Annotated in this window: 51 protein-coding genes and 2 pseudogenes (1 of these 53 only partly in view); 29 read left to right on the forward strand and 24 right to left on the reverse strand. The window is 69.2% G+C overall.

Features of this window, described 5'->3' with window-relative positions; all coding sequences use genetic code 11:
- The 16 genes and pseudogenes from ACRWK7_RS00835 to ACRWK7_RS00910 form a co-directional block, all read right to left on the reverse strand.
- Nucleotides 1-96, reverse strand: a pseudogene (locus ACRWK7_RS00835) (electron transfer flavoprotein subunit beta/FixA family protein); the annotation flags it as partial.
- Nucleotides 97-126: 30 nt separating this feature from the next.
- Nucleotides 127-834 carry an ABC transporter ATP-binding protein gene (locus ACRWK7_RS00840; RefSeq protein ID WP_431854266.1) on the reverse strand — a complete coding sequence of 236 codons (708 nt, stop codon included), beginning with the start codon at nt 832-834 and terminating at the stop codon, nt 127-129.
- Entirely contained in the window at nt 818-1,564 is a 747-nt protein-coding gene (locus tag ACRWK7_RS00845) for an ABC transporter ATP-binding protein (RefSeq protein WP_431854267.1), read from the reverse strand. Before ACRWK7_RS00845 ends, ACRWK7_RS00840 begins: the two co-directional genes overlap by 17 nt.
- Complete coding sequence (locus ACRWK7_RS00850; protein ID WP_431854268.1) at nt 1,554-2,621, reverse strand: branched-chain amino acid ABC transporter permease; 1,068 nt, start codon at nt 2,619-2,621, stop codon at nt 1,554-1,556. Before ACRWK7_RS00850 ends, ACRWK7_RS00845 begins: the two co-directional genes overlap by 11 nt.
- Nucleotides 2,622-2,632: 11 nt before the next feature.
- Nucleotides 2,633-3,499: a branched-chain amino acid ABC transporter permease gene (locus ACRWK7_RS00855; protein WP_431854269.1), complete on the reverse strand. Its 867-nt coding sequence runs from the start codon at nt 3,497-3,499 to the stop codon at nt 2,633-2,635.
- Nucleotides 3,500-3,577: 78 nt separating this feature from the next.
- Entirely contained in the window at nt 3,578-4,858 is a 1,281-nt protein-coding gene (locus ACRWK7_RS00860) for an amino acid ABC transporter substrate-binding protein (protein ID WP_431854270.1), read from the reverse strand.
- Between the two features lie 155 nt (nt 4,859-5,013).
- The gene (locus ACRWK7_RS00865; protein ID WP_431854271.1) at nt 5,014-5,250 is read right to left on the reverse strand and encodes a biotin/lipoyl-containing protein; all 237 of its coding nucleotides are present in this window, start codon (nt 5,248-5,250) and stop codon (nt 5,014-5,016) included.
- A 19-nt stretch (nt 5,251-5,269) separates the two neighbouring features.
- Nucleotides 5,270-6,055 (reverse strand): enoyl-CoA hydratase/isomerase family protein, encoded by a 786-nt coding sequence (locus tag ACRWK7_RS00870; protein ID WP_431854272.1) that lies wholly within the window; start codon nt 6,053-6,055, stop codon nt 5,270-5,272.
- 17 nt (nt 6,056-6,072) lie between these two features.
- Nucleotides 6,073-7,056, reverse strand: a complete 984-nt coding sequence (locus tag ACRWK7_RS00875; protein ID WP_431854273.1) for an alpha-ketoacid dehydrogenase subunit beta — start codon at nt 7,054-7,056, stop codon at nt 6,073-6,075.
- Nucleotides 7,057-7,067: 11 nt separating this feature from the next.
- The gene (locus ACRWK7_RS00880; RefSeq protein WP_431854274.1) at nt 7,068-8,030 is read right to left on the reverse strand and encodes a thiamine pyrophosphate-dependent dehydrogenase E1 component subunit alpha; all 963 of its coding nucleotides are present in this window, start codon (nt 8,028-8,030) and stop codon (nt 7,068-7,070) included.
- Between the two features lie 15 nt (nt 8,031-8,045).
- A complete protein-coding gene (locus tag ACRWK7_RS00885) occupies nt 8,046-9,191 on the reverse strand; it encodes an acyl-CoA dehydrogenase family protein (RefSeq protein WP_431854275.1) in 1,146 nt (381 codons plus the stop codon).
- Between the two features lie 236 nt (nt 9,192-9,427).
- The gene (locus tag ACRWK7_RS00890; protein WP_431854276.1) at nt 9,428-10,018 is read right to left on the reverse strand and encodes a TetR/AcrR family transcriptional regulator; all 591 of its coding nucleotides are present in this window, start codon (nt 10,016-10,018) and stop codon (nt 9,428-9,430) included.
- Nucleotides 10,019-10,094: 76 nt separating this feature from the next.
- A complete protein-coding gene (locus ACRWK7_RS00895; RefSeq protein WP_431854277.1) occupies nt 10,095-10,424 on the reverse strand; it encodes a Zn-ribbon domain-containing OB-fold protein in 330 nt (109 codons plus the stop codon).
- Nucleotides 10,425-10,428: 4 nt separating this feature from the next.
- Complete coding sequence (locus ACRWK7_RS00900; RefSeq protein WP_431854278.1) at nt 10,429-11,577, reverse strand: thiolase C-terminal domain-containing protein; 1,149 nt, start codon at nt 11,575-11,577, stop codon at nt 10,429-10,431.
- A gap of 40 nt (nt 11,578-11,617) precedes the next feature.
- On the reverse strand, nt 11,618-12,832 hold the full coding sequence (locus ACRWK7_RS00905) for a CaiB/BaiF CoA transferase family protein (RefSeq protein WP_431854279.1): 1,215 nt from the start codon (nt 12,830-12,832) through the stop codon (nt 11,618-11,620).
- 26 nt (nt 12,833-12,858) lie between these two features.
- Complete coding sequence (locus ACRWK7_RS00910; protein WP_431854280.1) at nt 12,859-14,469, reverse strand: AMP-binding protein; 1,611 nt, start codon at nt 14,467-14,469, stop codon at nt 12,859-12,861.
- Between the two features lie 226 nt (nt 14,470-14,695).
- Here ACRWK7_RS00910 and ACRWK7_RS00915 point away from each other — a divergent pair, with 226 nt between their 5' ends.
- The 7 genes from ACRWK7_RS00915 to ACRWK7_RS00945 are packed head-to-tail and all read left to right on the forward strand — an operon-like array spanning nt 14,696 to nt 22,086.
- Nucleotides 14,696-16,294: an AMP-binding protein gene (locus ACRWK7_RS00915; protein WP_431854281.1), complete on the forward strand. Its 1,599-nt coding sequence runs from the start codon at nt 14,696-14,698 to the stop codon at nt 16,292-16,294.
- Nucleotides 16,291-17,085: an enoyl-CoA hydratase/isomerase family protein gene (locus ACRWK7_RS00920; RefSeq protein WP_431854282.1), complete on the forward strand. Its 795-nt coding sequence runs from the start codon at nt 16,291-16,293 to the stop codon at nt 17,083-17,085. The genes ACRWK7_RS00915 and ACRWK7_RS00920 overlap by 4 nt, the downstream gene beginning before the upstream one ends.
- A gap of 28 nt (nt 17,086-17,113) precedes the next feature.
- On the forward strand, nt 17,114-17,884 hold the full coding sequence (locus ACRWK7_RS00925; RefSeq protein WP_431854283.1) for a carboxymuconolactone decarboxylase family protein: 771 nt from the start codon (nt 17,114-17,116) through the stop codon (nt 17,882-17,884).
- Between the two features lie 10 nt (nt 17,885-17,894).
- Complete coding sequence (locus ACRWK7_RS00930) at nt 17,895-18,671, forward strand: SDR family NAD(P)-dependent oxidoreductase (RefSeq protein ID WP_431854284.1); 777 nt, start codon at nt 17,895-17,897, stop codon at nt 18,669-18,671.
- Entirely contained in the window at nt 18,671-19,633 is a 963-nt protein-coding gene (locus tag ACRWK7_RS00935) for an AAA family ATPase (protein ID WP_431854285.1), read from the forward strand. The genes ACRWK7_RS00930 and ACRWK7_RS00935 overlap by 1 nt, the downstream gene beginning before the upstream one ends.
- Nucleotides 19,634-19,643: 10 nt before the next feature.
- Nucleotides 19,644-21,065 (forward strand): VWA domain-containing protein, encoded by a 1,422-nt coding sequence (locus ACRWK7_RS00940; RefSeq protein ID WP_431854286.1) that lies wholly within the window; start codon nt 19,644-19,646, stop codon nt 21,063-21,065.
- A complete protein-coding gene (locus tag ACRWK7_RS00945; protein WP_431854287.1) occupies nt 21,055-22,086 on the forward strand; it encodes an MBL fold metallo-hydrolase in 1,032 nt (343 codons plus the stop codon). The genes ACRWK7_RS00940 and ACRWK7_RS00945 overlap by 11 nt, the downstream gene beginning before the upstream one ends.
- Before the next feature lie 203 nt (nt 22,087-22,289).
- On the opposite strand, the gene ACRWK7_RS00950 is transcribed toward ACRWK7_RS00945, so the two are convergent.
- The 4 genes from ACRWK7_RS00950 to ACRWK7_RS00965 form a co-directional block, all read right to left on the reverse strand.
- Nucleotides 22,290-22,784, reverse strand: coding sequence for a transposase (locus tag ACRWK7_RS00950; protein WP_431854288.1), 495 nt, complete (start codon nt 22,782-22,784; stop codon nt 22,290-22,292).
- The gene (locus ACRWK7_RS00955) at nt 22,778-23,209 is read right to left on the reverse strand and encodes a hypothetical protein (RefSeq protein WP_431854289.1); all 432 of its coding nucleotides are present in this window, start codon (nt 23,207-23,209) and stop codon (nt 22,778-22,780) included. The genes ACRWK7_RS00950 and ACRWK7_RS00955 overlap by 7 nt, the downstream gene beginning before the upstream one ends.
- A 92-nt stretch (nt 23,210-23,301) precedes the next feature.
- Nucleotides 23,302-24,000 carry a response regulator gene (locus tag ACRWK7_RS00960; RefSeq protein ID WP_431854290.1) on the reverse strand — a complete coding sequence of 233 codons (699 nt, stop codon included), beginning with the start codon at nt 23,998-24,000 and terminating at the stop codon, nt 23,302-23,304.
- A complete protein-coding gene (locus ACRWK7_RS00965) occupies nt 23,997-25,427 on the reverse strand; it encodes an ATP-binding protein (RefSeq protein WP_431854291.1) in 1,431 nt (476 codons plus the stop codon). The genes ACRWK7_RS00960 and ACRWK7_RS00965 overlap by 4 nt, the downstream gene beginning before the upstream one ends.
- Nucleotides 25,428-25,631: 204 nt before the next feature.
- Here ACRWK7_RS00965 and ACRWK7_RS00970 point away from each other — a divergent pair, with 204 nt between their 5' ends.
- The 3 genes from ACRWK7_RS00970 to ACRWK7_RS00980 are packed head-to-tail and all read left to right on the forward strand — an operon-like array spanning nt 25,632 to nt 27,619.
- The gene (locus ACRWK7_RS00970) at nt 25,632-26,360 is read left to right on the forward strand and encodes a MotA/TolQ/ExbB proton channel family protein (protein WP_431854292.1); all 729 of its coding nucleotides are present in this window, start codon (nt 25,632-25,634) and stop codon (nt 26,358-26,360) included.
- The gene (locus tag ACRWK7_RS00975; protein WP_431854293.1) at nt 26,357-26,989 is read left to right on the forward strand and encodes a hypothetical protein; all 633 of its coding nucleotides are present in this window, start codon (nt 26,357-26,359) and stop codon (nt 26,987-26,989) included. The genes ACRWK7_RS00970 and ACRWK7_RS00975 overlap by 4 nt, the downstream gene beginning before the upstream one ends.
- A gap of 3 nt (nt 26,990-26,992) precedes the next feature.
- Nucleotides 26,993-27,619, forward strand: coding sequence for a hypothetical protein (locus ACRWK7_RS00980; RefSeq protein WP_431854294.1), 627 nt, complete (start codon nt 26,993-26,995; stop codon nt 27,617-27,619).
- Nucleotides 27,620-27,702: 83 nt separating this feature from the next.
- Here the strand turns inward: ACRWK7_RS00980 and ACRWK7_RS00985 are convergent, their stop codons facing one another.
- Complete coding sequence (locus ACRWK7_RS00985; protein WP_431854295.1) at nt 27,703-28,347, reverse strand: IS6 family transposase; 645 nt, start codon at nt 28,345-28,347, stop codon at nt 27,703-27,705.
- Between the two features lie 262 nt (nt 28,348-28,609).
- On the opposite strand from ACRWK7_RS00985, the gene ACRWK7_RS00990 reads away from it, so the two are divergent.
- On the forward strand, nt 28,610-28,927 hold the full coding sequence (locus ACRWK7_RS00990; RefSeq protein ID WP_431854296.1) for a hypothetical protein: 318 nt from the start codon (nt 28,610-28,612) through the stop codon (nt 28,925-28,927).
- 67 nt (nt 28,928-28,994) lie between these two features.
- Here ACRWK7_RS00990 and ACRWK7_RS00995 read toward each other — a convergent pair whose 3' ends face one another.
- Nucleotides 28,995-39,068, reverse strand: coding sequence for a DUF4347 domain-containing protein (locus tag ACRWK7_RS00995; protein ID WP_431854297.1), 10,074 nt, complete (start codon nt 39,066-39,068; stop codon nt 28,995-28,997).
- Nucleotides 39,069-39,437: 369 nt separating this feature from the next.
- Here ACRWK7_RS00995 and ACRWK7_RS01000 point away from each other — a divergent pair, with 369 nt between their 5' ends.
- The 5 genes from ACRWK7_RS01000 to ACRWK7_RS01020 all read left to right on the forward strand — a co-directional run bounded on the left by ACRWK7_RS01000 (nt 39,438) and on the right by ACRWK7_RS01020 (nt 45,857).
- The gene (locus ACRWK7_RS01000; RefSeq protein ID WP_431854298.1) at nt 39,438-41,033 is read left to right on the forward strand and encodes a TolC family protein; all 1,596 of its coding nucleotides are present in this window, start codon (nt 39,438-39,440) and stop codon (nt 41,031-41,033) included.
- Complete coding sequence (locus ACRWK7_RS01005) at nt 41,030-41,782, forward strand: efflux RND transporter periplasmic adaptor subunit (RefSeq protein WP_431854299.1); 753 nt, start codon at nt 41,030-41,032, stop codon at nt 41,780-41,782. The genes ACRWK7_RS01000 and ACRWK7_RS01005 overlap by 4 nt, the downstream gene beginning before the upstream one ends.
- 5 nt (nt 41,783-41,787) lie before the next feature.
- Nucleotides 41,788-43,134, forward strand: a complete 1,347-nt coding sequence (locus ACRWK7_RS01010; RefSeq protein ID WP_431854300.1) for an efflux RND transporter periplasmic adaptor subunit — start codon at nt 41,788-41,790, stop codon at nt 43,132-43,134.
- An 11-nt stretch (nt 43,135-43,145) separates the two neighbouring features.
- Nucleotides 43,146-45,263 carry an HlyD family efflux transporter periplasmic adaptor subunit gene (locus tag ACRWK7_RS01015; protein WP_431854301.1) on the forward strand — a complete coding sequence of 706 codons (2,118 nt, stop codon included), beginning with the start codon at nt 43,146-43,148 and terminating at the stop codon, nt 45,261-45,263.
- Between the two features lie 84 nt (nt 45,264-45,347).
- The gene (locus ACRWK7_RS01020; protein ID WP_431854355.1) at nt 45,348-45,857 is read left to right on the forward strand and encodes a transposase; all 510 of its coding nucleotides are present in this window, start codon (nt 45,348-45,350) and stop codon (nt 45,855-45,857) included.
- Nucleotides 45,858-45,975: 118 nt separating this feature from the next.
- Here the strand turns inward: ACRWK7_RS01020 and ACRWK7_RS01025 are convergent, their stop codons facing one another.
- Nucleotides 45,976-46,647 (reverse strand): DUF302 domain-containing protein, encoded by a 672-nt coding sequence (locus ACRWK7_RS01025; RefSeq protein WP_431854302.1) that lies wholly within the window; start codon nt 46,645-46,647, stop codon nt 45,976-45,978.
- A gap of 301 nt (nt 46,648-46,948) precedes the next feature.
- Here ACRWK7_RS01025 and ACRWK7_RS01030 point away from each other — a divergent pair, with 301 nt between their 5' ends.
- From ACRWK7_RS01030 to ACRWK7_RS01045, 4 genes are all read left to right on the forward strand, one after another.
- Nucleotides 46,949-47,362, forward strand: a complete 414-nt coding sequence (locus ACRWK7_RS01030; RefSeq protein ID WP_431854303.1) for a hypothetical protein — start codon at nt 46,949-46,951, stop codon at nt 47,360-47,362.
- Between the two features lie 126 nt (nt 47,363-47,488).
- Nucleotides 47,489-48,241, forward strand: coding sequence for a thioredoxin family protein (locus ACRWK7_RS01035; protein ID WP_431854304.1), 753 nt, complete (start codon nt 47,489-47,491; stop codon nt 48,239-48,241).
- A gap of 149 nt (nt 48,242-48,390) precedes the next feature.
- Entirely contained in the window at nt 48,391-49,074 is a 684-nt protein-coding gene (locus ACRWK7_RS01040) for a DsbA family protein (RefSeq protein ID WP_431854305.1), read from the forward strand.
- A 20-nt stretch (nt 49,075-49,094) separates the two neighbouring features.
- Complete coding sequence (locus tag ACRWK7_RS01045; RefSeq protein ID WP_431854306.1) at nt 49,095-49,568, forward strand: hypothetical protein; 474 nt, start codon at nt 49,095-49,097, stop codon at nt 49,566-49,568.
- 76 nt (nt 49,569-49,644) lie between these two features.
- On the opposite strand, the pseudogene ACRWK7_RS01050 reads toward ACRWK7_RS01045, so the two are convergent.
- Nucleotides 49,645-50,459 (reverse strand): annotated as a pseudogene (locus tag ACRWK7_RS01050) (hypothetical protein).
- A gap of 302 nt (nt 50,460-50,761) precedes the next feature.
- Here ACRWK7_RS01050 and ACRWK7_RS01055 point away from each other — a divergent pair.
- The 9 genes from ACRWK7_RS01055 to ACRWK7_RS01095 form a co-directional block, all read left to right on the forward strand.
- Entirely contained in the window at nt 50,762-51,220 is a 459-nt protein-coding gene (locus tag ACRWK7_RS01055) for a hypothetical protein (RefSeq protein WP_431854307.1), read from the forward strand.
- 86 nt (nt 51,221-51,306) lie between these two features.
- Complete coding sequence (locus ACRWK7_RS01060; RefSeq protein WP_431854308.1) at nt 51,307-52,149, forward strand: hypothetical protein; 843 nt, start codon at nt 51,307-51,309, stop codon at nt 52,147-52,149.
- Nucleotides 52,150-52,225: 76 nt separating this feature from the next.
- A complete protein-coding gene (locus ACRWK7_RS01065; RefSeq protein ID WP_431854309.1) occupies nt 52,226-52,558 on the forward strand; it encodes a hypothetical protein in 333 nt (110 codons plus the stop codon).
- Nucleotides 52,555-52,863 (forward strand): hypothetical protein, encoded by a 309-nt coding sequence (locus tag ACRWK7_RS01070; RefSeq protein WP_431854310.1) that lies wholly within the window; start codon nt 52,555-52,557, stop codon nt 52,861-52,863. The genes ACRWK7_RS01065 and ACRWK7_RS01070 overlap by 4 nt, the downstream gene beginning before the upstream one ends.
- Before the next feature lie 3 nt (nt 52,864-52,866).
- Complete coding sequence (locus ACRWK7_RS01075) at nt 52,867-54,387, forward strand: phage tail tape measure C-terminal domain-containing protein (protein WP_431854311.1); 1,521 nt, start codon at nt 52,867-52,869, stop codon at nt 54,385-54,387.
- Between the two features lie 41 nt (nt 54,388-54,428).
- Nucleotides 54,429-54,773, forward strand: coding sequence for a phage tail protein (locus ACRWK7_RS01080; protein WP_431854312.1), 345 nt, complete (start codon nt 54,429-54,431; stop codon nt 54,771-54,773).
- On the forward strand, nt 54,770-55,486 hold the full coding sequence (locus ACRWK7_RS01085) for a phage minor tail protein L (protein ID WP_431854313.1): 717 nt from the start codon (nt 54,770-54,772) through the stop codon (nt 55,484-55,486). The genes ACRWK7_RS01080 and ACRWK7_RS01085 overlap by 4 nt, the downstream gene beginning before the upstream one ends.
- 4 nt (nt 55,487-55,490) lie before the next feature.
- On the forward strand, nt 55,491-56,222 hold the full coding sequence (locus ACRWK7_RS01090) for an NlpC/P60 family protein (protein ID WP_431854314.1): 732 nt from the start codon (nt 55,491-55,493) through the stop codon (nt 56,220-56,222).
- A protein-coding gene (locus ACRWK7_RS01095; RefSeq protein ID WP_431854315.1) for a hypothetical protein crosses the window boundary here: on the forward strand, nt 56,222-56,781 show its 5' portion. 478 nt of this gene lie beyond the right edge of the window; the window shows 560 of its 1,038 coding nt (coding positions 1-560); its start codon is at nt 56,222-56,224; the stop codon falls past the right edge of the window. The genes ACRWK7_RS01090 and ACRWK7_RS01095 overlap by 1 nt, the downstream gene beginning before the upstream one ends.

Here is a 56,781-nt window from a genome sequence, read left to right on the forward strand (position 1 = left end):
CTTGACGTTGGCGGTCTCCACACCCGAGCCGTCCGCCTTCACGCGGATCTTCACGTTGTAGTCGACCACCCGCTTCACCGGGACGAGAATTTTCATGGATGGCAATCCTGCTGGCGGCCGGCCGCGTCAGGCCGCGCCGAGGAACGCTTCGCGGACGAAGTCGTCGCTGGCGAGATCGACGCTCGCCCCCTGACGCGTGACGCAGCCCTTTTCGATGACGTAGGCGTATTCGCTTGCTTCCAATCCACGACCGACGTCCTGCTCGACCAGGAGGATGCGCACCCCCTCCCCGGCCAGCCCGGCGATCAGGTCGAAGAGCTGGTCGACGATGATGGGCGCCAGCCCCTGCGACGGCTCGTCCAGAAGCAGGAGCTTGGGGTCGGACATCATGGCGCGGGCGATGGCGAGCATCTGCTGCTCGCCGCCGGACATCATGCCGGCCGCCTGGGAGATCCGCTCGGCCAGCCGCGGAAAGCGCGCGAGTTCACGCTCCATGCACCGGCGCAGGGTGGCGGCGTCCCGGCCGAAGCCGCCCATCTGCAGGTTCTCGCGCACGGTCAGCGTCGGAAACGTGCCGCGCCCTTCCAGCACCATGCGAACGCCGCGGCGGGCGATGTCGTGCGGAGGAAGGGCGTCGATGCGCTCGCCCTCGAACTCCACGGTGCCGGAGTGGTGCGGCAGCAGCCCGCAGACGGCGCGCAGCAGGGTGGATTTGCCGGCACCGTTGGAGCCCAGAATGCTGACCACCCGGTGGTCGGCGAGATCGAGGGTGATCCCCTGCAGGATCGACAGCTCCGGCCGGTACCCGCCCGATAAGTCAGTGACGCGAAGCATAGCGGCTCCCCAGGTAGACCTCGATGACGGCCGGATTCCGGACCACCTCGTCCGGCGGACCTTCCGAGAGTTTCGCCCCCTGCGCCAGCACCACAACCCGGTGGCACAGGCGCACGACGGCGCGCACGTCGTGCTCGACGAAGATGATGCTGATCCCCTCCCCGTTGATCTGGCGCAGAATGCGCAGCACCTCCTCGCCTTCCGCCGGGTTCAGCCCGGCCAGGACCTCGTCGGTCATGATCAGAAGCGGGTTGGTGGCAAGGGCGCGGGCGATCTCCACCCGCTTCTGTTCGCTGACCGTCAGGCGTTCGGCCGGCCGCCGGGCGACCTCCGTCAGATCGCACAAGGCCAGCGCCCGGCGGGTGCACTGCTCGGCGCTCATCCCGCCCTGGCGCTCGCGGGGGCGGAAGAGGCTGGCGACGTGGACGTTCTCCCACACCGTCATGCCGGCCAGCAGCGACGCGGACTGGAAGGTGCGGGCGGCGCCCCGGGCGCAGACCTCGTTCGGCCGAAGCCGGTGCAAGGCCCGCCCCTCCAGGTGGATCGACCCCTCCGACGGCGGCACGATGCCGGAGACGAGGTTGAAGAGCGTCGATTTCCCGGCCCCGTTCGGCCCGATCAGACCCAGCACCTCGCCGCGCCGCAGCTCGAACGACACGTCGCGGACCGCGAAGACGCCGCCGTAGTTCTTGCTCAGCCCTTCGACCTTCAGAAGAACCTCATCGTGCATGGCCGGGCCTCCCTTCCGTGCGCAGGGCGATGGTGGCGTGCCGGCCGCCCTCGTTCACCGCGACCGGGCCGCGCGGCGTCGGCGTCTCGGCCCCGCGGTTCAGGCGCTCCTCCAGGTCCCACAGCCAGCTCACGATGCCGCCCGGCTTGTAGGTGATGATGAGAACGATCAGCAGCCCGTAGATCAGGCGGTGGTATTCCAGGAAGTTGCCCCAGGCGATCTGGTCGATGACGCTGAGCACGATGCCGCCGAGGATCGGCCCGAGGATGGTGCCGATGCCGCCGAAGATGGAGATCAGGATCATGTTCAGCGTGATGGTCACGTCGAACATGCTCTCGGTGGAGATGTAGGTCATGAAGGGGGCGAAGGCGGCGCCGATGACGCCCGGCCAGACGGCGCTGGCCGCGAAGGCGATCGCCTTGTAGCGCGCCGCCGGAATGCCGATGGAGGAGGCCAGGACCTCGTCCTTGTGCAGGGCGTGCAGCGCGAACCCCGTCTTGGAGCGCAGCAGGTAGATGACCGAGATCACCGTGCCGCACAGAAGCCCGACGAACAGAACGTAGCTGGCGTTCAGCGACAGCGGCGACGGTACGGTCCATCCCATGTCCCACGACTTGAAGCCGCGCGTGAACTCCCACTTGTGGACCAGCGTCTCCACCGCCAGCAGCGCCGCCAGGGTCGACAGCGCGAAATACAGCCCCTTCTGCCGGAACACCGGCAGGAACAGCAGCGAGAACAGCGCCGCCACGACCCCGCCGGCCAGCATGGCGACGGCCATGGAAAGTTCGTAGCGCACCATGACGATGGCCGCGGTGTAGGCGCCGAGGCCGAAGAACACGCTGTGCCCGAAGCTCGGATAGCCGGTGACGCCGCCGATCACGTTCCAGGAGCTGGCGAGCGCGATGTTCACGAAGATGAACACCAGGAGGCGGACCCAGTAGTCGTTGGCGAACAGCGGCACGGCGCACAGCGCCACGCCGAACAGCACCATCGCCAGGGCTTGGCGGTGCGGGGATCCGTCACGCAGATCACGGCACGCCTTCAGGAAGCGACCCATCGTCCCCCCTCTCACTTGCGGACCGCAGCGCCGAAGCCGAACAGGCCCTGCGGCCGGATCAGAAGGAGCACGATCAGCACCGCGAAGATGACCGCCGGCGCCAGCGTCGGCAGGTGGTAGTAGGCGGCGAAGTTGAGCACGCCGTAGAACAGCCCGCCGATCAGCGCGCCGACCATGCTGCCGAGCCCGCCGAGGATCACCACCAGGAACGCGTCCACCGTCCAATGGAAGTGCATGTAGGGAGCCATCGGGCTGAGCGAGATGAACAGCCCGCCGGCAAGCCCGGCCCACACCCCGGCGACGACCATGGTCTTCTCGAAGGTGCGGCCGATGTCGATGCTGCAGAGCTGTGCGGAATCCCGGTTGTCGCGGCAGGCCCGCACGGCGCGGCCGAACTGCGTGTAGTTGAGGATCGCGAACAGCGCCCCGGCCGACGCCAGCCCGACCAGGAAGACCAGCACGTCGAAGGTCGGGATGAACTTGCCCGCGATCTCGATCACCGGCGGCAGGCCGGTATCGACGCGCAGCAGGCGTTCCTCCGTTCCCCAGAAGCGGATGCCCAGCTCGGTGATGACGATGGCGATGCCGAAGGTCTGCACCAGCACCATCAGCGGGTGCAGCCGGAAGGTCTTGGCGATGAACGCCCGCTGCATCGCCCCGGCGAGCAGGCCGGTCGCCGCCGCCGCAAGCGCCAGGCCGATCAGGTATGGCAGGCCGACCTGGGCGACGAGGTAATGGGTCAGCAAGCCGCCGAACACCACCAGGACCCCGTGGGCGAAGTTGACGATCCCGACGACGCCCAGGACCAGCGAGAATCCGAAAGCCGCCAGCGCGAACAGCGCGCCGCGCAGAATGCCGAATATGACGATGTCGTCCATGGTCTGCGGCCTACCCCATGGCTTGAGAAGAGCGAGGAAGGCCGGCCGGAGCGCCGCGCCCCGGCCGGCAGGGGGAGATCACGCCCAGGGCCGCTTCGGGTAGGCCCCCTCGGCCTCCGCAAGTTCGGAGGGGAAGATCACCTTGGCGTCCGGGCCCGGCCCTTGCCACTGGATCACCGGCGCGCCGCCGCGCTCGATGCGCCCGCGCTTGTCGAAGGAGATCGGCCCCCACACGGTCTCCAGCTTCACCTTCTGGATCCGCTCGCGCAGCGCCGCTTGGTCGAATGGGTTCGTCGGGTCGGCGTCGCGCAGCGCCGCCTCGTAGACCATGGGCAGCGCGTAGGACAGGGCCGCGTGGTAGGTCGGCTCGTAGCCATAGGCCTTCTTGAAGGCGTCGGCGAACTCCGCCGGGCTCTTGAAGTGCGGGTCCGTGTACTTGAACTGCGGCAGCCAGAAGGTGACGCCGTAGACGTCGGTCAGCTTCTTGCCCAGCGTCTGCTTGACGGTGGGGCTGGTCGTCAGGTGGCCGCCGATGAAGGCCTTGGGGTTGACGCCCAGCGCCGACATCTCCTCGACCAGCTTGACGCAGATGATGTCCCAGCCGGTGTTGTAGAGGATGTCGATCTCGCCGGCCCCGCGCAGCTTCAGCGCCGTCGGCCGCAGGTCCTGCACCTTCATCGGCAGGACGTCCTCGAACACCAGCTGCATGCCGTGTTCCTTGACCTTCTCCTTCACGCCTTCCGCCATCTCGCGGTAGACGGGGTCGTCCATGGTGATCAGCGCCACGCGCTTCGGCGCGGGCGAGCGCTTGGCCAGGTAATCCATGGCGAAGGCCGGGTAGCGCTTGCTCGACGCGATCAGCGTGAAGGTGGTGTGGCCGCCGATCTCCTCATCGACGCGCTCGGACGCGGCGCCGCCCTGGATGGTCACCCGCTTGTGCTTGCCGGCGATGGCGCCCTGGGCCAGGACCGTGTCGGTGCCGTAGCTGCCGGCGATCAGGTCGACGCGGTCGGAGGAAATCAGCTTCTCGGTGAGCTGCGCAGTGCGCGACGCGTTGTTCTCGTCGTCGTAGATCGTCCACTTCACCGTGCGCGGCTGGCCGGCCACGGTCATCTTGCCGCCGGACATCTTCGTCCAGAAATCGTAGCCGTCCCTGTAGATCTTCGAGACCTTCTCGTACGGCCCCGTCAGGGGCAGCGACGCGCCGATGTGCACCACGTCGTCCGCCGCCTGCGCGCTCCTGAGGATCCCAGGGCAAAGGCCGGAGGCGCCGATCACGCCGGCGCCGGCAACCGCGCTCTTCATCAGGGTGCGTCGCGACACGGCGGTCGCACCAACCGTCTTCACTTCCTTCGACATTGCGTCCCCTCCCTGGGTTCCGGCGGGCCGCCCCATGTGCGGCGCGCGGCCCACCTTTGATTACGATGATATGCACAGGACGCCGCCCGGTCAACTTCAAACAAACAGCTGTTTGAATTTCCGCGCGGGGTCAGGCGCGTATTTTCTTTGTTATTTCAAGCCTCTATGACGGCGATGTCAGAGCCCACCTCGACCGTCTCCTCGACGGCGACGAGGATCTGGACGATCCGGCCGGACGCCGGGGCGGGAAGCTCGAAGGTGGCCTTGTCGGCCTCGATCGCCGCGATCACCTCGCCCTCCGCGACCTCGTCGCCGACCTTCTTCAGCCACTCGCGGACGGTGGCCTCCTCGATGGTGAGCCCGAGCTTGGGCAGCTTGACCTTGATGCGCATGCCGCTCTCCTGTTCTGGTTCAGCGCCCGACGTAACGGGCCGGCCGCTTCTCCAGGAAGGCACGCATGCCCTCCTTCTGATCCTCCGTGCCGAAGAGCAGGAGGAACTCGCGCAGCTCGTATTCGAGCCCCAGCGGCTGGGGCATCTCCCCGCCGACGTTGACCGACGACTTGGCCGCCGCCAGCGCCAGCGGCGCCTTGGACGCCAGCTTGCCGGCCAGTTCGCGCACCGCGTCCTCCAGCGCGCCGTCGGGGACGCAGCGGTTGGCGAGGTGCAGGGCGACCGCCTCCGGTCCGGGGATCAGCTCGCCCAGCATCAGGATCTCCTTCGCCTTCAGCCGGCCGACCCAGCGGGTCAGGCGCACCGCCGCCCCGGCGCCGGGGATGACGCCGATGTTGATCTCGGCGAGGCCGAAGCGCGCCGCCTCGCTGCACACCACGAAGTCGCAGCACAGCGACAGCTCGGTCCCGCCGCCGGTGGCCCAGCCGTGCACGCCGGCGACCACGGGCTTCGGCATCGCCTCGATGCGGTCGAAGAGGTCGAGCCACAGCCGGTTGTAGGTGAGCATCTCGAACGGCGTCCGGTCGGACAGTTCGGAGATGTCGGCGCCGGCGGTGAAGGCCTTGCCGCCGTTGCCGACCAGCGCGACGACCCGCACCGCCGGATCGGCCGCCGCGGCGTCGAGCGCCGCCGCGGTCTCGTGCAGGCACTGCATGTTCATCGCGTTGTGGACGCGCGGCCGGTTGAAGCGGATCCAGGCCAGCGGGCCTTGGGTCTCGCAGACGATGGTCTCGTAGGCGCTCATCGCATCCCCTCCCCTCCTCAGGCCGCGGCCAGGGCGCCGACCTCTTCGGCGACCCGTTCCACGCTCGGCAGGTACAGCTTCTCCAGGGACGGCGCGAAGGGGCTGGGCGCGAAGGGCGGCGTGATGCGGATCGGCGGGCGCTTCAGAGCGGAGAACGCTGCCTCCGTCACCCGCGCCACCACCTCGGAGCCGAGCCCGCACGGCCCCTGCGCCTCGTGCAGGACGGCGAGGCGGCCGGTCCTGCGCACCGACGCCAGGATGGAGTCCATGTCCAGCGGGCTGGCGGTGCGCGGGTCGATGAGGTCGGCGGACACGCCGCCTTCCGCGAGCGCCGCCGCCGCCTTCACCGCCACCGGGACCATCTGCCCGAAGGCGACCAGCGTGACGTCCGTCCCCTCGCGCAGCACGGCGGCCTTGCCGATGGGCACCAGATGCTCCTCGCCGTCGTCCGGCGCCTCGCCGGAGGTGCCGATCAGCTTCTTGCCGAGCAGCACCAGCACCGGGTTGTCGTCGCGGATCGCCGCCTTGGTCAGCCCCAGCACGTCGCCCGGCGTCGCCGGCATCACCACCTTGAGGCCCGGAACGTGGGCGAACCACGCCGCCAGGCTCTGCGAGTGCTGCGGCCCGGCGTTCACGCCGCCGCCGCCGAAGGTGTAGAGGGTCAGCGGCACGCTGACCTGCCCGCCCAGCATGTAGCGAAGCTTCGCCGCCTGGTTGACCAGCGGGTCCATGCAGCAGGTGAGGAAGTCCTCGAAGCCGATCTCGACGACCGGGCGCAGGCCCGTCATGGCGGCGCCGACCGCGGCGGCGACGAAGCCGTTCTCGGCGATGGGCGTGTCGCGCACCCGCAGCGGGCCGAAGGCCGCGTGCAGGCCGCGCGTCTGGGCGAAGATGCCGCCGGAGGGGCCGACGTCCTCGCCGAACAGGACGACGCTCGGGTCGCGCTCCATCTCCTCGCGGAGCGCGCGGGTGAGCGCCTGATAGTACTTGATCTTCTTCATGGTTTCCCCGCTCAGTCCGCGTAGACGTCTTCGAGCATGGTGTGCGGCGCCGGCCCCTGGTCGGCCTCGGCGAACGCCACCGCGTCGGCGATGCGGCGCTCCGCCTCCGCGGAGGCCGCGTCGAGGTCCGACGCGCTCAGGCCCAGCCCCTCCGCCCCCGCCTGGAAGCGGGTGATCGGATCGAAGGCGCCGGGGTTGTCGCGCTCCTCCGCCGTCTTGTAGGTCTGCGGGTCGCCCTCGTAGTGGCCGTGCCAGCGGTAGGTCTTCGCCTCGATCAGGGTCGGCCCCTCGCCGGCGCGGGCGCGGGCCGCCGCCGCCGCGACCGCCGCGTGGACGGCGACCACGTCCTCGCCGTCCACCGTCACGCCGGGAAAGCCGTAGGACGCCGCCCGGACGCTGATGCGGTCGACGCTGCAGTGGACCGAGTAGGGCGACAGCTCGGCGTAGCGGTTCGCCTCGCAGAAGAAGATGACCGGCAGCTTCCAGATGGCGGCGATGTTCATGGCCTCGTGCGCGGCGCCGGTGCCCGACGCGCCTTCACCGAAGAAGGCCAGCGCCACCGCGCCGGAGCCGGTGACCTGCGCGGTGAGCGCGGCGCCCACAGCCAGCGGCATCGACATGCCGACGATGCCGTTCGCCCCCAGCACGCCGGCGCCGACGTCGGCGATGTGCATGGAACCGCCGCGCGCCTTGGCGTAGCCGCTGGCGCGGCCGAACAGCTCCGCCATCATGCGCGCGGGGTCGGCGCCCTTCGCAAGGCAGTGGCCGTGCCCGCGGTGGGTCGAGGTGATGAAGTCGCGCGGCTCCAGCGCCAGGCAGGCGCCGGCGGCGCACGCTTCCTGTCCGATGGACAGATGGATGAAGCCCGGCAGCTCGCCGTCCCGGTAGCGCTGCGAGGCGACGGTCTCGAACCGCCGGATCAGCCACATGGTGTGGTACAGCGCGAGCGCGGTCTCGCGTCCGATGGTGGTCATGCCCGGTGCCCTCCGTCAGCAGCCGAGCGCGCGGGCGATCAGCAGGCGCTGCACCTCGTTGGTGCCCTCGCCGATCTCCAGCATCTTGGACTCGCGGAAGAGGCGGTTGACCTTGAACTCGTGCATGAAGCCGTAGCCGCCGTGGATCTGGAAGGCGTCGAGCGCCGCCCGGGTCGCCAGTTCGGAGCCCATGGTCTTCACCATCGCCGCCTCGGTGTGGCAGTCCATCCCCTGGGAATGCATCCAGGCGACGTAGTGCGTGAAGCGGCGCACCGCCTCGGCGTGGGTCGCCATGTCGGCCAGCTTGGCCTGGATCAGCTGGAAGCTGGAGATCGGCTGGCCGAACTGCCGCCGGTCCTTGGCGTAGGTCAGGGACTCCTCGAGGCAGGCGCGGACCAGCGACGCCCCCAGCGCGCCGAAGACGATGCGCCCGAGGTTGAGCGCGCCCAACGCCTGCCGCAGCCCGGCACCCTCGGCGCCCAGCAGGTTCGCCTCCGGGATGCGGCAGTCGCTGAACACCAGCTCGCGGTTGTCCATGCCGTGCCAGGCCATCTTGGTGAAGGACTGGCCCAGCTCGAAGCCCGGCGCGTCGCGCGGCACGATGAAGCAGGACAGCGCCTTGCGCCCGCTCTCCCGGACGCCGGTCACCGCCATCACCACCAGCCCGTCGGAGATCTTCGTGCCAGCGTTGGAGATGAAGATCTTGTTGCCGTTGAGGATCCACTGGCCGTCGCGGCGTTCGGCCTTGGTGGCGATGCCGCCGGCGTCGGAACCGGCACCGGGCTCGGTCAGGCAGAAGGCGCCGAGGATCTCGCCCGAGGCGAAGCGGGGCAGCCACTCGCGCTTCTGCTGCTCGGTGCCCAGCAGCTTGTACATGTTGGAGACGAGGATGTGCACCTGCCAGATCAGCGCGAAGGTCTGGCTGACCGTCGCCACCTCCTCCATGGCGATGATGTAGGACAGCGAGTCGAGGTCGGAGCCGCCGTACTCCTCCGGCAGCATGATGCCGCCCATGCCCAGCTCGCACCATTGCCGCCAGCAGTCGTACGGGAAGTCGTGGTCCCGGTCCATCTGCTCCTGCGCCTTCGCGATCTCGTTGCGCGCGAAGTCGCGCACCATGCGCTGAAGCTCGACCTGCTCCGGGCTCATATCAAAGTCCATAGCGCCCCTCCTCCAACAATCGCTTGTTTGTTTTTTTGCGCGCGCGGAGCGCTGCGGCTCCGGATCCGGCGGCAAGGGAAACTGTTTGTCCCGTCAACTGAGCGCAGCCTATCGCCGGCCGCCATCCGCGTCAACTGTTTCTAACAGTCGTTTGTTTTATCGCCGCGCCGGCAAAAACGAAAAAGGCGCCGGATCCCAGGGGGGCCGGCGCCTTCGCGGCTTGAAAGGCGGGAGGATCAGGCTTCGGTCTGGTGCCGCAACAGGTCGACCAGCTGGCGCGCGACGTTGGCGGGCGTGTCGTTGCCCGGCCGATACCACACGAAGGTCCACGCCAGCATGCCCATCAGGCTGAGCCGCCAGTACTTGCGGTCCACCCCCGGTTGCAGCGGCAGCTCGTCGATGATGCGCCGGAAGATGTTTTCGAAATCGTCGCGGTGGGCAACCAGGATGCTGCGCAGCTTGCGCGGCCGGCGACGCGGCAGCTCGCTCACCACCACCTGCGCGTAGATGGACTCGGTGAGCATCGATTCCAGGTACGCGACGGAGGCCTGTTCCAGGCGCGCCCAGGGGTCCGCCTTGGGATCTATGGCGAGCAGCACCTTTTCCTTGATGCGGCGCACACCTTCTTCGTGCACCGCACACAAAAGCTCTTCCTTGGACTTGAAGTGATAATACAGGGAGCCCGCCAGAAGATCCGTGTGCTTCGCTATATCCCGCATTGACGTTGCGTCGTAACCGCTTTTTGCGAAGCACTGGGCCGCAGCGTCGAGGATTTCCTGACGACGGTTGACGCCCTTCTTGGTTTCCGTGCGCACCGCGGCTTTCATCTCTTCGCTCCAGTCCATACCGCCAATGTCATAACGCAGGCCGACAAGCCCCGCAAAGAGTTGTTGTACGCGAGCATCAACACACGTCGAACACCGGGGTTGCCGCCCGCCAGCCGCGCAGGGCGACGCGGCTGCCGGGCGAAGGCGCCGAGTCCGGACGCGCCAGCCGGCCGACCACCCGGACGCCGGCGTCCAGATCGACCACCGCAACCGCGTACGGTCCATCGGCGTCCATCCCCTTGGGCGGTCGGCGGATCTGCGTCGCCGCGGCGAGCGCGCCGGTTCCCGCCACGCCGACCGGCTCCAGCCGGTCGGACAGGCAGGCGCGGCACACCCCGCGCGGGGTCGGGTCCAGGGCGCCGCAGTCCGCGCAACGGACAACAGTGATGCTGCCGGCCTCGTCCATGGACCTATTCCCTTCCCAGAATGTTGACCGTGCACGCCACCCCGGTGCCCCCGAGGTTGTGGGTCATCCCGATGCGGGCTCCCGTCACCTGGTTGGGATGCCGGTGGCGCAGCTGCTGCACCGCTTCGTAGATCTGGCCGATTCCGGTGGCGCCCACCGGGTGCCCCTTGGCCTCGAGCCCGCCGCTGGGGTTGATCGCCACGTCGCCGCCGCGGTCGGTCCGCCCCTCCAGCGCCCAGCGCCCTCCCTCGCCCCGGGGAACCAGCCCGAGATCCTCCGCGTCGATGATCTCGGCGATGGAGAAGCAGTCGTGCAGCTCGACGAAGTTCACGTCCTCCGGCCCGATGCCGGCGGCGGCGTAGGCGCGCTCGGCGGCGGCGCAGGTGGCGCGGAACGAGGTCAGGTCGCCGTGCGCGGCGATGCGGGCGCCGCCGCTGGTCTGCACGGAGGCGAGCACGCGTACCGGATCCGCCCTGGACCCGCGCGCCAGTTCCGGAAGGCCGACGACCACCGCCGCGGCCCCGTCGCTGATCGGGCAGCAGTCGTACAGCGTCAGCGGATCGGCGATCATCGCCGCGTTGGCGATCATGTCGGCCGTGATCTCCGACCCCATGCTGGCGATCGGGTTGGTCAGGCCGTTGCGGCGGTTCTTGATGCACACCGCCGAAACCTGCTCGCGCGTGGTGCCGTAGCGCCGCGCGTGCGCCTGCCACAGCAGGGCGAACAGCCCGGGGTAGGTCAGCCCGCTCGGCCCGTCCGCCATGTGGTCGAGCGCGCAGTTGAGCGCCTGAGTCACCGCCGCCGTGCCGGCGTGGCTCATCTTCTCGACACCCACGGCGAGCGCCACGTCGCACAGCCCGGCGGCCACCGACAGCACGGCGTGGCGGAAGGCGATGCCGCCGCTGGCACACGCCCCCTCCACCTTGGTGCAGGGCACGTCGCGCAGACCCAGCCCGTCCGCGACGAGGCCGGCGAGCACCTCCTGCCCGGTCAGCACGCCGCCGACGAAGTTGCCGAGATAGACCGCGCCGATCCGCTCGCGCGCGACGTTGGCCTCGAGGATCGCCTGCCGCGCCGCGGCGACCGCGAGCTCGACCGCCCCCTGGTCGGGATGCCGGCCGAACACCGTCGACCCGACCCCAAGAACACTCACCGGCCTCATGGTTCCCCCTCTCTGATTTGCCCGCCCACCGTCAGACCGCGCCGGCCGCGCGCAGCGCGGCGATGGCCGCCGCGTCGTAGCCGGCCGCCGCCAGCACCGCGTCCGTGTCCGCGCCGAGCACCGGCGGCGCACCGCGCGGCGTCACCGGAAGGCCGTCCAGGCGGATCGGGCAGGCGACCTGCCGCAGCGGCCCCTCGACGGGGTGTTCGACGACGACCTCCGTGCCCCGCGCCAGGGCCTGCGGCGTGCCCAGGGCCTCGCGCGGCGTCAGCACCGGCGTCACGCAGGCATCGGCCCGGAGGAAGACCTCCGTCCATTCGGCCTGGGTGCGCTGCCGGAACACCGCCGCGATGCGGCCCTTGATCACCTCGGCCTCGTCGCCCTGCGCCCATTGCCGGTCGATCAGGTCGGGCAGGCCGAGCGTCTCGCACATCGCCTGCCAGAACTTCTCCTCGTATGGGGCGGCCGCCATGTGGCGTCCGTCCGCGGTCTCGTAGAGCGTGTAGTACGGCGCGCCATGGACGATGTCGAAGGCGTCCTGCCGGCCGGCCTGTCCCGGCGCGTTCCACTGCGACATCAGGTAGGCCATCCAGAAGAACAGACCATCGGCGACGCCGATGTCGACGACCCGACCGCGTCCGGTGCGGCCGCGCTCCAGCAGCGCCGCCAGGATGCCAGCCACCGCCAGCAGGGCGCCGCCGCCGATGTCGCCGACGGGAATTCCCGGCGCCACCGGCCGGCCGGGCCGCCCGCCCACCAGCTCCAGCATCCCGGTGAGCGCCTGGAAGTTCAGGTCGTGGGCGGCCATCCCTGCCCAGGGTCCGGTCTGGCCGAACCCGGTGATCGCGCAGAGCACCAGCTTCGGATTCCGCGCGTGCAGGTCGGCGGCGCCCAGCCTCAGCCGCTCCATGACGCGGGGGCGGAAGCCCTCGACCACCACGTCGGCGGTCTCGCACAGGCGCAGCAGGGCCTCGCGCCCCTGCGGGTTCTTCAGGTCGAGCGTGATGCTGCGCTTGTTGCGGTTCAGCGCCAGGAACTGGGCGCCCTCCTCCCGCACCTTCGGCTCGGACCAGCGCCAGTAGTCGCCCTTGCCCGGCTGCTCGACCTTGATCACCTCGGCGCCCAGGTCGGCCAGGATCTGCGTGCAGAACGCCCCCGGCAGCAGCCGCGTCAGGTCGAGCACCCGGTAGCCCTTCAGCGGCGCCGGGCCGTTCCCGCGCGCGGTCTCATCGTCCAGTGCCGGCATCGTTCCCTCGCATCGGGTGTCCATGGTCAGGCCACGCGGGTGTCGCGGAGGCCGTCGCGGGTGACGCGCAAGCCCGCCCGCTCGCGGTCCCAGGTGTCGTCGGTGACGCCTTCCCGGCGCAGGTCCACCTTGCGCACCTTCTGGGTCGGGGTGCGGGGCAGGCTGTCGCGGAAGGCGATGTAACGGGGCACCATGAAATACGGCATGGTCTCCGCGGCGAAGCGCAGCAGCGCCTCGCCGTCGAGGGCCGAGCCGGGCCGGCGCACCACCACCGCCTTCACCTCGTCCTCGCCGACCTCCGACGGGATGGCGACCACGGCGGACTCCGCCACGTCCGGGTGGGCGTTCAGCAGGCGCTCGACCTCGAAGGAGGAGATGTTCTCGCCCCGGCGCCGGATCGAATCCTTGATGCGGTCCTGGAAATAGACGAAGCCGGCCTCGTCGATGACGCCGCGGTCGCCGGTGTGGAACCAGTAGCCCTGCATCGCCTCCAGCGTCTTCCCGGGCATGCCGAGATACTCCTTCATCAGCGTGTTGGGCAGCGTCGGCCGCACGCAGATCTCGCCGGATTCGCCGGGGCCGAGCCGGTGCCCGTCCTCGTCGAGGATCGCCACCTCGAAATGCGGGCTCGGCCGGCCGCAGGACCCGCGCGGCGTTTCCCCCGGCCGGCTGTAGACGATCAGGTTGGATTCGGTGGAGCCGTAGCCCTCGACCAGGGTGACGCCGAAGCGCCGCTCGAACTCCTCCTGGAACTCGGCCGGCACCGGCACGGCGTAGACGAGGCGCAGCGTGTTGTCGGCGTCGTCCGGTCGCGCCGGAAGGCTGCGCAGCATGTGGCAGAGCCCGCCCACGGCGACCACCACGGTCGCCGAATAGCGCCACACGTCGTCCCAGAAGCGCGACAGGCTGAACACCGGCTCCAGCGCCATGCGGCCGTCCACCAGCATGGCGCCCAGCGTCAGGAACTTTGCCGCGATGTGGAAGAACGGCAGGTAGTTGTAGGCGACGTCGTCGCCCCGCATGGAGACGATCTCGTCGAAGAAGACGCCGAACGACACCTCGTGGTGATGGGTGATGACGACGCCCTTCGACGGCCCGGTGGTGCCCGAGGTGAAGATCACGCAGGCCGGATCGCCGCCCGACACCGGCAGGTCCGGGTCGTGCCGCTCCACCGCCATGGTCCCGTTCAGCGTGCCGGGGCCGGCGCCGCCGTCGGCCGGGTTGACGATCAGCCCGCCCAGGCCGGGAAGGCCGACGCCGGCCGCGCGCAGCTCCGCGACGAAGGCCTCGTCGGCGATGACCGCCGCCACGTCGGCCGTCTTCAGGATGTAGCGCAACAGCTCGCCCTTGTAGGCGGTGTTGACCGGCACCTCGACCGCGCCCGCCTTGGCGATGGCGAACCAGGCCAGCACGTAGGAGACCGACCCCGTCATCATCACCGCCACCCGGTCGCCGGGCCGCACCCCCCGGGCGATCAGGCCGTGCGCCAGCCGGTTCGCACCGTCGTTGAGATCGGCGTAGGTCAGCACCCGGTCGCGCACCATCAGGAATGGATGATCCGGCAGCCGGCGCGCCCGCTGCTCCAGCACCGCGTGCACCGTGCTGCTCTTCGACGGAAACAGATCCAGATAGTTCATGCCTGCCGCCCTCCCCGCGCACACGTCGGCGCGTATTCGTCAAACGTTTGTTTTATGATGACGCAGCCTGCGGCGTCGCGCAAGACCCTTGCTGACGCCCGGTTTCCCGTGGCTGCGCCACCACACAAAAAATTCAAACAGACATTTGATTTTTTCGGCAGGCTGGCTTAGCCTAGCGGAAAAGGCCGTCGCACCGGGCGCGGGGCCAATCAAGAGGGAGGGGACGATGCGGGACATTCCGCCCAAAGACCGTGTTCTCGGAAACCTGCTGCGGCGGACGGCGGAGCGGCATCCCGACCGGACCTTCTTCCAGTTCAAGGACGTCGAGCTGACCTACGGCGCCTTCAACCGGATCGCCAACCGCTCGGCGAACGGACTGGCCGCTCTGGGCCTGCCGCGCGAGGGCAAGCTGGCGATCATGACGCCCAACTGCCCGGAGTTCCTGTACGCGTGGCTGGGCGGCGCCAAGACCGGCGCGGTCTACGTTCCGATCAACACGGACTACCGCGGCGACATCCTGCGCTACCAGCTGAACAAGGCCGACGCCACCCACATGGTGATCGACGCCCGCTACCTGGAGCGGCTGGACGCCGTCATCGGCGAGCTGCCGCAGCTCAGGCACGTGATCGTGCGCGGCGGGGCCGACGCGCCGGAACGCGTGCGCGCCCGCACCACCGTCACCGCCTTCGACATCCTTCTGCAGGCGCCGGACGACGAACCGGACGTGGAGCTCTCCTACACCGACCCGCTTGCCATCTCCTTCACCTCGGGCACCACCGGACCATCGAAGGGGGTGCTCGCCACCAACTGCCACGTCGTCACCTTCGCCCTCGACTGGATCCGGGCGAACGACTTCCGGGACGGGGACTCGATCTACTCGCCCCTGCCGCTGTTCCACGCCATCGCGTCCTGGCTGGGCATCGTGCCGACGATCATCCAGGGCGGGCGCATGGCCATGGTGGAGCGCTTCTCCGCCTCCGGCTTCTGGGACGACGTGCGGCGCTACGACGTGTCGCTGGTGCACGGGATCTTCTCGATGATCCCGATCCTGCTGAAGCAGCCGCCGCGCCCCGACGACGCCACCCAGCCGGCGCGCACCTTCTACATCGGCCAGCAGAACGAGACGTTCGAGAAGCGCTTCAACTGCCGCATCGTCGAGGTCTTCGGCTCCACCGAGACCGGCATCGTCACCATGACCCCCTACCACGCGGAGCGCCGCAAGGGGTCCTGCGGCCAGGCGAACACCGAGACCTTCGACGTGATGATCGCCAACGACGCCGACGAGCCGGTGAAGCCCGGCGAGGTGGGCGAGATCCTGGTCCGCCCGCGCCAGCCCTTCTCCATGCTGCGCGAGTACTACAACATGCCGCAGGAGTCGCTGAAGGCCTTCCAGAACCTGTGGTTCCACACCGGCGACAACGCGCGCATCGACGAGGACGGCTACATCTATTTCGTCGACCGCAAGAAGGACGCCATCCGCCGGCGCGGCGAGAACATCTCCTCCTTCGAGGTGGAATCCGTCGTCAACCGCCACCCGGCGGTGCTGGAGTGCGCGGCCATCGCCGTCAGCTCGGAGTTGGGCGAGGACGACGTGAAGGTCGTCGTCGTGCGCCAGGAGGGGCAGAGCCTGACCGCCGACGAGCTGTGGGCGTTCTGCGAGGAGCACATGCCGCGCTTCTGGATCCCGCGCTGCATCGAGTTCCGGGCGCAGCTGCCCAAGACGCCCAACCAGAAGATCCAGAAATACCTGCTGCGCGACGGCGCCGAAACGGGGGAGATCCACGACCGCGGCGTCTCCGCCGGCTCCGCCCGGGCCGCGTCATGAGCGGCCCCGACTCGCGCGGGCCGCAGGGCGAACTCCGCGTCGGGCGCGACGGCGCCGTGGTGCGCCTGACGCTAAACCGGCCGCAGGCGATGAACACCTACACGCCGGAACTGGCGCGGGCGCTCGCCGACGCCGCGGCGGAGATCCACGACGACCGGTCGGTGTCGGTGGTGGTGCTGGCCGCCGCCGGGCGGGCGTTCTGCACCGGCGCCGATTTCCGGTACATGGACGCGCACCGGAACGATCCCGCCGCCATCGCCCGCTTCAACCGCGACCTCAACCACGCGCTGACCCGGATCGCGCAGCTGCCGCAGCCGGTGATCGGCCAAGTGCACGGCCACGCGCTGGGCGGCGGGCTGGAAACCATGCTGGTCTGCGATCTGGTGGTCGCCGCCGAGGACGCGGTGATCGGCGATCCGCACGTCGAGGTCAATTTCATCCACGGCGCCGGCGGCAGCCAGCGCCTGCCCCGCCGGGTCGGGCTGCCGCTGGCGCTCGACCTCGTGCTGACCGGCCGCCGCCTGACGGCGCGCGAGGCGCAGGCCATGGGGCTGGTGACCCGCGTGGTCCCGGCCGGGGATCTGACCGCGACCGTCGACGCGCTGGCCCGCACCATGGCCGGGCGCGATCCACAGACCCTGCGGGAACTGAAGCGTCTGGTCCACACGGCGATGCGCGTCGACCTGTCGGTGGGGCTGGCGCTGGAGGAGGAGGCTTTCGTCGCCCACGCCACCCGGCCGGGCGGCTTTTCCGGCATCGACGCGTTCCTGCGCGACCGCAGGCGTGCCTGACGAACCAACACAACGAGGAGGGAACACCATGGCCGAGATGACCGACCGCACGCTGCGCCTGAAGGATGAGTTCGTGAAGAACCGCGGCTACTGGAACAGCTTCTGGGACGGGCTGCTGCAGCTGAACCCCGACTTCTTCGAGGCATACTTGAACCTCTCCTCCATTCCCTGGACCAAGGGCGTGCTGGAGCCGAAGGTCAAGGAATTCATCTACATCGCCATCGACGCCTCGACCACGCACCTCTACGAGCCGGGCCTGCGCATCCACATCCAGAACGCGCTGAAGTACGGCGCCACCAAGGAAGAGATCATGGAGGTGTACCAGCTCACCAGCGTACTGGGCATGCACACCTGCACCCTCGGCGTGCCCGTGATGATCGACGAGTTCCGCAAGGCCGGCCGCGGCCAGGAGTTCGAGGCGACGTTCGACGCCCGGCAGACCGAGCTGAAGGAAACCTTCATCCGGAACCGCGGCTACTGGAACGAGTTCTGGGACGGCCTGCTCATCCTCAACCCCGACTTCTTCGAGGCCTACCTGCGCTTCTCCTCGATCCCGTGGACGCCGGGCGTGCTGGAGCCGAAGGTCAAGGAATTCATCTACATCGCCATCGACGCGGCGACCACGCACCTCTACGAGCCGGGCCTGCGCATCCACATCCAGAACGCGCTGAAGTACGGCGCCACCAAGGAGGAGATCATGGAGGTGTACCAGCTCACCAGCGTGCTGGGCATGCACACCTGCACCCTCGGCGTGCCCGTGCTGATCGACGAGCTGGAGAAGGCCGGCCAGCCCCTGTGAGGATCCGGTCATGACCGCCAAACCCTTCGAGCGGTGCAGCGCGCTGCTGACCGGCGCCACGTCCGGGATCGGACTGGCGACGGCGAAGGCCCTCGCCGCCGCCGGCGTGCCGCGGATCGCCGTCAACGGCCGCAACGCCGAGCGCGGCGCCGCGGCGGTCGCGGCGATCCGCGGGGTCGTCCCGGCCGCGGAGGTCCGCTTCTGCCCGGCCGACGTGACCCGGGCCGACACGGTGCGGGAGATGGTGGACGGCGTGGCCGCCGGCTTCGGCGGCCTCGACCTCGTGATGAACTGCGCCGGCGGCAACCACCCGCCGGCCCTGTTCCACGGCACCGACCCGGCGCAGTTCCCGGACGTCGTCGCGTCCAGCCTGTTCGGAATCCTGCACACCTGCCACGCCGCGCTGCCGCACCTGAAGCGGGCCGGCGGCGGCGCCATCGTCAACACCGCGTCCGACGCCGCCCGGGTGCCGACGCCGGGCGAGGCTCTCATCGGCGGCATGATGGCCGCGATCGTGATGTTCAGCCGCACCCTGGCGGCGGAAGCCGCCCGCGACGGCATCCGCGTCAACGTCCTGACGCCGTCGCTGGTGGAGGGCACGCGAACCTACGACATGGTCATGGCCGACCCGTTCGCCCAGCGCCTGTTCGCCAAGGCCGTCCCGCGCGCCCGCCTGGGCCTCGCGCAGCCCGAGGACCAGGCGGCGCTGGCGGTCTTCCTCATGAGCCCGGCCGCGGCCCGCATGACCGGCCAGGCGATCAGCCTCAACGGAGGGATCTCGACCTGATGACCGCGCTTCCCATCCACACGCCCACCCGCGCGGACGAGCCGCCGCCCTTCGCCAGCATCGACGCCATCGAGGCGGACTTCGGCGCGCGCGGCTACATCTGCGGCCCCGGCGTCGCCACCACGGTCTACCTCGCCGCCAAGCTCGCCAAGCCGATCCTGGTGGAGGGGCCGCCCGGCGTCGGCAAGACGGAACTGGCGAAGGTCGCCGCCCGCCACGCCGGCCTCACCCTGCACCGCCTGCAGTGCTACGAGGGGGTGGACGAGGCGAAGGCGCTCTACGAGTGGAAGTACGGCAAGCAGCTCCTGTACACGCAGATGCTGAAGGAGAAGCTGTCCGAGGTGCTGGACGGCGCCGCCGACCTCGCCGAGGGGATGCGCCGGCTGAACGGCTTCTCGGACGCCTTCTTCTCGGAAGCCTTCCTGGAGGAGCGCCCGCTGCTCAAGGCGCTGCGCAGCCGGGACGGCGCGGTGCTGCTGGTCGACGAGATCGACAAGGCGGACCAGGAGTTCGAGGCGCTGCTGCTGGAGATGCTGTCGGACTATCAGGTCACGGTGCCGGAGATCGGCACCCTGTCGGCCAGCGTGAAGCCGCTGGTCATCCTGACCTCCAACAGCACCCGCACCATCGGCGAGGCGCTGCGCCGGCGCTGCCTCTACCTGCACATCGACTTCCCCGCCCCAGACCTGGAACGGCGCATCCTGCACGCCCGCGTACCGGGCATCGACGACGCGCTGGCCGCGCGGCTGGTGACCTTCATCGACGCGCTGCGCACGCTCGACCTGCGCAAAGGACCGTCGGTCAGCGAGCTGATCGAGTGGGCGCAGGCGCTCGTCATGATGAACGTCGGCACCCTGGACGAGGACACCGTGCGGCGCACCCTCGGCCTCGTGGTCAAGTTCCGGCAGGACATGGCGGCCGTCGAGGACGCCCTGCCCGCCCTGCTGTCCCGCACGCCGTGAGGGGCGCGCCATGGACCGCAGCCTGCTCGGATTCATCCAGGCGCTGCGCTGCGCCGGCGTCCCGGTGTCCGTCGCCGAGACGCTGGACGGGGCGGCCATCGCCGACCTGCTGGGCTTCGCCGACCGCGCCGCGCTGAAGCAGGGCCTGCGCGCCGCCCTCGCGAAGACGGCGGAGGAGACGGCGCGGTTCGACGCGTGCTTCGAACGCTACTTCGCCGCGTTCGCCGTCGAGGCCCCCTCCCCGGCCGGGCCGGAGCCGGACGGCGCCGCCGTGCCGGGCAACGCGGGCGGCGTGCCGATTGGGTTCGGCAGCGGGATGGCGGACCTTCCCGCCGATGGCCTGTCGCCGCTGTCGCGGCTCGTGCGGGCGCGCGACATGGCCGGGCTGCTGGCGCTGCTCGGGCGGGCGCTGGAGGAGCGGCGCGCGCCCATGCGCAGCCGCACGCAGCGCGCCCTCGTCGCGCGGCGCCTGCTGGAACGGATCGGCCTCGCCGCCTACGAGGAGGATGTGCGCCGGCTGCGGGCCGACGGCGCCGACGCCGCGGCGGCGGCGCTGGAGCTGGGACGGGCTTGGATGACGGCGGCGGCCCTGCGCCTGACCGAGCGCCGCATGATGGCCGAGGTCGAGGCGGAGGCCGCGCGGATCGGCAACCGCGATCTGGCCCGGACGGCGCTACGCCGCCTGTCGCCCGCCGACGAGCGCCGCGTGCACGAGTTGGTGCGCGCGCTGGCGCGCCGGTTCGCGGCGCTGTACGGCCGCCGGCGCCGGCTCGACCGCAGGACCGTGCTCGACGCCCGGCGCACGCTGCGCAAGGGGGTGCGCCACAACGGCATCCTGTTCGAGACGGTGTGGCGCACGCGCCGGCGCGACCGGCCGCGGCTGTTCGTGCTGTGCGACGTCAGCGGCTCGATGAGCACGGTCGCCACGCTGTTCCTGACGCTGGTGGCGCACCTGCACGACGGCCCGATGCGCGTCCGCGCCTTCGCCTTCTCCGACCGCCTGGGCGAGATCACCGACGACCTGGAGGACGGCGCCGAGCGCGGCATGGCCGCGGCGGTGACGCGCTGGGGCGGAGGCTCCACCGACTACGGGCAGGCCTTCGCCGATTTCCTCGACCTCTGCGGCGACGCGGTGGACGGGCGCAGCACGCTGGTCGTCCTCGGCGACGCGCGGAACAACAACCAGGCGCCGCGGCTCGACCTGCTGAAGCGGATCGCCGCCCGCGCCCGCGACGTCCTGTGGCTCAACCCGGAACCCCCGGTTTCCTGGGGCAGCGGCGATTCCGTCGCTCCCCTGTACGCCGCCGCCTGCGGCCATGCGCTGCCCTGCGGCACCATCGCGCAGATGGAGGCGGTGATCGAGAACCTCATGGGCGGCGCCCCGCGCGCCGCTCCGCACCCGAGAGGAGGGCTCCACGCCCATGGCTCCTGATGATTCCCGGTTCCGCGCCGCCGCGGGACAAGCCGCCGTCCCGCAGCCGGTGGCGCCCGGCGTGTGGTGGCTCCGCCTCGCGCTGCCCTTCGCGCTCGACCATGTGAACGTCTACATCCTCGACGACGGCGACGCCTGGACCGTGGTGGACACCGGGCTGTCCGACGCAGACACCCGCGCCGCCTGGACCGGGGCGCTGTCCGTCCTGCCGGGCGCCAAGCCGGTGGCCCGCGTCGTCGCCACCCACCACCACGTGGACCATGTCGGGCTCGCCCCGTGGTTCGTGGAGCGCTTCGGGGCGGAACTGCTGATGACCCAGCGGGAATGGCTGTGGGGGCGGCTCCTCGGCGTCGACGACACGCCGGAGCGCCCCGAGGCCTTCGCCCGCTTCTTCCGGCAAGCCGGCTTCAGCGAGGCGGAAGCGGCGGAGATGGTGCGCCAGGGGGATGCGTACCGCCGTTTCGTGCTGCCGCTTCCCGCCGCCTACCGGCGCCTCTGCGACGGCGACGTGCTGGAGGCCGGCGGGCGGCGCTGGCGGCTGCTGTGCTGTCCGGGCCATTCCAGCGAGCATCTGTGCCTCTACGATCCGCAGGGGCGGATACTGCTGGCCGGCGACCACGTGCTGCCGACCATCTCCCCCAACGTCAGCGTCTGGCCGAGCGACCCGGACGCCGACCCGCTGGCGGAGTACCTGACGTCGCTGCGCCGGGTCGCGGAGGAGGTCGATCCCGACACCCTGGTGCTGCCCGGCCATGGCGCGCCGTTCCATGGGCTGCATCCCCGGATCGACTGGCTGCTCGACCACCACGCCGACCGCCTGCTGCTGGTGCTGGACGCCTGCCGGACGCCGGTGGCGTTGCGCGACGTGGTGCCCGCCCTGTTCGAACGCGCGCTCTCCGACCACCAGATGGTCTTCGCGGTGGGCGAAACAGCAGCCCACGTCAACCACCTGCTGCGCCAAGGCGAGCTCCGGCGCGAGACCGCCCCCGACGGAACGCCGCGGCTGCTCGCCGCAACGTGATGGCGTGCAATCGAAGGGCTGACAATATCCGCGCTTTCCCAAGCTCCCGAATCGGCCGAAGCCGGGCTCAGTGCGGGGCGCGTTTCGGCAGGATGCCGGTCTCCTTGCAGATCACCTGCAGCATGACCTCGTTGGCGCCGCCGCCGACGGCCGTCTGCCGGGCGTCCCGATAGACACGGGAGATGAGAAGCGGTTCGTGGATGTCACGCGGGAACTGCCTGGATGGCGAGCCTCGCAAGGCGCCGTGCGAGGATCGAGACGAAGGCAATTTCAATGAAGGCGACGAGGTGCTCCTTCGTCTGCTCGACAATGGTGTTCAATCGCCGGTAGCGGCTGATCCAGCTGAAGGAGCGCTCCACCACCCAGACGATCTCGGTGGGGAAGAACACGCGGTCGCGGCCGCAGGCGATCGGTCGGACCGTGATGCCGAAGGCTGCGGCGGTTTTGGCCAAGCGTTCACCGCGATAGCCGAGATCCCCGATGGCCGGCCCCTGAAAGCCACGCCCGGCGATCTCCCGCAGGACCGGAACGATGCCCTTGGTGTCATGGACGTTGGCCGGCGCAGCATCGATCGCCAGCGGGATCCCGTACTTCTCAACGGCCATATGGACCTTCACACCGCGGATCCTCTTGCCGCCGTCCACGCCACGCGCGAAGCAACTCGGGGCCGAGGGGCAGGTCCGGCTGCCGATCACCACCGTGCTCGGCTCAGGCGTGTCGCCGCAGGCCAGACGCCACGTGCGGCGCAGCCGACGCCCTGAGCTCTGCCGCTGAGGACAAGATCCGCCGCTTCATCGCCGCCACTCACCCGGACGCGGCCGAGCGCCTGGCCGACTACGTCGTCACCCTCATGACCGGCCTCTCCGGGATGGCCCGCGCGGGCCACGGCCTGGACCGCCTCCTTGCCACCGCCCGCCTCGCCGGCCAGACGATCGCGCAGGCCCTTCCCGCTTGAGCGACGCACCGGCTTTACCCGATCGCCGCCAAGGCGCAAACGCTGCAACAGAATCGGCGGGAGCGTGTGGCGACGGCTGCCGCCCGCCTTGTCCGACATCGCGCTCTCGGCTTCGGCAGGGCCGCATTCCAGCTCGGTCGGCCGCTTGGCCGCCGACAGCCCGGCCATTTTGCACCGGCCTCACGGCGGTCGCCATCGGCGTGGCGGTCAGCAACAGGATGCCCGATCTCGGATGCCCAAACTCCGTCCGCGCCGGCTGATCAACGGCGTGGGCAGGGCAATCCCTTTCCGTCCTCGCCTGCATGCGACACGTCCACCGTCGCCGCCGTCACCAAGCCGGCGTCGATGGCGAGCCAGACCAGTTGGGCGTCGGTGCGCGCCCCGACCTTCGCCTTGATCTGGTAATGGTAGTTGCGGACCGTCTTCAGGCTGAGGTTCAGCGCGTCTGCGATCTCCTCCGCCGCCCATCCCGAGGCGAGCAGGCAGAGGATCTCGGTCTCGCGCGGGCCGAGGTCGTCCAAGGACGAGGCCGGGTGCGCCAGCCGTTCGGCCGCGAGCGCCTGGGCGACGTCGTCGCTCAGCGCCCGGCCCCCGCGGGCGACTGTCGCCACCGCCGCGACCAGCTCGGCGGCGTCGCTGCTCTTGGTGACGTAGCCGGCGGCGCCCGCCTCGAACGCCTTCATCGCGAAGCCGGTACCGCCGTGCATCGTGAAGACGAGGACGCGGGCACGGCGGTCCCATTGCCGGATGTGCCGCAGCGCCTCGATCCCGCCGACGCCCGGCAGCGACAGGTCCATAATGACGACATCCGGCCGCGCCCGCCGATAGGCCTGATAGGCGGAGGCCGCATCGTCCGCCTCAGCAACGACCGTGTAGCCGGGCGTGCGTTCCAGCAGGCGCCGGTAGCCCTCGCGCACCACGGGATGATCGTCGACCAGCATGAGCCTGATGGCAGTCATGCCGGCACCGCGTCCGCGGCCGGCCGGTCGTGTGCCCGCATCAGCGGGATCACCGCCGCGACGCGCACGCCGCGCTCGGCCTGCGCGATGGAGACGCGGCCGCCGAGCGCCGCGACCCGCTCGCGGATCCCGAGCAGGCCATACCCGGACGCCCCCTCAAGCGTCCCGGCGAACGCCCCGTCAAGCGATGGGAGGCTGCCGCCGCCGTCGTCCTCCACGCTCAGCGCCACCGCCCCGGCGCCGTCCAGGTCGAGACGCGCAACGTGCAGGCGGACGTCGCTGGGCCGCCCGTGCCGGGCAGCGTTGGTCAGGCATTCCTGAGCGATGCGGTAGACGTGGATGGCGACTGCGTTCGGCAGCCCGCTCAGGTCGCCGCCGACGTCAAGCTGGAAAACCGCGCGCGGCGCCGTCTGCACGTTCCACCCGGCGACGAGCTGGGCGAGGCTCGCTTCGAGCCCGAGTTCCTCGACGTCCTGCGAGCGCAGCCGTGCCAGCGCGCTGCGCAGCGTGGCCCGCATGCGCCGGGCGATGCCGGCGATGGAGCGCGCGTCCTCCACCAGATCGGCCTGACCGGGCGCCGACCCCGCCTCGACCGCGGCGGCGAGGGCGCCGATGCCGGCAAGGCATTGGCCGAACTCGTCGTGCAGGTCGCGGGCGAGCGCCCGGCGCTCCTCCTCCTGCACCTGGAACAGGCGGTTGGTCAGCGCGACGCGCTGCGCCGTCGTCTCCGCCAAACGCCCGGCCAAGTCGTTCACCGCCCGCGCGATGTGGCGAAACTCCGCCGTGCCGTGGTCCGGCAGACGGTCGCGATAGTCGCCGTTCTCCAGCCGCCGCAGCCCGGCGGCGATGGTGCGCGCCGGCCGCAGCGAATGCCCGATGGTCAGCGCGGCCAGCACGCCGATTCCCAGCGCCAGCAGGGTCGCGACGCTGGCCATCAGGCGGATCTGGTCCCACGCCTGCCGCACCGCGGCACCGGGGTCCACCTCGGCCAGGATGGTGCTGGCATCCGGGCGGCGCAGGGTCAGCGGGCGCACGGCCGGAGTGAAGCTCCCGAAGATCTGCCCGTAGGTGGCGGCGAACCAGGCGGGCGCCTCGTGGCCGACGGTTTCCACTTGGCTGCACAGCCGGCGCGGCGTCTCGCCGGCCGGGGCGAAGGTGACGCACACGCCGGGCGAGATCACCTTCATGGTGGCCAGCGTCTCCCATTCCGGACGCGGGCGCAGGTCCCGCGGGCCGAGACGGCCGCCATGCCACAGCAGCTCGCGCCAATAGAGCGTTTCCAGCGCGCGGGCGACGCGGTCGGCGGACAGCGCGGTCTGGGCCTCGATGGCCCGACGGGTGTCCGCCATCACCCACGCGACGGCGAGGGCCAGGCAGAGGGCAACCACGCCGACGAGGCGCAGCACGAGATGGGCGAACAGGTTCATCGCTTCGGCCCCGCCTCCGGTACCCCATCGATACTGGAGCCCGCCGCGCCGCCGGCAAGCGTCGGCGCGAGATCGGGCATTATGCCCAAGCCACCGCGGGCCGGGTGCCCTGGCGGCGCCGTGCCGGCGCCCGGTAGCCTGATCGGCGATGCCTGCGGTTCACGCCGCCGGCCGCTCCGCTCCACGATACGGGAAGCAGACCCCATGATCGGCGAACCCGCCCTTCGACGCGCCCACGGCGAGCCGCTGCTGGCCTGGATGATCTTCACCGGGGTCTGCATCTTCGCCGTCGTCCTGCTGTGGTATTTCGGACTGGTGGAGCGAATGGTGACCGGCGACCGCACCCACATCTCCTCGATCATCGCCGTCCTCTACGTTGCCGCCAGCCTGCACTGCGTCTGGCGGATCGTGGCGGTGCAGCGCGAGGGCGATGCGGCCCTGAAGGCCGCCGCGGCGGTGCGGGACGGCGGCCCGGCCGCGGCCGACCTTCCGCGCGGGCTGATCGCCCGGCACATCCGCGACCTGACGACCAAGGCGGCGCTCCAGGGCACGGCGCGGCTGGACCAGACGCTGCTGCTGCGCGTCCTCGCCGAACGGCTGCGCGGGTCCAACCACCTCGGCGCTTTCGCCGGGGACACTCTGATGAAGCTCGGCCTGCTCGGCACCATCATCGGCTTCATCATGATGCTGGTGCCGATCGCCGGCCTCGACACCGAGGACCGCGGGGCGGTCAAGGCGTCGATGGCGCTGATGAGCGACGGCATGGCGGTGGCCATGTATACGACACTGGCCGGGCTGGTCGGCTCCATCCTGCTGAAGGTGCAGTACTACGTCCTCGACCACGCCACCGCGCGGCTGTTCACCTTTGCGGTCGATGTCACCGAGGTCCACGTCGTGTCGGCCCTCGAGCGCCAGGCGGAGGCCGCGGAATGATCGGCGATTTCGACCTGCTGCACCGCGACGAGCCGTTCGACCCGTTCAGCGTCGTGCTGTTCAAGGCGTTGCAGGCCATCGCCTTCCTGTTCTTCATCGCGCTGGTGATCGTCTCGCCGAAGGCGAAGGAGGGCAAGGTCGACAGCAAGGCCGAGTTTCTCATCACGGTGGACTGGCCCGACGGGCATTCCGACGACCTTGACCTCTTTGTCCAGGATCCCCTGGGCAACATCGCATGGTACCGCCGGCGCGAGGCCGGCTTCATGGTGCTGGACCGCGACAACCGTGGCGGCGCCAACAACTTCGTGGAGGTCAACGGGCGCAAGGTGCTGTCGGTGGCGCGGCAGGAGATGGTCAGCATCCGCGGCATCGTCGCTGGCGAGTACACGGTGAACGTTTACCACTTCGCAGCGCTGACCGGGCACCCGGTCCCGGCCACGGTCACGGTGCAGAAGCTGAACCCGACCGTAACCATCGTGGCGAAGGAGACGGTGGAACTGGGCGGCGGCGGCATGGAGCGGACGGCGGTGCGCTTCACGCTCGACGCGGGCGGTGGCGTCACCGGAACCGACCGCACGGCGAAGTCAATCCTGCAGACCTTCTACAACCACCGCCGGCGAGGGGGCTGACCAGTGCCCGCGACGCAGACCGACGTTCTCCTGCTGTGCGGCGCCTACGCGCTGCTTGGCGTCCTCGTGCTCGTCGTGCTGGCGGGGCTGCGCCTTCCGCGCTGGCTCAAGGCGGCGGCCGTGGTGGCGGTCAGCGCCTGCTACCTAGTGGTGTTCTTCGCCACCCAGCACCTCCTGGGCTGGTCGGCGCCGGCGGCGTTGCCCGACCGTTTCCAGGTGCTGTGGACGCGCGTCGTCGAGCCCGACCCCGCGCATGGCAAGCCGGGGGCGATCCACCTCTGGATTGAAGTCCTGGACGAGGCCAACCTGCCCAGCGGCGAGCCGAGGGCGTACCGGCTGCCCTACTCGCCGCGTCTGGCCGGACGGGTGAGCCACGCCCAGGGGGAGATCATGAAGGGCCGCCCGCAGGGAGGCCGTGCGCAGGTCTTCGGCACCACGGCCGACACCGCGCCCCAGGGGGGCGCCGTCAATGCCCCGTCGCCGAACGGGGTGCCGGCGGGCGGCGATCCGTCCGGCGGCGGCCTCCTCGATCCGGCGTTCCTCGGCGGCCAGTCCAAGACGGTCGAGTTGGCGCCGTTGCCCGCACCCATGCTGCCGGACAAGGACATCCCCCCGCAACCGCAGCCATAAGCCCGGAGAGGCACCGTCAACTCATTGGCGGCAGGGATGCTGGCCGGCGCGGTGTGACCAGAAACGCCCGGCGGTCAGAGTGATTACGCGGCCAGGGGCGCGCCGGCCACCTCGGCCGAGGCAGCGAAGGCTTGGAGCCGGGCGGCTCGGAATACGGAGGCGGTGAGGTGATCGCGGCGGAGGTGAACGAGGTTGTTGATCGGGTCGTGGATCGACAGGAAGCGCTGCACCTGCCGCGGTGATTTGAAGCGTTTCATCTGCCGCTTGCGCCGTCGGGTCGGCTGATGTGAGTTGTCCGCTCGGTTGTTGAGGCCCTTGTGCTGGCGGTGCTCGCAGCGCAGCTTCAGATCTTTCTTGGCCGCGGCGTAGGACTTCAGCTTGTCGGTGATCATCACACGCGGCGCCCGGCCCTGCTTCTTGAGCAGCTTGCGCAGCAGGCGCTTGGCCGCCTTCTGTTTCTTGCCGGCAATGCTGAGCACGGCCTCATCCACGTGCCAGTTGTCGCCGTGGGCAAGGTGGCGCTGGCGGATGCGGGTGGCAATCGCCCGGTCGAACTTCAGGCCCCACTGGCGCACGGTCTCATGGCTGACCGTGATGCCGCGCAAGACCAGCATTTCCTCGACCATGCGCAGGCTCAGCGGAAAACGGAAGCACAGGTACACCGCATAGCTGATCATCTCAGCAGGGAAGCGGTAGCCGGCGTACATCGGAACGGGGCGCGTCGTCATGCCGGCCCTATACCGTCACCCCGCCGCCTCGGCCAACCCGAACTTGACGGTGCCTCGACGACAGCACCGCGATGCAAACATTGGGGCGCCGATGCTCCAGACACCATCATGAGGCAGGCTCGTCCTGACCTCGGAGAGAACCGTGGAACCGGCAAGAGATCCCAATTACCGCTTCCGAGGGCTGGACCCGATGCCCGCGTTTAGAGAACAAGCTCTAATTCTAATATGGTGACTGCACTTCAGTGAGGAGGCTGCGATGCGAGTGGCGCTGCTGACGATGATCACCATCGCACTGATGAGCCCGCCCCCCGATGGAGCCCTGGCGCGGTCCGATGCGGGCAAGGCCGCCACTGCGGCAGGCCCAGCGCAGCGGAAAGACGGCGTGTCGGCCAAGCGCTCCCAGGCCCAACCCCAGGCTCAACCGCGGACGCGCGTCAGCCCGTCCGACCTGAGCGACATTGCCGCCTCGATGCGGGCTTCGCGTCCTCAGCCCCCTGGTGATGGCAGCTACAGGGTCTACGTGCCGGGTCGCACCCCCCTGTCCTGCTTCGGCGTCGGCGGGATCGTGACCTGTCAGTGAGGCGCAGATCCACTGGCAGGTCGGGCGACGGCGGGGGCGCCCGACCTTGTCAGCCCCGGAACACGCCTTACCCGAACAACATCCTTTCCAGGCTCTGCAGCAACGCCGCCGCCTCCGTGACGAGGGAGTTGCCGTTGGCTGCGCCCACCTGAGTGCTGAAGGCGGGCTTGCCGACCGGTGCCGGTTCCGCATCGGCGCGCTGGCCGTTCCGCCCCGATGCCGCAGGTTGATCCGGGGGGGCTTCCGAGGGCAGGTCGCCCTGCGGGGGCTGGGCGTCGTCCCGCGCGGGGGCATCGGTGCGTGACGGCGGTCGATTGGGACCTTGAGAGCCGCCGTCCGTCGCATCGCCATTGCTGGTGCGGCCGACGTTGATGCGGAACTCGGTCACCGCTTGCGAGCCCTGGTCGTCACGGGCGATCACCTTGATGTTCACGGCTCCCTGGGCGTCCGGTGGCGGGTTGCCGGTGAAGGTGCCGCTGGAGGCATCGAACTTCAGCCACACCGGCAGCGGCGACCCGTCCGCCTGCGTCGCCTCGAGCGTGACGTTGGCCTGCGGGTCGGTGCTCTGGAACGTGCCTGCCGGGATCGGAATGTTGTTCGGCTGGCCTATCTGCACCGCCCGGTCGCCGACGGTGCCGACCACCTGCAGCGTCGGTCCGGTCGCCGAGCCCTGCGGCGCCAGAGCCACGGGAGGCGGCAGGCCGTTCGGCCGCGAGGCGCCGCCGACCGACAGGCTGGTGTTGGCGGCTCCCGACGAAGCCCCAGTGCCCGATGGCGTGCCGGACGAGGAGGGCGACGGTCCGAGAGTCGGCGTTGCCGGGGCGGGCGGCGTCGGAGCCGGTGGCGGGGCGACCACCGGTGCCGGGATGGTTGGCGCCGGCGCCGGGGCGGGCGCCAGCACCGACACGGTGGAAACGATCGGCGAGGGCGGTACCGGAACGACCGGGCCCGTACCGGTGCCGGTCGGGTTGGTCTGCACCACGGACAGGATGGTCGGCACCGGCGCCACCGGGGTGGGAGGCGTCATCACCACCGGCGTGGGGGCTGGCGGCGGCACGGGAGCCGGAGGCGGGGGCGGCTGAACGGTGGTTTCCGGCGTCGGAAGCGGGGTCACGGGTTGGGTGACCGGTGGAGTGACCGGCGGAGTCGTCACCACGGGCGGATCCACCGGCGTTGGCGTCACGGGCGGAGTCTCAGGCGGGGTGACCACCGGCGGCGTCACCGGGGTAACCGGCGGGGTGACCACGGGCGTCACCGGCGTCACCGGCGGGGGCACGGGGGGCGTCGTTGGCTCTTCCGGCGGGGGGACGGGCGTGTTGTTGGTCACGGCACGCTCGATCACGCTCGCCGCGTCGTTGCCGGCGCGGTCCTGCACGGCGTTGGTGTCGTTGCCGGTGGTCGGGTCGGCGTAGCTGACCTTGACCTCCTGCCCATGGCCGGCGATGGCAGCGAGCGTCAGCGTCACCGTTTTGGCGTCGGCGTTCACGGCCACCGCGGTCACCGCGACCGAGGCTCCGCCGACCGTCACGGTGAACGCAGTGGGGGCGGCCGTCTGCACCGCATCGAGTTGGGAGGCGTCGTCGTAGCGCAGCGTCAGCGTGTTCCCGTCCACCGAAGCGGCCTGCAGGAGCGGTCCGGCGGTGTCCTGCATCACGGGCAGCAGATCGCTCGGCGTTCCGGGATTGCCGGCCGCGTCGATGATCCGGGCGCCGAGGTTTTTCAGGCCATCTGCGCCGAGATCGGGCATCGCCACATCGACGTATCCCGCCTGGATGTCGCCGGCAGCGATTTGGACGGTGCGGATCGGCCCGGTGCCGTTCAGGTGGAAGCCCACGTGATCCCCCGAGACCGCGCCGGTGCCGGTCAGCGTCACGCGCACCGTGGGCGTGACGTTGGCGGTCAGCCGGTCGGTGGCGCTGGCCCCGGTGTCCGAAGCGGCCAGCAGCGTCAGGGCCGGTGCGCCCGGCGGGGTGGTGTCCAGGGACACGGTGAAGGTCTTGGCGTTCGCGTCGGCCGCGACGGCGGCGCCTGTGTCGTCCTTCACCTGATTCGCGTTGATGGCGACGGTGTAGGTGCCGTTGTCGGCGTCGTTCCAAGTTCCGCCCGGGGCGGCGATGGTGTAGGTCGCGGTGCTGGTCGCGGCGTTCCAGGAGGCGTCGGTGATGGTCAGCGTTGTGCCGCCCGGTCCGGTGACGGTGATGTTTCCGGTGCCGATGCTCGCCGGCGCGATGGTGCCGTCAACGTCGTCATAGACCACCGTGACGCTGTGCGTGGTGCCGCCGGCGAGCGCTTGACCGATGGGGTCGGCTGTGACGGTGCCATGGGTGGGCGCCTCGTTGGTGGCGGCGACCGAAACGGAGGCGGTGGCCGCGGTGCTGGTCACGTCGGCAACGTCGGTGACCGTGAACTCCAGGGTGCGGGTGGTGGTGTCCGGGCTGTCGGAGGTGTTGTTGAACCGCACCACCGTCAGTGCCGCCTGATAGTCCGCCGCGCTCGGCGTCTGGCCGCCGACCGCGCTCAGCGTCAGGGTGCCGTTGCTGTAGCTGCCCTGGATCTTGGACGTGTTGGTGAACAGCAGCTCGTCGCCGGTCTTGGCGTTGGTGATCGTGACACTGACCGACTTCGGGTTGGTCAGATCGCAATCGGTGATCGTCGCCGCGGTGAGGATCGCCTTGGCGCCGGACTTGTCGTCCGCGCCGTCCTTCTCGACGAAGGCGGCGCCGGCGCTGGTGACGGACAGCGTCGGCGTGTCGTTCGTTGCCGTCACCGTCACGGACGCGGTGGCCGCCGTGCTGGTGGCGTCGGAAGCATCGGTGACGGTGAACGCAACGGTGCGGGTGGTGGTGTCCGGCGTGTCGGAGGTGTTGTTGAAGGTGACCGCCGCCAGGGCGGCCTCGAACTCCGCTTCCGTCGGCGTCTGGCCGCTGACAGCGGTCAGGGTGAGCGTGCCGTTGCTGTAGCTGCCCTGGATCTTCGCCGTGTCGGTGAACAGCAGTTGGTCGCCGGTCTTGGCGTTGGTGATCTGCACCGCCACCGACTTCGGGTTGCTGAGGTCGAGATCGGTGATGTTTGCGGCGGTGAGAATTGCCTTGGCACCCGCCGCGTCGTCGGCACCGTCCTTCTCGACGAAGGCCGCGTTCGCCGTCGTTACCGAGATCGTCGGCGCGTTGTTGGAGGAGCCGCCCGCCGTTACGTTGATCGTCACGGTGGCCGTCGTGGCGGTGACGTTGCCGGCGGAATCGGTGGCGGCAAAGGCCACTGTGCGGTCGCCGGCGGTGATGGTGCCGGCGTCGTTGCGGTACTGCAGGTCACGGACGATGTCCTGTGCCTGCGTGGCGGTCAGCGGCGTCCAGTCGGCCTTGGTGATGGTGAAGGTGCCGCTTGCGTACTGGATGTTGACGCTGATGCCGCCCACCGTGGCAGTCGTCGTGCCGACGCCGCTGCCGTCGGCGTTCAGCGTCGCGCCGCTGGCCGCCGGGTTACCGAAGATCAGCTTCTCGCTGGTGCCGTTTGCCAGCCCGCCGATGGTCAGGCGCAGTTCCGACACCGCGTTCGACGCCTCGGCCAGCGTCGCTGGGGTGCTGTTGTCGTCCAGGCTGACCGCGGCGCCGGCGGTGCTGATCACCGTGCGGTTCAGCGTCGCGGCGTCCGACGGCGCCAAGTCGATAACCGGGGCGGTGGTGTCCGGGGCCGGCGTGCTGTTGGTCAGCGCGAGGCTGGTGAAGGTGGCGGCCGGGTTGCCGGCCTTGTCCTGTACCTTGCTGGCGGCGGTGTAGGTGAGCGCCACCGTTTCGGTCGCGGCGACGGCGCGGCTCAGCGTCAGGGTAACCGTGTTGTCCACCGGGTTGAGAGAGACGCCGGTGATCGACAGCGCGGTGCCGCTGCTGGTGGTGATGCTGTAGTCCGTCGTGGCCGGGGACATCGAGCCGAGCGCTTCGTCGTAGCTCAGCGTCACGATGGAACCGTTGACAACGGCGCCGTTGGAGGCGGCCAGCTGGGGCGCGCGGTTGTCCAAGGTGTAGGACTCGGAGACCGAGGCCACCGCATTGTCGGCCAGCGCGTTCGGCGTCGCCGCGGTGTCCGTGATGGCGTGCCCGGTGGACGCCAAGCCCACCGCCAACACGCCGTTGCCGTTGGTGATTCCGGCGCCGCCTACCGTCACGTCGTAGGCGCCGGGAACGCCGGCCACCGCGTTGACAGACACCGTCGGGGCAATCGTCGCGCCATCGAGTTTGACCACGAAGTCGTCGGCATCAACGCCGGTCACCGCCTCGCTGAAGGCGACGTGGAAGGTGACGCTGTCGGCGTTGGTGAGCGACGCGGCGGCGGCCGGACGCAGCACGCTGACCAGCGTCGGCGCAAAGGTGTCCGGCGTCGGCAACGTGACGTCGAAGAGCAGCGGAGCGGAGAGCGTGTTGGCGTTGCCGGCGGCGTCGGTCGCCGTGCTCGCCGGCAGCCAGACGGCCGCCGAGCCGGTGACCGCCGGGGTCAGGGTGAAGGTCCAGGTCTTGCCGCCGTCGCTGCTCGACAGGTTGGAGACGGCCGCGTTGTTGGAGGTGGCGAAGTCCGACGCGGTCAGTCCGGTGACCGCCTCGGTGAAGGTGGCGGTCACGGTGACCGGTCCGTTGATGGCAGTGGTCCCGGCGGTCAGCGTCGCGCCCGGTGGCGTCTGGTCGTGCTGGAAGCTCGACACCGCGCGGTACTCGTCGTTGCCCTCGCGGTAGGTGGCAGTGACAGCCACCACCCCGTCCACGAAGCCGTAGCGGGTGAGGTCGAGCGTGGCGATCGACCAGGTACCGTCGCCGTTGACGGTGGCGGTGTCCTGGACGGTGTTGGTGCCGTCGGTGATGGTGACGGTCAGCGTAGACCCGACCGGCACGCCGGTGGTCGTGCCGCCGACGGCGATCGTCTTGTTCTCCGCCGCCGAGACCCAGCCGTTGCCGTTCGTGTCGCCGAAGGTGCTGGTGATCGCCACCACCGGCGCGGTGGCGTCGATGGTCAGCGTCTGCGTCGTGATGGTGGCGTTGCCGGCGGCGTCGGTGCCGCTGGCGCGCACGCCCACCGAGCCGCTCAGCGCCGTGGTCGCCTCGACCGACCAGAAGCCTCCGGTCTGGACCGTGGTGGTGTAGGTCTGCGCGTCCGTCAGGTCGCCGTCGTTGTTCGGGTCGATGGTGACGGTGAGGGTCGAGCCGGCCGGCAGGTCGGTGGTGCCGGCGATCACCGGCGTGGTGTCGCGTGTCTTGGCGTTCGAGGTGATGGAGAGCGCGGGCGGGTCGAGGTCGACGTTCAGCACCTGCGTCGCCGTGCTGCTGTTGCCGGCGGCATCGGTGCCGGTCGCCGTGACCTTCGCCAGTCCCGACAGGCCGCTGGGGGGCAGGATGCCGTCAGCCGGCACCGCGGTGGCGGTGTCGATGCTCCAGGTTCCGCCGGCCTGCACCGTGGTCAGGTAGGTGATGCTGTTGGTGGTCGCTGCGTTGTTGTCCGGGTCGATGACGACGGTCAGCACCGTGCCGACGGGCAGGTCGGTGGTGCCGGTGATGGTCGGGATCGGGTTCTTCGTCACCGCCGCCGAGGTGAAGGCCACCGCGGGCAGTGTTGTATCCACCACCAGCTCGCTGCTGGTGACGTCGAGGACCGAGCTGCCGCCGCGCGTCACCGTCGCCTGCACGTCGTAGCTGTTGCCGGGCAGCGTGTCGGCGACTAGCGACCACGTGTTGTCGGCGTTGATGGTCAGCTTGCCGTTCGCCTCGGTGTAGGTGACGCCGTTGATGACCACCGCGAGCGTGTCGCCGGCGATGTTGGCCCAGGTGCCGGTGATCGTCGGCCGGGTGTTGCTGGTGATCAGCGAATCCACCGTAGGCGTGTTCAGTGCCGTCGCCGTGGCCGAGGTGCCGTAGGCGTTGGTGGCGGTGGCCGTCACTTTGGCGAAGCTCGACAGACCGCCGGCGGCCAGGGTGCCGGAGGTCGGCGCGGTGGCGGCGATGTCGACGCTCCAGGTGCCGTTGCTCTGCACGACGGCGGAATAGGTCAGCGTGTTGTTGGTCGCCGCGTTGTTGTCCGGGTCGATGGTAACCACCACCGACGCGCCGGCCGGCAGCGTCGTGGTGCCGGTGATGGTCGGCCTCGCGCTGGTGGCCAGGGCGGCGGCGTTCACCGTCACGCTCGGTGGGGTGGTGGTGTCGTAGGTCTGCGTCGCCGTCGCGCCGATGTTGTCGCGGTTGGATATGGTGCCCTTCGCAGCGGCGTCGTTCACCGCGACGGAGACGGTGCCGGCGCTGTTCGAGGTCGGCGTGACCACCAGCGTGTAGGTGGTACCGGAACCGGAGAACGCACCCTTGGTGCCGTTGGTGACGGTGACGTCGCTGGCGTCGAACCCGGAAACCGCTTCGCTGAAGATGAAAGTGAAGGTCACCGCGCCGTTCGCCACGCCCGGCACGTTGTCGGTGATGGTCAGCGTCGGCGGCGCCACCGACAGCGTCGGCGTCGCCACCCCGACCACCTCCACCGACGCGTTGGCCGCGGTGGCGTAGACCGTCAGTCCGCCGTTCTTCAGCGACTGCACCTCGGCCAGCGTCAGCGTCGTCGACCAAGTGCTGCCGCTGACGGCGGCGGTCTTGGTGACAGTGGTGGTGCCGTCGCTGATCGTCAGGGTGACCGTCGGCCCGGTCACGGTGGTCGAGCCGGTGATGGTCAGGCCGGAATCGAACTCGCCCAGGCTGATGACGTTGTCGGTCGCGATGGCGTTGACGGTCACCGTCGTCCCGGCCGAGTTCTTGCCGTTGTCCAGCACGTGCGCGCGCGTCGCGCTCTGGGCGACGTTGCCGGCGGTGTCGGTGGCCGTCGAGGACAGCACGATGGTGACCGTCGTGCCGTTCGCCGCAAGGCTGTTCGGGTAGCTGTAGCTCCAGGTGCCGCCGGCCTGCACGGTGGCGGTGCCGGTGTGCAGGCTGGTGGCGCCGTTGAGGATCTGGATCGAGATGGTCGAGCCGGCCGCCAGCTCGGTCGTGCCGTTGATGCTGCCGTTCTGGCGCGAGATCACCGAGGCGTTGGAGAAGAAGATGCGCGGCGGCGTCTTGTCGTGGGCGACCGTCTTCGTTCCTTCGAAGCTCGTCCCCTGCAGGGTCGCCTTGGCGGTCAGCGTGCCGTTGTCCAGCGTCGACAGGTTCAGCCCGGTCGCCGACCAGGTGCCGCCAGCCTGCACCGTCGCCGTGGTGGCCACCCGGTTGCCGTTGGCGTCCGACACCACGACGTCGAGAACGGAGCCGGTGATCGCCGTGCTGGTGCCGGAGACGGTGACGTTGGTGTTCTCCCCGGCGTTCAGGATGCTGTCGCCGAGGATGCGGGTGGCCACGCCCGTCACGTTGCCGGAGATGGCCGTCTCGATGGAGCCGACCGTCACCGTCGGGATCGACACCGTCAGCACCTGCGTGGCGCTCGCCGAGGCGCCGCCACTGGTGGCCGTTGCCAGGACTCCGTTGGCGCCGGCAAAGCCGGCCGACGGTGCCATGCCGGAGATCGGCGTTGCGGTGGCGGTGTTCAGCGTCCAGTTGCCACTGGCGTCGGTGCTCACCGAATAGGTCACGGCGTCGGCGAGGTCGCCGTCGTTGCCCGGGTCGATGCGGACGAAGATCGTTCCGCTGGTCACCGTGGAGGTGCCGGTGAGGGTCGGGCGCAGGATGTTGCTGGTGGCGGCGGAGCCGATGCCGATGGAAGGTCCGGTGACGACGATCACCTCGCCGGTCGAGGCGTCGACCACCTGGGTGCCGCCGCGGGTCACCGTCGCCACCACCTCGTGCGTCGTGGCGCCGAGGTCGGAGGATGGCACCACCGACCATGTGTTGCCGCTGATGGCCAGCCCGTTCGCGGTGGTGTAGGTGGTGCCGTCGATGACGACCGCCAGCGTGTCGCCGGACACGTTCGTCCAGGTGCCGGTCACCGTCGGCCGCACGCTGGTGGTGGTCTGCACGTTGACGGTCGGCTTGTTCTGCCCCGTGGCCGTGGTGGTGTTGCCGGCGGCGTCCGTGCCGGTGGCGGTGATCCTGGCGTAGCCGGTCAGCCCGCCCGCCGGCAGCGCCCCCGAGGCGGCGAGCGCGGTGGCAAGGTCGATGCTCCACACCCCGCCGCTCTGCACCGTGGTCTTGTAGGTGACGGCGTTGTTGGTGCCGCTGTCGTTGTCCGGGTCGATGACGACGGTGATCTGCGAGCCCGCCGGCAAGTTGCTGGTACCGCTCACCACCGGCTTGCCGGCGGTGGCGATGGAGTCAACACCCACCAGCGGCGGCGTACGGTCGTGCAGCACCGTGGTGCTGTCGCCAGACGAGCCGGTCTGCCGTGCCCCGGTGCCGTCGCCCGTGGTCCACAGCTCGGCGGTGACGGTCAGCGTGCCGTCGGCGAGACCCGACAGGTTGGCGGTGGCCGACCAGGTGTGACCGGCCGTGATCTGGGTGTAGGTGGTGACGGTGCCGCTGGAGGCGTCCGTCACCGTAACCTTGACCCAACTGCCCGCGGTCACCGTGGCCGGCGCGGTGCCGCTGATGACCGTGGCCGAATCCTCGGCCGCCGACAGGTTGCCGTCGCCGATCCGGTCGGTGACGTCCACCGAGAGGCCAGCGGCCACCGGGGCGGCGGCGGTCTGCGGCGCGGTGAAGACGCCGAGCTGCGCGAAGGTGGTGTTCTTGTCGTAGTTGGCGCCGACGCCGGCCAAGTCGCCATTCAGCGGGCCCGGCTGCGTCTCGGTCATCAGCACGTAGGACACGACGGTGTCCTTGGTGAAGCCGGCGATACCGGTGGTGCCGCGCGGCCCAACCACGCCGTTGCGGTCGGCCGCCGAGGGCTTGGCGAGCACGGTGGCCAAATCGGCGATCGGCACCTTGAAGCTGACGAAGGCGTCGGCATGGCCGTCGTTGCCGAAGTCGGTGGTGCCGTCCCATTGCGGGTCGGTGGCCGAGGTGACCGGCCGCACCGCGTAGTTGGCCGCCGTGAAGGCGTAGACACCGTTGTTGGCCAGCCAGCCGACCGGCAGCGGCTGCGTCGAGGTGGTGTTGGGCGAATTGTTGAGGCCGGTGCCGGGATCGAAGATCCGGATCGCCTGTGTGTTGTTGCGCCCGTCCACCCCGAGGAAGACGTCCACCCGCCCGTCGCGGTTGGCGTCGATGCCGACGATTGCGACGCCGCCGAAGTAGGAGGTGCTGGTCGGGTTGTCGATGCGCACCCGGAACGCCATCAGGTCGTCGGCGGTGTTGTTCGGCGTGCCGTTGTCGTCGTAGGCGCCGTACAGCACCGCGTGGTTGCTGTCGCCGACCAGATCGGTGTCCGCCGCCTTGGCCTGGCTGTCGCCGATCGGGTCGTTGGTGCCGCTGCCCATTAGCGGCACCCAGCCGGTGGAGCCGGCCAGCGAATAGGTTAGCAGTCCTTTGTACTCCGCCTGCGTGCGCGCGCTGGCGAACACCGGCGTTTCGATGCTGCCGGTCGCGGCTTCCAGCGTCCAGTTGCCGCCGCGCTGGGCCGAGCCGGTGGCGTCCACCGATGCCGCCACGTCGGCCCCGGTCGCCTCGGCGAGGCGGCCGAGGAAGGCCGCGCCCTCCGGCCCGGCGCCCACATCGCAGCCGTACAGCAGGATGTCGGCCCCCGGCGCCAGGCCGGTGCGGATGGTGTTCAGCTCCGCCGCGTGTTCGGCCAGCGTGTCGGGCGTCAGCGCCGTCGAACCGAGCGCCAGTTCGCCGCGCGAACCGTGCGAGAGGATGTGCACGGCGTCGAAGCCGGGGTGTTGCTGCACCGCCTCGGCGATCTGCACCAGCGCGTCGCGCCCGGCCTGAAGGATCAGCGTCTCGGTACCCGGCTTGAGATCGGACAGCAGCGTCGCCTGATTGGCGACGGATGGATCAACCACCACCAGTTCGCGCCGGGGGGCGGCGTCCTGCGGTGCCGTGGCCGGTGCCGGGGTGCCGGCCAGCGCGTTCAGCAGGTTGGGATCGCCAAGCGAGTCATGGGTGACGGGCAGCGCGTCGGGGTGGCTGTCGGGCAAGGCCGTCTGAGCCGCTGTCTGGACGCCCGCCGCGTCGAACAGGAAGCGCGGTTCCAGCGCCAGCGCGTTCGGCGCTGCCGTCCCCTTGGCCAGGTGCCGGCCCGCGACGCGTTTCATGATCCCCATCCCTGCCGACTCCGTTCCTTGCGTCCCATAACCGGGAGTTGCGTAGAAAACGAACCAAAATCCATTAGAATCTAAAGCTTTTTGCGCCAACCCAGTAAATCAGGCGCGCACGTCAACTACTATGACTTGCATACCGGTAGAAATTCGAACCTTCTAAATCGCGATACCGCAAATGCGTCAAAATGCAACAAGACGTGACGAAATTCACAATGACTTAACCATATTTAATTGCCGCTATACGGCGGAACCCGTGATAAGGACGAGCCTATAAATGCACCATGACCTATTGACTTGATTTTTTCAATCATTTGTCTATTCGTCTCATGGAAGTTGTGACGATGGGAATGAGGGTGTCGGTGAATGGCGTGGGCTGAAGCGCGCATCCAAGGGCTTGTCCGGCGCCGCCGCCGGGCGCTGCGCCTGACTCTTTTGGCGGCGGTGGGTGTGCTGGCGGCCGGCTGCGCGGTCGAGCTGGAACCGCTGAGCTTGCAGGAGCGCTTTACCCAGGTGCAGGCCGACCGTACCCGCCTCTACGCAGACCAGGAGCCGGTCACCGGCCCGGTCTCCCTGGCCGAGGCGATGGCGCGTGCCATCAAGTACAACCTGGACGCCCGGCAGGCGCTGATGGAGCAACTGCTCCAGGCCCGCCAGCTCGACGTCAGCAGCTACGACATGCTGCCGAAGCTGGCCGCCAGCGCCGGCTACAACACCCGCGACAAGGCGAACGAGTCGCTCAGCCGCAACACCATCACCAACTTCCGCTCGATCGAGCCGGCGATCAGCCAGGACCGCACGCGCTACACCGCCGACCTCGGCCTGACCTGGAACCTGCTGGACTTCGGCGTCAGCTACTTCCAGGCCAAGCAGCAGGCGGACCGTGTGCTGATCGCGCAGGAGCGCCGCCGCCGCCTCGCCAACTCCATCATCCAGCAGGTGCGCGCGTCGTTCTGGCTGGCGGCCAGCGCCGAGCGCCTGCAAGGCGAGATCGAGCCGATCCTGACCGAGGCCCGCAAGGCGCTCGATGACTCGAAGAAGGTCGAGGAGGAGCGGCTCAAGCCGCCGCTGGAGGCGCTGCGCTTCCAGAAGGCGCTGATCGAGATCATCCGCCAGTTGGAGACGGTGCAGCAGGACCTCTCCATTTCCAAGGCGCAGTTGGCCGCGCTGATGAACCTTCCCCTCGGCCAGCCTTTCACGCTGGCTCTGCCGGAGGGCTTCACCCAGGTGATCCCTGAGGTCGCCATGCCCATCGAGAAGATGGAGACCATCGCGCTGCTCAACCGCCCCGAAATGCGCGAGGAGCAGTACCAGAAGCGCGTCAATCTGGCCGAGGTGCGCAAGGCGATGGTGCGCATGCTGCCGGGCATCGGCCTGAACACTTCTATCAACTACGACAGCAACTCCTACCTCATCCACAACATGTGGGCGGAGGCCGGGGCGCGGCTCAGCTACAACCTGCTCAACCTGTTCTCCGGCCCGGCGACCATCCGCGCCGCCGAGGCGCAGGAGGAGGCTGGCGATTTCCGCCGCATGGCCCTGAACGTGGCGACGCTGACCCAGGTGCACGTCGCCTACCAGCAGTACGTCCGCGGCAAGACCAACTTCGAGCAGGCGCGCCTGCTGGAGAGCATCGAGCGGCGCATCAACGAGAACGTCCAGCAGGCCGCCACCGCCGACGCGGAGTCGGCGCTGGAGCGCATCCGCTCCAAGGCGCTGGCGGTCAGCGCCAAGCTGGCGCGCGACCGCGCCTACGCCGAGTTGCAGAACGCCATGTCGAGCCTGTACGTGGCCCTCGGCCTCGATGCCCTGCCGGAGACCGTGGAAAGCCACGGCATCAAGGACATCACCGCCGGCCTCGCCAAGGTCGCCGAGGACTGGCAGGCCGGCCGCCTGCACTACGAGGAGCCGCCGGCCGCGGTTCCAACGGCGCAGGCGCCCGCGGGCGAGCCGACGTCATGATGGGTGTCAGGGCGACGGTCCCCGCGGCGCTTCTCATGGCGCTTCTCGCCGTAGCCAGCGCGGCCGCAGCGCAGACCGGCACCCCGGCGGAGATCCGCGCCCAGCTCAGCCCGGTGCGCAGCACGGTGCTGTCCACCGAGATCCCCGGCAAGATTGCCGAGCTGTCGGTGCGCGAGGGCGACCGCTTCGCCGAGGGGCAGAAGCTCGTGGTGCTCGACTGCACGCTGCATAAGGCGCGTCTCGACAAGGCGCAGGCGCAGCTGCAGGGCGCCCGCAAGACCTACCAGGTGCACGCCCGCCTCGACAAGCTGGGCTCCAACAGCACGCTGGAGATGGAGACCTCCGCCGCCCAGCTCGCCGCAGCCGAGGCCGAGGTGACGATGATGCGCACGCTGGTCGAGCGCTGCGCCGTGCCCGCCCCCTTCGCCGGCCGCGTCGTCGAGCTGAAGGTGAAGCGGCACCAGTTCGTTGGCGAAGGGCACGAGTTGCTGGAGATCCTCGACGACCGCGAGCTGGAGGTCGAGCTGGCGGTGCCCTCGCGCTGGCTGCCCTGGTTGAAGCCCGGGACGCCCTTCACGCTGCGCCTGGAGGAGACCGGGCGCGATTACCCCGCCAAGCTCGTCCGCCTCGCCGCCCGCATCGACCCGGTGAGTCAGTCGGTCAAGGTGTTCGGCGCCATCGACGGCCGCTTTCCGGAACTGCTGGCCGGCATGAGCGGCAACGCCACCTTCCAGCCGCCGAGCGAATGACCAGCATGTCCGCCGCATCCAGGATCGACGCCGCGCCGGCCGAGGGGAACCGCCAACTCCTGGTGCTGACCGGTCTGCTCCAGCTCGAGCGCCGCGCCCGCGCCACGACGACGGTGGAGGAGTTCGGCTTCCTGGCGGTCAACGAGACGCCGGGCTTAGTCCGTTACCGGCAGGCCGTGCTGTGGAGCAGCCTCGGCCGGGTCGCCGCGCTGTCCGGCGTGCCGCTGGTCGACCGGAACACGCCTTATGTGCTTTGGCTCGGCCGTGTCCTGGCTTGGGCGCACGCGGCCCACGGCAACGGCGGGCCGGTGCCGCTCGCCGCTGCCGACCTGCCACCGGACCTTGCGCGCGACTGGGCCGACTGGCTGCCGCCGCATGGCCTGTGGCTGCCGCTCGGCCCAAACGGCGCGCTGCTCCTGGCCCGCGACGAGGCCTGGAGCACGGCGGAGAACCATGTGCTCGGCTACGTCGCCGACGCCTATGGCCACGCCTGGTCCGCGCTGGAGCGCCGCCGCGGCGGCTGGCGCCTGCCGAAACGCGGCCGGGTGGTGCTGGTCGCGCTGGCCCTGGCGCTGGCCGCGGGAGCGCTGGCGCTGCCCATGCCGCAGTCGGCGCTGGCCCCGGCCGAGGTGATCGCCCGCGCGCCGACTGTGGTGCGAGCCCCCATCGACGGTGTGGTCGACCGCTTCGAAGTGGCTCCGAACGAGGCGGTGTCGGAGGGGCAGGTGCTCCTGGCGCTCGACCGCACCCGTCTGCTCAACCGGCTGGACGTCGCGCGCAAAGCGCTGGAGGTCGCCGAGGCGGAGCACCGGCAGGCGTCGCAGCAAGCGCTGTTCGACAGCCGCAGCAAGGCCAACTTGGCCACGCTCAAGGGCCGCGTCGACCAGCAGGCGGCGGAGGTCGCCTACGTCCGGGAACTGCTCTCCCGCATCGAGATCCGCGCCCCGCGCGTCGGCATCGCCATTTTCGACGACGTCAACGACTGGATCGGCAAGCCCGTCGGCATCGGCAAACGTATTCTGGTGGTCGCCGATCCGAAGGAGACCGAATTGGAGATCCGCCTTCCCGTCGCCGACGCCATCGCACTGGAGACCGGCGCGGAGGTGAGGCTGTTCCTCAACGTCGATCCGCAGCGCCCGATCCCGGCCCGCCTGAGCTTTGCCGGCTATCAGGCCGACGTCACGCCGGAGGGTGTGCTGGCCTACCGGCTGAAGGCGACGTTCGATTCCGGCACCTCGGTACCCCGCATCGGCCTGAAGGGCATCGCGAAGCTCTACGGTGAGGACAGCACGCTGGGCTACGCCTTGCTGCGCCGGCCGCTCGCCGCGCTGCGGCAGCGGTTGGGCGTGTAGGGCGCGCGGCGGTGCCCGCTCAGGCTCTCCGTCTCCCGCCATTGCGCGAGGAACTGTCGCTGCACCCCGGCCCGCGCACGCCGGACGGTGCCCCGAGTTGGACGCTGCACGACCCGGCAGCCCACCGCTTCTACCGCGTCGGCTGGGCGGAACTGGAGATGCTGTCGCGCTGGCACCGCGGCGACGCCGCGTCCGTCGCCGCGTCCGTCGCCGCTGAAACCACCATTCCCGCCACCTCGGAGCAGGTGGAAGGCTTCGCGAAGTTTCTGTGGGGACAGGGATTGCTCCAGGCGCACGGCGATGAGGCGCTTGGCCGGTTGAAGGCCGTTGCGGCGGCGCATCGGCCGCACTGGCTGATGTGGCTCCTGAAGACCTATCTGTCGATCCGCCTGCCGCTGGTGCGCCCCGACCGCATCCTGGTCGCCACGCTGCCGCTGGTGAGCCTGTTGTACACCCGCACCTTCCTGGCGCTGACGGTGCTGGCGGCGCTGCTCGGCGGGCATCTGGCGCTGCGGCAATGGGACGCTTTCCGCACCACCTTCCTGCACTTCTTCTCGCTGGAGGGTGCTCTGCTCTCAGCCGTGGCGCTCACCGGAGCGAAGGTGCTGCACGAGCTGGGGCACGCGTACACCGCGCGGCGTCTGGGATGCCGCGTCCCGAGCATGGGTGTTGTGTTCCTGGTGCTGTGGCCGGTGCTCTACACCGACGTCAGCGAGGCGTGGAAGCTTCCCTCGCGCCGACAGCGCCTCGCCATCGGCGCGGCCGGCTTGGCCGCCGAGCTGGTGCTGGCCGCGTACGCTACGCTGGCCTGGAGCTTCCTGCCCGACGGGCCGCTGCGCAGCGCCGTCTTCCTGCTCGCCAGTTCGACGTGGCTCCTGACGCTCGCGGTGAACCTCAACCCGCTGATGCGCTTCGACGGCTATTTCCTGCTGTCCGACTGGCTGGACGTGCCGAACCTGCAGGATCGCGCCTTCGCGCTGGCGCGCTGGCGCCTGCGCGAAGCGCTCTTCGGGTTCGGCGACCCGGCGCCGGAGGTGTTCGCGCCACGCACCCGGCGCATCCTGCTGGTCTATGCCTACGCGACCTGGGTGTACCGGTTCTTCCTGTTCCTCGGCATCGCGCTTCTTGTATATCACGTCTTCTTCAAGCTGCTGGGGCTGTTCCTGATGGCCGTCGAAATCGGGTGGTTCATCGTCAAGCCCGTCGCCGCCGAACTGTCGCAGTGGGCGCGCCGCCGAGGCCGGGTCCGCGCGAACCGCCATGCGCTCGTCACCGGCCTCTTTGCCGTCGCGGCGTTGGCTCTGGCACTGCTCCCGTGGCGCGGCACGGTGTCGGCCCCGGCGATCCTCAAGGCGGCGCAACAGACGCAGCTCTTTGTGCCGAAGAGCGCCCGGCTGGCCGAGATGCCAGTCAAGCCCGGCGTTCCCGTTGCGAAGGGCGACGTTCTGTTCCGGTTCGAGTCCCCGGACCTTGCAAACGACTTGGCGCAGGCCCGCCGCAAGGTGGAGACGCTGCGCGAGCGCACCCAGGTGCAGAGTCTCAGCCGTGATCTGATCGAGCACACGCAATCGACGTGGCGCGAACTGGAAGCCGCCCAGACCGAGGCCGCCGGGCTTGAGGCCGAAGCTGTTCGCCTCACCGTCGCGGCACCGGCCGACGGCGTGGTGGTGGACGTGGCCGACCCGCTGGCGGCTGGCGAATGGCTGCGCGAGAACGTCCGGCTGGCAACCCTCATCGACCCCACGTCCGCCGTCGTTGAGGCCTACATCCCCGAGGCTGACCTGAAACGCATCGCGGTCGGCGCCGCGGCGCGCTTCCTGCCCAATGATCTCGGCCGTCGCTGGGTGCCGGCGACGGTAGTCTCCATCGCCACGGCCAGCAGCCGCGCGCTGCCTGAGCCCGCGCTGGCCTCGCTGCACGGTGGTGCTGTTCCGGTGCACGAGGGGCGGGACAAGGCGCTGATTCCCGAGGCGCCGATCTATCGCGTGCTGCTCAAGCCCACGGAGCCGCTGACCGCCCCAGCCCGCATCGAGCGCGGCACCGTTCTGCTGGAGGGCGAGAGCGAAAGCTTGGCCGCACAGTTCTGGCGCACCGCCGTGGGCGTATTGATCCGCGAAAGCGGGTTGTAGAACGCCGACGGTGGTTGGCGCAAAAAGTCGTCAGAGCGTGCTTTGAAAGTTGATTGCGCGGGACGGGCGAGGCGCTTGACGCCGGTGTTGGCCTCCGCTCTGCCTGAGGGCCCGGTCACGCTGGTGATCGACAGCACCGGCTTGAAGGTCTACGGCGCCGGCGGGTGGCATCGCGACATGCATGGCGTACGGGGGCCGCGGACCTGGCACAAGCTTCGTCTGGCGGTGGACGCCGCCAGCAACAGCATCGTCGCCGCCACCCTGACGACCACCAGGGACGGCGAGGCCTCCCAGGTCGGTCCACTGCTCGGCCAGACCAGCGGCCGCATCGGCACCGCCATGGCTGACGGCACGTACGACGGCGAACCGATCCACCAGACCATCCCCGAGCACGGGCGGCCGGGCTGGCAAAGGCAAACGAACTATGGGCAGAGGGCGAAGGCGGAAACCGCCATGGCGCGTTACAAACGCATTCCTGGCGATCAGCTTCACACTCGCACGCTGACCGGCCAGCAGGCCGAAGCGGCGGTCGGCGTCACCATCCCGAACCGGATGATCGATCAGGCACGCCCGAACTCCGTCCGCACCGCCTGATCAAGAGGCATGTCCCGCATCGGTGCGCCCACGCGGACCTCGATGCACCAACACCCCTCGGCTTCGGTCCAGGATGAGCCCCGTGTTGCGCTTTCCCTGGCTGTGCAGGAGTGCGGGGTCAGGCCCGCACGCCGATCTCGTCGATGACCTGCCGGAGCATGTCCCGTACTTTCCCAGCGGTGTCGGCGAGCTTGGGGTTGTCGATGGCCTGCATGGACGACACCGGGTCCACCGCCGAGACCTCCACTTTCCCGTCCTCACGCTGCTGGACGATGACGTTGCAGGGCAGCATGGTGCCGATCTTGTCCTCGGCCTGGAGCGCTTGGTAAGCCATTTGGGGGTTGCAGGCGCCAAGGATGCGGTAGGGCCGGTAGTCCACGTCGAGCTTCTTCTTCAGGGTCGCCTGGATGTCGATCTCGGTCAGGACGCCGAAGCCGTGCTTCTTGAGGGCGTCGGTGGTCGCGGCGATCGCGTCGTCGAACGGCAGGTCGATCATTCGTGAGAAGTGATAGGTCATCATCGTCTCCGTTGCTGTCGGGATGGGCGTAGGCTCTGGGCAGTCAACAACCGCCGCCGAGGCGGCTTCCAGCCAGGTGGTCAGAAACTGGCCCATCATCCCGTTGTCGTCAGGCTCGAGGATGTGGCAGTGGTGCATGAACGGCTTGGTTTCCGCCGGTTGGGTGAAGCGCACCAGGAGTTCGACCAGCTCCTTGACCAGGACGGTGTCGCGCAGACCCTGGTCGCGGACATCGGGGCGGGAACCGTTGCGGCATAGCACCTCGAAGCGCACGCGGTAATGTGGAAGGGGTGCGCGAACATCTCGCGGCAGCGCCCAAAGTGGCGGCTCGGGGGAGCATCGCTCGGCGCGTTATGGCCATGAGAGCTCCATCACACTTGAGTGATATCTAATAAATCAGGCTTGCGTTCAGAACAGCCTGGAGGCAGGGTCGTTCCTCAGGAGTTTTGGAACTCCGTTGCTGGAGTGGGTACACGCGTCTCCCGCGCACCGCTTCACGAAGCCGTGAGCGGGGTTGTTTGCGGCATCGGCGCGGCGGCATTTTGCCACGGAGGAGAGCGTTGAGGTGATGTGCGTGGCACGGCTGACGAGCACATTTCGGGGATTGCTGGCGGGTCTGCTCGTGCTGTCCGCGCTGGTCGCGTTCCCCGGTCAGGGCGCCGCCAAGGTGCCCGTGTGGGCAGGCACCGTCCAGCTGTCGCGCGCGCTCATCGGCACCGCGGCCGCCGTTGCACCGGCCCCCGATGTCCGCCACGTCGTGTCCGCGGATGACGGCACCAGGCGACCCTGTGACCGCAGCGGCGTCACACCCGGAACCGGGCAATGCCTGGTCATCCAGTGCCTCAGCATCTGCGCCGGACTGCCCACAGGCGCCGTCACCATTCCACCGCCACCGGCGAGCATCGACGAGCATGCCGCCGTCACCGACGACCCGTCCCGCGGCATCTCCACCATTCCCGACCTGCCGCCTCCGCGCCGGACCGCCTGAGCGGCCACGGATCCGTCGCTCCGCCGGGTATTGCCCGTCGTTGACCAGCCGTGGCCGGACCGCAGATGGCCCACCGCTCCACCCGGAGCGCGCACGGCCCGATCCCCTCAGCGGACGGACAAGGACATGTCATTCACCCTGAACCGGCGCCGATCGCTGGCGCCACTCACCGCCGTGTCCGGCGGTATCGCCAAGACCGCGACCGGCTATTCTCCGCGCGCCGTTCTGGCCGCACTCCTGCTCACGGCATTGGCGCCCGCCTCCGCCTCTGCGGCGGTCGGCGCCCAATCATCCTCCAAGACCTCGACGGTGCAGATCTTGGCCCCGGTCGATGCCGCCGGTCAGTCGCAGACCATCCCGGCCGGGCTCCGCATCGCATTGAACGACGGCTGGAAAACCTACTGGCGCTCCCCCGGAGCCGTGAGCCGCGCGGCCGGGCCGGCGGCCTTGATCGCGCTCGCCACGGCGGTCGCCATTCCCGCGGTTCTCGATCGCGCGGCCCCGGCCGCCGCCTCGGCGGTATCGGCGCAGTGGCGGCGCTTCGAGCCGGCGAAGATCGGCAAGCTGGTCGCGCAGGGCCAGACGGTCTTCGTCGACGTGACGGCGGACTGGTGCGTCACCTGCATCGTCAACAAGAAGCTGGTGATCGACCGCGAACCGGTGGTCGGCACCCTGTCGCGCGACGGCGGCGTCGCCATGCGGGCGGACATGACGAGCCCGGACCCGGCCATCATGGCCTATTTCGCGCAGAACGGCCGCTACGGCATCCCCTTCAACATGGTCTACGGCCCCGGGGCGCCGCGCGGCCTCATACTGCCCGAACTGCTGTCGGAAGGCGCCGTGCTGGACGCCATCCGCAAGGCCCGGACGGCAGGGTGACCTCGGCGTCCCTCACGCCGTCCGAAGCATTTCATCCACCGGGCGACCAGCGGCCCTGCCGCCCTTACGCCACACCGTTCCATCCGCCGAAGCCAAGTGTGCCGGTGCGGCAGCCCTTTTATTGTGAACACGGAGCCAAGCGTCCCATCATGACCTCCCGACTTGCCACCACCCTGCTCACCGTTGCCGTCTCCGCCGCCGTGTTCGGCGCCGGGGCCATCGCCATCCAGTCCTTCGTCGTCCCCACCTCCGCCGCAGCCACGGCGGCCCCGCCCCTGGTGGCGGAACTCGGCCCGGACGCCCTGACGCGCGGACCGAGTGCGGTGGTCGTGGGCAATCCTCGGGGCGATGTGACGGTGGTCGAGTATTTCGACTACCAGTGCCCCGTGTGCCGCAAGGTCCATCCCTTCCTGGAGGAGCTGGTCGCCGAGGACAAGAACGTCCGGGTGATCCACAAGCATTGGCCGGTGTTCGGCGCCGCGTCGATCTATGCAGCCAAGATCGCACTCGCCGCGCGCTGGCAGGATCGCTATGAACAGGTCCACCATGCCTTCATGAACATTCCCGGCCGCCTCGACGAGGAGAAGATCCGCAAGGCGGCCAGCGAAGCCGGTCTCGACCTGGCGCGGGCCGAGCGTGACCTGAAGGAGCGCGACGCGCAGGTCGATGCCGCCTTCAAGGAGGTTTCGGCGCAGGCGGCCATGCTGCAACTCCAGGGGACCCCGGGCTTTGTCATCGGCAGCTATCTCATTCCCGGCGGCCTCGACCTGAAGACGATGAAGGAGATCGTTGCCGAGGTCCGCGCCAAGAAGCGCGTCGACAAGCAAGGCTGAACCGGCGTGGAGTAACCGTCATGAGTCTCGTCGATGATGCGGTGGCCGCGCCCCGCGTCCTGAAAGGCGCCGCCGCGGCGACGGCCACGTTCCTGATGTTGGGGACCGTCACCGCCGTGTGGCCGAACCCCGTGTTCGCCCGCATGACGCCGACCCAGGGCTTCGAAATCTGGCTGCTCGCCGTCCAGGCGGTGCTGGTCGGGATCTACGTGGCGATCCGGCGGCCGATGTGTTCAGCCCGCAGTGCCGGGTTGGGCAGCGTTGTCTGGTTCCTCGGGATCGCCTGCCCGACCTGCAACAAGCTCCTGCTGCTGGTCTTCGGGGCGGAACTGCTGCTCACGCACCTCGAGCCGTACCGCCTTCATCTTGCCGTGGCCGGCGCCGCCGTCACCGCAGTGGCGGTCGCATGGGAGTGGAGGCAGCGCCGCCTCCCGGTGGTCTGCCCGGTTCACATGCCAGGCCAGGGTCTCCGGGAACGCATCAGCCGGTCCTAATGTTTGCAGAGCACGACGGCGCCGCCCCGCGGGGCGGCGCCGTCCACCCGGAGACCGTCGCAAACCTGGGTGGTCATCATGTCGCCCGCCAGAAAGGTCGGCGGGCGTATGGCTCAGCGGCGGTGTGCTCCGAAGCGAAGGTGCCGTTCTTCACGGCGGTGCGCGCCGTCAGCATCCGATGGGCGCCGCGTGGAGACCAGCGCATCTGCTAGTTTGGCGCCCTTGCGCCGGTGCAGCAGGCGCTGCACCGTGCTTTCGGTCGTCGCCGTGGAGATCGGCTCGCCCCGGTGCCGGGCGGCGGCGTAGTCGATGATCAGGTCGGCCTGTCCGGCAATATACGTTTCCAAGGCGCGCAGCAGCGTCGCCACTTCCGGACCGGCGGGCTCTCGGCGGCTTTCAGGCTGGCGTCGAGGTCGGGCCAGGAGGTTGCCGATCAAGTCCAGCGCCCGTCCGGTCTGGACATGCCTGAGCCGCCAGCGGACGCGGACCACGGCGTCGTCCAGCATCGTCGCCCGCTCCGCGGCGGCCGGCACCGCCGTGGCCCAGCCCTTGACCGCTTGCGCCACGTCAGGCCACACCGCAGCGGCAGGGCTCAAAGCGAGGTGCGCGCACCTCCACTGTGTCGAACAGCGACACCAGACGGCGGGAGCGGTGGTCCTTGAGCGGACGCGCCGCGCCGCAGTGGCTGCACCGGCGACGGTGGCGACAGTGCGCGTCGGCCTGGGCGGTTACCAGGACGTGCTGTACGCTGGCCAGGATCACCTTGCCCTCGGCCAGGCTCAACCCGAGCGTCGCCGACTGACCGACGGCGGAGCGCTCACCCTCGGAGGTCACGTGCTGCGTCACCGTGCCGTCCTCACCCGTCACCGCCACCATCACCCGCCACTTCATTGCGCTCCCGGGTTCGCTGCTTTCCCTGTGCGCTTTACCATCCTCCCCCAGGTTTGAGACGGCCTCGCTACTCAGGCCCCCTCTCCTATCCGCGCGACACGATCCGCCGAGCTTGAATCAGAGGTTATCGTAAATCAAAATTTATGTATAATCCGACTTGGGCCCTCCCAAGGCCCTTTCCAAATCACGTGCATCCAAACCGCTCAGCGGGGGTTTCGACGTCCAATCCGATCCGCGCAGCACCTTGCCAGGCCGGATACAAGGCGGAAGAGATCACGAGAGCATTGCAAGGAGATCGATTGATGCGTCTGGAAGATATGCAACGCCGCTTGGCCGGCGCCGGAGTCGGCACCATCGGCACCGATCTGTTCGTCCATTCCATGCCGGCCGAGGTGATGCGGGGCGTCATGCTCAACGTTGGCGCCACCATCGACAGCCTCTACTCCATGCCGGCCGAGGTGGCGCGAGGCATGACGCTGACCGTCAGCGCCGCCGGTGATGCGGCCAACCACGAAATCCCCGGCTATTGGCCGGCCGCCTCGTTTCAGATCATTGTGCGCGCGATATCCCATGAAGATGGTTTTGCCCTGATGGAACGGGCCATCGAAGCCGCCACGATCACCCAACCGACCACGCTCGGGCCTTACCGCATCAACCACGCCCGCCCACGCCACGATGTGGTCGTCGGTTCGCGCGCGGACGGTAACGGCCTGGAGTTTACCGTCACATTCGATGTCAACCTCGTCGCCATACCGCGATAGTAAATTAAAATTGATTGACTACACCATGGCGAAACCCTATCCTCTCCTGACAGCTGAGCTTCCAACCGCAAAGAGGTCCACAAGACATGTCTGACGCCAAAAATGTGAAGATGGGAGTCTGCAAAATCACCTACGGTGGTGTCGACCTTGGCTACACCAAGGGCGGCGTCGATGTGGAGGTGGCGACGGAAACCCATAAGGTCACGGTCGATCAGTTCGGTTCGACCGAGGTCAACGAGTACATCATGGGGCGGAACGTCAAGGTGAAGGTTCCGCTGGCCGAAACCACCTTGGAAAACCTCATCAAAGTCGTGCCGGGGGCTAGCATGGTGGGGGCGACCGGTGCCAAGGCGACCGGTTCCATCACGTTCACCAGCCAGCCTTCGCCCGGCGACACCATCGTGGTGAACGGCGTGACCTTCACCTTCCGCACCGCCATGCTCGGCGGCGAGGACATCATCATCGGCGCCAACGTAGCCGAGACGGCTCTGAACACCACGGCCGTGCTGAACGGTTCGGCCAATGCGTCGTTGTCAGTGGCCACGTATGAGGCCGGTGACGGCGGCGTCAGCATCTCCCATCGGGTGATCGGCACCGGCGGCAACACCTTCACGCTGAGCAAGACCGGTGCGAACATCACTGTTTCCGGCTCGGCGCTCTCGGGGGGCACGATCGGCGACGCGGCCCGCGTCGAGGTGGAGACCGGCGTCGGGCGCTCACTGCTGGACAGCGTGCAGCGACTCGTGCTGCATCCGGTCGCCCTGCCTGAGGGCGACCAGTCCGAGGACTTCGTCATCCCGCGGGCGGCGACCACGGGCGCTCTGCAATTCGCCTACAAGGTGGATGCCGAACGCGTCTACAATGTCGAGTTCCACGGTTACCCGGACCCGGCAACGAAGCTGCTGTTCGTCGTAGGCGACGCCGCATAGTAAATCAATATTGAATTATGGAGCGGCAGAAGGACCTGCCGCTCCGCCAATTTCCTCCTCTTGCAAGGACGGCGGCATGCCAACGTTTCTCGATCTGGACAACCTGCCCACCGGGGCAGCCGAACGCGTGCTGAAGCTGAACGGCCGGGAGCATACGCTCAAGCCGATGAGCGTGGCCGACTTCATCGAGAACACCCGGATGATCCAGGCGCAGGGCAATACGCTCGAACTGGCCCAGGAGTTCGAGCTGATGATCACGCTCATCCAGCGTGGTTTCCCCACCATCGCCAAGGATGAACTAATGGGGCTCACCCTCCCACAGCTCAACAGGATCCTGGATTTCACCCAGCCCGGCGAGGCCGACGAGTCTGCCGGACCCAGGAAAAACCCTCGGACGCGGGGGAAGTGATCGAACTCGATTTCGGGTTCGTCTTCTCCCGCGTTCTCAGGGGTTATGGGCTCGGCTACTGGGAATTGATGAGCCTCCCGATCCGGGCGTTCTGGCTTTTGCACCGCAATCTCGACCGCGTCACCGCGGAAGAGGATCTCCGAGCGATGACCGGAGCTATCTGCGCGCTGAACGGCGACGCCTATCGCGAACAGGCCGCGGGACTCCGGGAGCGGATCGGTCAGGTCGTCCTCACCATCGACACGACATACGACCGCCAGGGGCTCCTCGAATTGAAGGATCTGGCAAACAGCATGAAGGGGTAGTCCATGACCGCATACAAGGTCCGCCTCGAACTGGAGCTGGTCGACGGCTCCTTCAAAACCCGCCTGTCGCAACTCGGCCAGTCGATCAAGGGCTTCGAGCGCAACGTCAAGCCCACCCTCGATGCCTTCGCGGTGTTCCTGGACGCGGCGGGCAAGAGCGGCAACGCTCTGCGCAAGCTGTCGAGCCAGGCCGACGACGTCCTCGGGAAGATGGAGAAGGTCCGGAAGGCGACCGCCGACCTCAAGAGCGTGGCGGCCAACCCCGCGGCGGCCGACACGCCGCCGTCCGCCGGCGATGGGAAGAAGGCCGCCGCGCCAGCGAACGCAGGCGAGAAGGCTCCCGACTCCAAGGCCATAGGCTTCGATGAGCTGTTGCGCTCGTGGGGCGACACCAACGCACGCCTGAAGAAGGAAAGCGGTGCTTGGTTGACCGACATTTCCGCCGAACTAAGCAAGCAACTGGTCACCGGCAAGTCGAACTGGAACAAGGTCCGCACCACGGCCCTCACCGGCTTGGTCCAGATCGAACTGCAGGCGGTGATGAGCCAGCTGTTCAGCGGCGGACTGTTTGGCTGGATCGACAAGGGACTCAAGCTGCTTCCGGATGCCATCGGCAACTTGTTCGGCTGGCTGACCGGCGACACCGGCGGCAAGGGCACGGCCGCCGCGACCGGCAGCAATGCACCGGTGGTCCAGGCTGCCGCCGCCACCTCCGCGGCGACGGAGCAGCCGGCTGGTACCGGGAAGGAGGCCGCCGCTCAGCCGGCCGGTGGTGGAGACACCGCGAAGGACAAGAACAAGCAGTCCTTCGACGATCTGATGAGCGACTGGGGCAACACCACCAAGAACCTGAAGGAGAAGGGGGCTGGCTGGCTGACCGACCTGTCCGCACGGCTGAGCACGCTGGTGGTGACCGGCAAGGCCAAGTTCGGCGATCTCACCAAGACCATTCTGACCGGCCTCGTCGAGATCGAGATCAAAGCGATGATGAGCAAGGTGTTCAGCGGCGGGCTGTTCGACTGGATCGACAAGGGGCTCAAGGTGATACCCGATGCGACCGGCGGCCTGTTCAGCTGGATCAGCAAAGGGCTGAGTTGGCTTACGGGGTTCGCAACTGGCGGCGGTGGACTTGCAACGACACCTGGTTGGGAAAACTTCACCGGTGCATACCACTCCGGAGGCATCGCCGGACTTGAACCGACCTTCTCGCGTCTGGTGCCGGCCGGCCTGTTCGCCAACGCCCGGAAGTTCCACACCGGCGGTTTCCCGGGCCTACGCTCAGACGAGGTGCCGGCCATCCTGCGCAAGGGCGAGGGCGTCTTCACGCCGGAGCAGATGGCCAGCCTGGGCGGCCAGGTGGTCAACCAGACGGTCAACGTGAACCTCACCGCCGCCGGCGGCACGCCGCAGCAGAACAGCGACCTCGCCGAACGCATCGGACGCCAAGTGCAGGAGCAACTGCGCGGCATGGTCGCCGGCGAGATCCGCCAGCAGATGCGGCCGGGCGGCATGCTCGCCGCGTAATATAAATCAAGTATGATTTATTTGACCGATCCGGAGCCACCATGCAACCGCTGACCCTGACACCCCCGTTCAACCCCACGGTCGGGACCGACATCCACCCCGAAATCAAACTGATCAAAGCGGATTTCGGCGATGGATACCGCCAGCGCGCGCCCGACGGCCTCAACCACATCCGCTACCTCTACCAGTTCGTCTGGGAAGGGCCGGTCGCTGAGATCGATGAGATCCTCCTTTTCCTGCACGAGCGGGGCGGAACTGAGGCGTTCCTCTACACGCCGCCCGGCGAGTCACAGGCGAAGACCTTCGTCTGCCAGGAATGGAGCAAGAGCCGCAACACGCCGCTCGCCAAGCTCTCCGTCAAATTCACCCAGGTGTTCGACCGATGACGCCGGCCAACATCGCGCAGGAAGCGCAGAAACTCGCAAACGATCCCTACGTCGTGCTGTTCCGCATGGACGCGGCAGCGCTCGGCGGCGGCGTCTATTGCTTCACGCAGTCGACGTCCGAGGGCGCGCCGGTGACGTTCGGCGGCATCACCTACACGCCGGTCGACATCGACGCCGAGGGGTTCGAGTGGTCCGGCGTCGGGTCGCTGCCGACACCGCGCATCCGCGTCTCCAATGCCGACCGCATGGTGGGCTCGATCGCCAACGAATACGGCGACCTTCTCGGTGCAGTGCTCTACCGCATCCGCACGTTCCGCCGCTTTCTCGACGGCCAGCCCGAGGCCGACTCCAGCGCCACCTTCCCGATCGACGTCTACAAGGTCGAGCGCAAGGTGAGCGCCAACAAGGTCTTCGTCGAGTGGGAGCTGTCGGCGGCGATGGACCAGGAGGGCCGCATGCTGCCCGGGCGCCAGATTCTGCGGGACGCCTGCACCCATCGCTACCGCCGCTTCGACGCCAGCGCCGGCACGTTCGACTATACGAAAGCCACCTGCCCCTTCACCGGCAGCGGCGGCTTCAAGCCGGACGGCACGCCGTCCGCCGCCGCCGCCGACGCATGCGGCAAGCGGATCTCCGACTGCCGGCTGCGTTTCGGCACCGCGGCACCGTTGCCGACGCGCGCCTTCCCCGGCGTGGCGCGCCTGAGGATGTGATCCCATGAAACCGACGCGAAAATGCATCGCCGACATGCAGGCCCACGCGCTGGCCGAGTTCCCGCGCGAGGCGTGCGGCCTGATCGTTCGCGGCCGCTACTTGCCGCAAGCCAACACCGCCGCCGATCCGCTCAACGGCTTCATCGTCGCCGATGGCGTATGGCGCTCGTACGAAGGCCGGGTTCAGGCGGTCGTGCACTCCCATCCCCATCGCGCCAGCGACCCGGAAGCGGCGCGCATTATGCCCTGGCCATCCAAGAGCGACATGCAGGGCCAGATCGCCACCGCGGTTCCCTGGATCATCATCGCCACCGACGGCATCCGGGCCTCGGAGCCGATCATCTGGGGCGACGAGCACGACGTTCCCGAATTGATCGGCCGCGAGTTCCGGCACGGCGTCACCGACTGCTACGCGCTGGTGCGCGACTGCTACCGCACGCGCTACGGCGTCCTGCTGCCCGAGGTGCCGCGCGACAACGCGTGGTGGGACGCCGGTGAGAACCTCTACCTCGACAACCTCGAACGCAACGGCTTCGTCCGCATCGATGCGGGCGAACTCAAGCCTGGCGACGGCGTGCTGATGCAGATCCGTTCACCGGTGCCGAACCACGCCGGCGTCGTCGTCGAGAACGGCCTCGTGCTGCACCACCTGCAGGACCGCCTGAGCCGGCGTGAGCCGCTCGGTCCCTGGATGAAGCACGTCACGCACGCCCTCCGCCACAGGAGCCTCGCCTGATGCCCACCATCGTTCTGCACGGCGCGCTGAAGCGCGAGTTCGGCGGCCCATTCTTCCTCGACGTCCGCGACGCCGCCGAAGCGTTCCGCGCGCTGGAAGCCAACTTCCCCGGCCGATTCTTCGCCGCCGTCCGCGACGGCGTCTACAAGATCGTCCGCGGCCACCCCAGGACGGGAATGCAACTGGGCGAGGACGAGCTGCGCTTCGGCCTCGGCGGCAGCGACCTTCACGTCATGCCGCTGCCGCGGGGGTCGGGCAACAAGGGCGGCGTCAAAGTGGTGATCGGCATCGCCATCATCGCCGTGGCAATCATTGCCGCCCCCCCTACGGGTGGAACCAGCTTGGCGGCCGCGATGCAGGCGGAGGCAAGCATCGCCGGAGTGGGGATAGGCGTATCCTACGGCGCCATCGCCAAGTTCGGTGTCATGATGGCCTTGGCCGGCGTGTCGCAGATGCTCAGCCCGCAGCCCAAGGCGCGCAGCCTGGAGGCGGTCGACAAGCGCCAGTCCTACCTGTTCAGCGGTCCGGTGAACCTGACCGAGCAGGGTGGCGCCGTACC

It is taken from the genome of Azospirillum sp. (assembly GCF_050789165.1).

Coding starts and splice junctions, on each gene's coding strand:
- ACRWK7_RS00840 (WP_431854266.1), bottom strand. CDS start 834: ATGCTTCGCGTCACTGACTTATCGGGCGGGTACCGGCCGGAGCTGTCG.
- ACRWK7_RS00845 (WP_431854267.1), bottom strand. CDS start 1,564: ATGCACGATGAGGTTCTTCTGAAGGTCGAAGGGCTGAGCAAGAACTAC.
- ACRWK7_RS00850 (WP_431854268.1), bottom strand. CDS start 2,621: ATGGGTCGCTTCCTGAAGGCGTGCCGTGATCTGCGTGACGGATCCCCG.
- ACRWK7_RS00855 (WP_431854269.1), bottom strand. CDS start 3,499: ATGGACGACATCGTCATATTCGGCATTCTGCGCGGCGCGCTGTTCGCG.
- ACRWK7_RS00860 (WP_431854270.1), bottom strand. CDS start 4,858: ATGTCGAAGGAAGTGAAGACGGTTGGTGCGACCGCCGTGTCGCGACGC.
- ACRWK7_RS00865 (WP_431854271.1), bottom strand. CDS start 5,250: ATGCGCATCAAGGTCAAGCTGCCCAAGCTCGGGCTCACCATCGAGGAG.
- ACRWK7_RS00870 (WP_431854272.1), bottom strand. CDS start 6,055: ATGAGCGCCTACGAGACCATCGTCTGCGAGACCCAAGGCCCGCTGGCC.
- ACRWK7_RS00875 (WP_431854273.1), bottom strand. CDS start 7,056: ATGAAGAAGATCAAGTACTATCAGGCGCTCACCCGCGCGCTCCGCGAG.
- ACRWK7_RS00880 (WP_431854274.1), bottom strand. CDS start 8,030: ATGACCACCATCGGACGCGAGACCGCGCTCGCGCTGTACCACACCATG.
- ACRWK7_RS00885 (WP_431854275.1), bottom strand. CDS start 9,191: ATGGACTTTGATATGAGCCCGGAGCAGGTCGAGCTTCAGCGCATGGTG.
- ACRWK7_RS00890 (WP_431854276.1), bottom strand. CDS start 10,018: ATGAAAGCCGCGGTGCGCACGGAAACCAAGAAGGGCGTCAACCGTCGT.
- ACRWK7_RS00895 (WP_431854277.1), bottom strand. CDS start 10,424: ATGGACGAGGCCGGCAGCATCACTGTTGTCCGTTGCGCGGACTGCGGC.
- ACRWK7_RS00905 (WP_431854279.1), bottom strand. CDS start 12,832: ATGCCGGCACTGGACGATGAGACCGCGCGCGGGAACGGCCCGGCGCCG.
- ACRWK7_RS00910 (WP_431854280.1), bottom strand. CDS start 14,469: ATGAACTATCTGGATCTGTTTCCGTCGAAGAGCAGCACGGTGCACGCG.
- ACRWK7_RS00915 (WP_431854281.1), top strand. CDS start 14,696: ATGCGGGACATTCCGCCCAAAGACCGTGTTCTCGGAAACCTGCTGCGG.
- ACRWK7_RS00920 (WP_431854282.1), top strand. CDS start 16,291: ATGAGCGGCCCCGACTCGCGCGGGCCGCAGGGCGAACTCCGCGTCGGG.
- ACRWK7_RS00925 (WP_431854283.1), top strand. CDS start 17,114: ATGGCCGAGATGACCGACCGCACGCTGCGCCTGAAGGATGAGTTCGTG.
- ACRWK7_RS00930 (WP_431854284.1), top strand. CDS start 17,895: ATGACCGCCAAACCCTTCGAGCGGTGCAGCGCGCTGCTGACCGGCGCC.
- ACRWK7_RS00935 (WP_431854285.1), top strand. CDS start 18,671: ATGACCGCGCTTCCCATCCACACGCCCACCCGCGCGGACGAGCCGCCG.
- ACRWK7_RS00940 (WP_431854286.1), top strand. CDS start 19,644: ATGGACCGCAGCCTGCTCGGATTCATCCAGGCGCTGCGCTGCGCCGGC.
- ACRWK7_RS00945 (WP_431854287.1), top strand. CDS start 21,055: ATGGCTCCTGATGATTCCCGGTTCCGCGCCGCCGCGGGACAAGCCGCC.
- ACRWK7_RS00955 (WP_431854289.1), bottom strand. CDS start 23,209: ATGGCCGGGCTGTCGGCGGCCAAGCGGCCGACCGAGCTGGAATGCGGC.
- ACRWK7_RS00960 (WP_431854290.1), bottom strand. CDS start 24,000: ATGACTGCCATCAGGCTCATGCTGGTCGACGATCATCCCGTGGTGCGC.
- ACRWK7_RS00965 (WP_431854291.1), bottom strand. CDS start 25,427: ATGAACCTGTTCGCCCATCTCGTGCTGCGCCTCGTCGGCGTGGTTGCC.
- ACRWK7_RS00970 (WP_431854292.1), top strand. CDS start 25,632: ATGATCGGCGAACCCGCCCTTCGACGCGCCCACGGCGAGCCGCTGCTG.
- ACRWK7_RS00975 (WP_431854293.1), top strand. CDS start 26,357: ATGATCGGCGATTTCGACCTGCTGCACCGCGACGAGCCGTTCGACCCG.
- ACRWK7_RS00985 (WP_431854295.1), bottom strand. CDS start 28,347: ATGACGACGCGCCCCGTTCCGATGTACGCCGGCTACCGCTTCCCTGCT.
- ACRWK7_RS00995 (WP_431854297.1), bottom strand. CDS start 39,068: ATGAAACGCGTCGCGGGCCGGCACCTGGCCAAGGGGACGGCAGCGCCG.
- ACRWK7_RS01000 (WP_431854298.1), top strand. CDS start 39,438: ATGGCGTGGGCTGAAGCGCGCATCCAAGGGCTTGTCCGGCGCCGCCGC.
- ACRWK7_RS01005 (WP_431854299.1), top strand. CDS start 41,030: ATGATGGGTGTCAGGGCGACGGTCCCCGCGGCGCTTCTCATGGCGCTT.
- ACRWK7_RS01010 (WP_431854300.1), top strand. CDS start 41,788: ATGTCCGCCGCATCCAGGATCGACGCCGCGCCGGCCGAGGGGAACCGC.
- ACRWK7_RS01035 (WP_431854304.1), top strand. CDS start 47,489: ATGTCATTCACCCTGAACCGGCGCCGATCGCTGGCGCCACTCACCGCC.
- ACRWK7_RS01040 (WP_431854305.1), top strand. CDS start 48,391: ATGACCTCCCGACTTGCCACCACCCTGCTCACCGTTGCCGTCTCCGCC.
- ACRWK7_RS01045 (WP_431854306.1), top strand. CDS start 49,095: ATGAGTCTCGTCGATGATGCGGTGGCCGCGCCCCGCGTCCTGAAAGGC.
- ACRWK7_RS01055 (WP_431854307.1), top strand. CDS start 50,762: ATGCGTCTGGAAGATATGCAACGCCGCTTGGCCGGCGCCGGAGTCGGC.
- ACRWK7_RS01060 (WP_431854308.1), top strand. CDS start 51,307: ATGTCTGACGCCAAAAATGTGAAGATGGGAGTCTGCAAAATCACCTAC.
- ACRWK7_RS01065 (WP_431854309.1), top strand. CDS start 52,226: ATGCCAACGTTTCTCGATCTGGACAACCTGCCCACCGGGGCAGCCGAA.
- ACRWK7_RS01075 (WP_431854311.1), top strand. CDS start 52,867: ATGACCGCATACAAGGTCCGCCTCGAACTGGAGCTGGTCGACGGCTCC.
- ACRWK7_RS01080 (WP_431854312.1), top strand. CDS start 54,429: ATGCAACCGCTGACCCTGACACCCCCGTTCAACCCCACGGTCGGGACC.
- ACRWK7_RS01085 (WP_431854313.1), top strand. CDS start 54,770: ATGACGCCGGCCAACATCGCGCAGGAAGCGCAGAAACTCGCAAACGAT.
- ACRWK7_RS01090 (WP_431854314.1), top strand. CDS start 55,491: ATGAAACCGACGCGAAAATGCATCGCCGACATGCAGGCCCACGCGCTG.